48 protein-coding genes and 1 tRNA gene (2 of these 49 cut by a window edge) are annotated in these 51,693 nt (G+C 60.3%); 14 read left to right on the forward strand and 35 right to left on the reverse strand.

Features of this window, described 5'->3' with window-relative positions; translation table 11 throughout:
* The 3 genes from AAID99_RS03215 to AAID99_RS03225 all read left to right on the forward strand — a co-directional run.
* On the forward strand, positions 1-791 hold the 3' portion of the coding sequence (locus AAID99_RS03215) for an META domain-containing protein (protein ID WP_188425306.1). Its footprint begins 34 nt before the window's first position; the window shows 791 of its 825 coding nt (coding positions 35-825); the start codon falls outside the window, past its left edge; it ends in the stop codon at positions 789-791.
* On the forward strand, positions 788-1,813 hold the full coding sequence (locus tag AAID99_RS03220) for a ribonucleotide-diphosphate reductase subunit beta (RefSeq protein WP_188425307.1): 1,026 nt from the start codon (positions 788-790) through the stop codon (positions 1,811-1,813). Before AAID99_RS03215 ends, AAID99_RS03220 begins: the two co-directional genes overlap by 4 nt.
* A 218-nt stretch (positions 1,814-2,031) precedes the next feature.
* Positions 2,032-2,805 (forward strand): SDR family NAD(P)-dependent oxidoreductase, encoded by a 774-nt coding sequence (locus tag AAID99_RS03225; protein ID WP_188425308.1) that lies wholly within the window; start codon positions 2,032-2,034, stop codon positions 2,803-2,805.
* A 54-nt stretch (positions 2,806-2,859) separates the two neighbouring features.
* Here AAID99_RS03225 and AAID99_RS03230 read toward each other — a convergent pair whose 3' ends face one another.
* Entirely contained in the window at positions 2,860-3,726 is an 867-nt protein-coding gene (locus AAID99_RS03230; protein WP_498493134.1) for a tRNA1(Val) (adenine(37)-N6)-methyltransferase, read from the reverse strand.
* A gap of 107 nt (positions 3,727-3,833) precedes the next feature.
* Here AAID99_RS03230 and AAID99_RS03235 point away from each other — a divergent pair, with 107 nt between their 5' ends.
* Entirely contained in the window at positions 3,834-4,889 is a 1,056-nt protein-coding gene (locus AAID99_RS03235) for a polyprenyl synthetase family protein (RefSeq protein WP_229719512.1), read from the forward strand.
* Between the two features lie 30 nt (positions 4,890-4,919).
* Here the strand turns inward: AAID99_RS03235 and AAID99_RS03240 are convergent, their stop codons facing one another.
* Positions 4,920-5,747: a glutamate racemase gene (locus tag AAID99_RS03240; protein ID WP_229719513.1), complete on the reverse strand. Its 828-nt coding sequence runs from the start codon at positions 5,745-5,747 to the stop codon at positions 4,920-4,922.
* A gap of 1 nt (position 5,748) precedes the next feature.
* Positions 5,749-6,501 carry an orotate phosphoribosyltransferase gene (locus AAID99_RS03245; RefSeq protein ID WP_188425310.1) on the reverse strand — a complete coding sequence of 251 codons (753 nt, stop codon included), beginning with the start codon at positions 6,499-6,501 and terminating at the stop codon, positions 5,749-5,751.
* Positions 6,502-6,679: 178 nt separating this feature from the next.
* Here AAID99_RS03245 and AAID99_RS03250 point away from each other — a divergent pair, with 178 nt between their 5' ends.
* A complete protein-coding gene (locus AAID99_RS03250) occupies positions 6,680-6,916 on the forward strand; it encodes a hypothetical protein (RefSeq protein WP_025841883.1) in 237 nt (78 codons plus the stop codon).
* A gap of 110 nt (positions 6,917-7,026) precedes the next feature.
* Here AAID99_RS03250 and AAID99_RS03255 read toward each other — a convergent pair whose 3' ends face one another.
* From AAID99_RS03255 to AAID99_RS03305, 11 genes are all read right to left on the reverse strand, one after another.
* Complete coding sequence (locus AAID99_RS03255) at positions 7,027-8,343, reverse strand: citrate synthase (protein ID WP_188425312.1); 1,317 nt, start codon at positions 8,341-8,343, stop codon at positions 7,027-7,029.
* Between the two features lie 40 nt (positions 8,344-8,383).
* Complete coding sequence (locus AAID99_RS03260; protein ID WP_498493135.1) at positions 8,384-8,899, reverse strand: SixA phosphatase family protein; 516 nt, start codon at positions 8,897-8,899, stop codon at positions 8,384-8,386.
* Positions 8,900-8,914: 15 nt separating this feature from the next.
* A complete protein-coding gene (locus tag AAID99_RS03265) occupies positions 8,915-9,217 on the reverse strand; it encodes a chorismate mutase (RefSeq protein ID WP_188425314.1) in 303 nt (100 codons plus the stop codon).
* Positions 9,210-9,926, reverse strand: a complete 717-nt coding sequence (locus tag AAID99_RS03270) for a metallophosphoesterase (protein ID WP_371869823.1) — start codon at positions 9,924-9,926, stop codon at positions 9,210-9,212. The genes AAID99_RS03265 and AAID99_RS03270 overlap by 8 nt, the downstream gene beginning before the upstream one ends.
* Before the next feature lie 93 nt (positions 9,927-10,019).
* Entirely contained in the window at positions 10,020-14,534 is a 4,515-nt protein-coding gene (locus tag AAID99_RS03275) for an AAA family ATPase (RefSeq protein WP_498493136.1), read from the reverse strand.
* A gap of 128 nt (positions 14,535-14,662) precedes the next feature.
* Positions 14,663-15,280, reverse strand: a complete 618-nt coding sequence (locus tag AAID99_RS03280) for a thioredoxin domain-containing protein (RefSeq protein WP_188425316.1) — start codon at positions 15,278-15,280, stop codon at positions 14,663-14,665.
* A gap of 138 nt (positions 15,281-15,418) precedes the next feature.
* The gene (locus AAID99_RS03285) at positions 15,419-16,339 is read right to left on the reverse strand and encodes a hemolysin family protein (RefSeq protein ID WP_332348447.1); all 921 of its coding nucleotides are present in this window, start codon (positions 16,337-16,339) and stop codon (positions 15,419-15,421) included.
* Positions 16,336-16,863: an rRNA maturation RNase YbeY gene (ybeY, locus tag AAID99_RS03290; RefSeq protein ID WP_188425318.1), complete on the reverse strand. Its 528-nt coding sequence runs from the start codon at positions 16,861-16,863 to the stop codon at positions 16,336-16,338. Before ybeY ends, AAID99_RS03285 begins: the two co-directional genes overlap by 4 nt.
* The gene (locus tag AAID99_RS03295; protein WP_188425434.1) at positions 16,847-17,935 is read right to left on the reverse strand and encodes a PhoH family protein; all 1,089 of its coding nucleotides are present in this window, start codon (positions 17,933-17,935) and stop codon (positions 16,847-16,849) included. The genes ybeY and AAID99_RS03295 overlap by 17 nt, the downstream gene beginning before the upstream one ends.
* A 77-nt stretch (positions 17,936-18,012) precedes the next feature.
* The gene (miaB, locus tag AAID99_RS03300; RefSeq protein ID WP_188425435.1) at positions 18,013-19,383 is read right to left on the reverse strand and encodes a tRNA (N6-isopentenyl adenosine(37)-C2)-methylthiotransferase MiaB; all 1,371 of its coding nucleotides are present in this window, start codon (positions 19,381-19,383) and stop codon (positions 18,013-18,015) included.
* A 259-nt stretch (positions 19,384-19,642) separates the two neighbouring features.
* A complete protein-coding gene (locus AAID99_RS03305; protein ID WP_188425319.1) occupies positions 19,643-20,587 on the reverse strand; it encodes a lysophospholipid acyltransferase family protein in 945 nt (314 codons plus the stop codon).
* Positions 20,588-20,909: 322 nt separating this feature from the next.
* On the opposite strand from AAID99_RS03305, the gene AAID99_RS03310 reads away from it, so the two are divergent.
* Positions 20,910-22,925: an autotransporter assembly complex protein TamA gene (locus tag AAID99_RS03310; RefSeq protein WP_371869824.1), complete on the forward strand. Its 2,016-nt coding sequence runs from the start codon at positions 20,910-20,912 to the stop codon at positions 22,923-22,925.
* Positions 22,925-27,148 (forward strand): translocation/assembly module TamB domain-containing protein, encoded by a 4,224-nt coding sequence (locus tag AAID99_RS03315; RefSeq protein WP_498493137.1) that lies wholly within the window; start codon positions 22,925-22,927, stop codon positions 27,146-27,148. The genes AAID99_RS03310 and AAID99_RS03315 overlap by 1 nt, the downstream gene beginning before the upstream one ends.
* Positions 27,149-27,210: 62 nt before the next feature.
* Here the strand turns inward: AAID99_RS03315 and AAID99_RS03320 are convergent, their stop codons facing one another.
* From AAID99_RS03320 to AAID99_RS03345, 6 genes are all read right to left on the reverse strand, one after another.
* Positions 27,211-27,840: a nucleoside/nucleotide kinase family protein gene (locus AAID99_RS03320; protein ID WP_498493138.1), complete on the reverse strand. Its 630-nt coding sequence runs from the start codon at positions 27,838-27,840 to the stop codon at positions 27,211-27,213.
* Complete coding sequence (locus AAID99_RS03325; protein ID WP_498493139.1) at positions 27,837-29,318, reverse strand: tetratricopeptide repeat protein; 1,482 nt, start codon at positions 29,316-29,318, stop codon at positions 27,837-27,839. Before AAID99_RS03325 ends, AAID99_RS03320 begins: the two co-directional genes overlap by 4 nt.
* A 3-nt stretch (positions 29,319-29,321) precedes the next feature.
* Positions 29,322-29,684: a response regulator gene (locus AAID99_RS03330; RefSeq protein ID WP_498493140.1), complete on the reverse strand. Its 363-nt coding sequence runs from the start codon at positions 29,682-29,684 to the stop codon at positions 29,322-29,324.
* Between the two features lie 20 nt (positions 29,685-29,704).
* Positions 29,705-30,505, reverse strand: a complete 801-nt coding sequence (locus tag AAID99_RS03335) for a glucose 1-dehydrogenase (protein WP_188425324.1) — start codon at positions 30,503-30,505, stop codon at positions 29,705-29,707.
* A gap of 101 nt (positions 30,506-30,606) precedes the next feature.
* Complete coding sequence (locus AAID99_RS03340; RefSeq protein WP_188425325.1) at positions 30,607-31,197, reverse strand: CarD family transcriptional regulator; 591 nt, start codon at positions 31,195-31,197, stop codon at positions 30,607-30,609.
* A 46-nt stretch (positions 31,198-31,243) separates the two neighbouring features.
* The gene (locus AAID99_RS03345) at positions 31,244-32,119 is read right to left on the reverse strand and encodes a bestrophin family protein (RefSeq protein ID WP_498493141.1); all 876 of its coding nucleotides are present in this window, start codon (positions 32,117-32,119) and stop codon (positions 31,244-31,246) included.
* A gap of 133 nt (positions 32,120-32,252) precedes the next feature.
* On the opposite strand from AAID99_RS03345, the gene AAID99_RS03350 reads away from it, so the two are divergent.
* Genes AAID99_RS03350 through AAID99_RS03360 form a run of 3 tightly spaced genes read left to right on the forward strand, consistent with a single transcriptional unit; the run spans position 32,253 to position 34,959 of the window.
* Positions 32,253-33,374, forward strand: coding sequence for an S-(hydroxymethyl)glutathione dehydrogenase/class III alcohol dehydrogenase (locus AAID99_RS03350; RefSeq protein WP_498493142.1), 1,122 nt, complete (start codon positions 32,253-32,255; stop codon positions 33,372-33,374).
* Positions 33,371-34,225, forward strand: a complete 855-nt coding sequence (fghA, locus tag AAID99_RS03355; protein WP_188425328.1) for an S-formylglutathione hydrolase — start codon at positions 33,371-33,373, stop codon at positions 34,223-34,225. The genes AAID99_RS03350 and fghA overlap by 4 nt, the downstream gene beginning before the upstream one ends.
* Positions 34,222-34,959 carry a ribonuclease T2 family protein gene (locus AAID99_RS03360; protein WP_498493143.1) on the forward strand — a complete coding sequence of 246 codons (738 nt, stop codon included), beginning with the start codon at positions 34,222-34,224 and terminating at the stop codon, positions 34,957-34,959. The genes fghA and AAID99_RS03360 overlap by 4 nt, the downstream gene beginning before the upstream one ends.
* A 34-nt stretch (positions 34,960-34,993) precedes the next feature.
* Here AAID99_RS03360 and AAID99_RS03365 read toward each other — a convergent pair whose 3' ends face one another.
* Genes AAID99_RS03365 through trpS form a run of 3 tightly spaced genes read right to left on the reverse strand, consistent with a single transcriptional unit; the run spans position 34,994 to position 37,612 of the window.
* On the reverse strand, positions 34,994-36,163 hold the full coding sequence (locus tag AAID99_RS03365) for a right-handed parallel beta-helix repeat-containing protein (RefSeq protein ID WP_188425329.1): 1,170 nt from the start codon (positions 36,161-36,163) through the stop codon (positions 34,994-34,996).
* 4 nt (positions 36,164-36,167) lie between these two features.
* A complete protein-coding gene (locus tag AAID99_RS03370) occupies positions 36,168-36,584 on the reverse strand; it encodes a secondary thiamine-phosphate synthase enzyme YjbQ (RefSeq protein ID WP_498493144.1) in 417 nt (138 codons plus the stop codon).
* 32 nt (positions 36,585-36,616) lie between these two features.
* Positions 36,617-37,612, reverse strand: coding sequence for a tryptophan--tRNA ligase (trpS, locus tag AAID99_RS03375; RefSeq protein ID WP_188425331.1), 996 nt, complete (start codon positions 37,610-37,612; stop codon positions 36,617-36,619).
* Between the two features lie 94 nt (positions 37,613-37,706).
* On the opposite strand from trpS, the gene AAID99_RS03380 reads away from it, so the two are divergent.
* Positions 37,707-38,270: a thymidine kinase gene (locus tag AAID99_RS03380; RefSeq protein WP_498493145.1), complete on the forward strand. Its 564-nt coding sequence runs from the start codon at positions 37,707-37,709 to the stop codon at positions 38,268-38,270.
* Between the two features lie 28 nt (positions 38,271-38,298).
* On the opposite strand, the gene AAID99_RS03385 is transcribed toward AAID99_RS03380, so the two are convergent.
* The 9 genes from AAID99_RS03385 to AAID99_RS03425 all read right to left on the reverse strand — a co-directional run bounded on the left by AAID99_RS03385 (position 38,299) and on the right by AAID99_RS03425 (position 46,372).
* Positions 38,299-38,754, reverse strand: coding sequence for a c-type cytochrome (locus tag AAID99_RS03385; protein WP_188425332.1), 456 nt, complete (start codon positions 38,752-38,754; stop codon positions 38,299-38,301).
* A gap of 10 nt (positions 38,755-38,764) precedes the next feature.
* On the reverse strand, positions 38,765-39,253 hold the full coding sequence (locus AAID99_RS03390; protein ID WP_188425333.1) for an FKBP-type peptidyl-prolyl cis-trans isomerase: 489 nt from the start codon (positions 39,251-39,253) through the stop codon (positions 38,765-38,767).
* Between the two features lie 92 nt (positions 39,254-39,345).
* Positions 39,346-40,575 (reverse strand): argininosuccinate synthase, encoded by a 1,230-nt coding sequence (locus AAID99_RS03395; protein WP_188425334.1) that lies wholly within the window; start codon positions 40,573-40,575, stop codon positions 39,346-39,348.
* 95 nt (positions 40,576-40,670) lie between these two features.
* Entirely contained in the window at positions 40,671-41,864 is a 1,194-nt protein-coding gene (gene rlmN, locus AAID99_RS03400; RefSeq protein WP_188425335.1) for a dual-specificity RNA methyltransferase RlmN, read from the reverse strand.
* A 201-nt stretch (positions 41,865-42,065) separates the two neighbouring features.
* Positions 42,066-42,806 carry a TlyA family RNA methyltransferase gene (locus AAID99_RS03405; protein WP_188425336.1) on the reverse strand — a complete coding sequence of 247 codons (741 nt, stop codon included), beginning with the start codon at positions 42,804-42,806 and terminating at the stop codon, positions 42,066-42,068.
* Positions 42,806-44,800, reverse strand: a complete 1,995-nt coding sequence (gene dxs / locus AAID99_RS03410; protein ID WP_188425337.1) for a 1-deoxy-D-xylulose-5-phosphate synthase — start codon at positions 44,798-44,800, stop codon at positions 42,806-42,808. Before dxs ends, AAID99_RS03405 begins: the two co-directional genes overlap by 1 nt.
* Positions 44,801-44,804: 4 nt before the next feature.
* Complete coding sequence (locus AAID99_RS03415; protein ID WP_188425338.1) at positions 44,805-45,725, reverse strand: polyprenyl synthetase family protein; 921 nt, start codon at positions 45,723-45,725, stop codon at positions 44,805-44,807.
* Positions 45,722-45,982: an exodeoxyribonuclease VII small subunit gene (locus AAID99_RS03420; protein ID WP_188425339.1), complete on the reverse strand. Its 261-nt coding sequence runs from the start codon at positions 45,980-45,982 to the stop codon at positions 45,722-45,724. Before AAID99_RS03420 ends, AAID99_RS03415 begins: the two co-directional genes overlap by 4 nt.
* Before the next feature lie 120 nt (positions 45,983-46,102).
* Positions 46,103-46,372 carry a sulfurtransferase TusA family protein gene (locus AAID99_RS03425; protein ID WP_188425340.1) on the reverse strand — a complete coding sequence of 90 codons (270 nt, stop codon included), beginning with the start codon at positions 46,370-46,372 and terminating at the stop codon, positions 46,103-46,105.
* A 133-nt stretch (positions 46,373-46,505) separates the two neighbouring features.
* Here AAID99_RS03425 and AAID99_RS03430 point away from each other — a divergent pair, with 133 nt between their 5' ends.
* A complete protein-coding gene (locus AAID99_RS03430) occupies positions 46,506-47,441 on the forward strand; it encodes an ROK family protein (RefSeq protein ID WP_498493146.1) in 936 nt (311 codons plus the stop codon).
* On the opposite strand, the gene AAID99_RS03435 is transcribed toward AAID99_RS03430, so the two are convergent.
* Together AAID99_RS03435 and AAID99_RS03440 are read right to left on the reverse strand one after the other, a co-directional pair.
* Positions 47,442-48,239: an RlmE family RNA methyltransferase gene (locus tag AAID99_RS03435; protein WP_188425342.1), complete on the reverse strand. Its 798-nt coding sequence runs from the start codon at positions 48,237-48,239 to the stop codon at positions 47,442-47,444.
* 5 nt (positions 48,240-48,244) lie between these two features.
* A complete protein-coding gene (locus AAID99_RS03440) occupies positions 48,245-49,378 on the reverse strand; it encodes a Ppx/GppA phosphatase family protein (RefSeq protein WP_498493147.1) in 1,134 nt (377 codons plus the stop codon).
* Positions 49,379-49,577: 199 nt separating this feature from the next.
* On the opposite strand from AAID99_RS03440, the gene AAID99_RS03445 reads away from it, so the two are divergent.
* Positions 49,578-49,651: transfer RNA gene (locus tag AAID99_RS03445), tRNA-Gln, on the forward strand.
* Between the two features lie 280 nt (positions 49,652-49,931).
* Here the strand turns inward: AAID99_RS03445 and AAID99_RS03450 are convergent.
* Positions 49,932-50,852, reverse strand: coding sequence for a DUF2167 domain-containing protein (locus AAID99_RS03450; RefSeq protein ID WP_498493148.1), 921 nt, complete (start codon positions 50,850-50,852; stop codon positions 49,932-49,934).
* Positions 50,853-51,372: 520 nt separating this feature from the next.
* Between AAID99_RS03450 and AAID99_RS03455 the strand changes: the two genes are divergently transcribed.
* Positions 51,373-51,693, forward strand: the 5' portion of a protein-coding gene (locus AAID99_RS03455; RefSeq protein ID WP_498493149.1) for a TonB-dependent receptor. 1,956 nt of this gene lie beyond the right edge of the window; the window shows 321 of its 2,277 coding nt (coding positions 1-321); its start codon is at positions 51,373-51,375; the stop codon falls past the right edge of the window.

Raw genomic sequence — 51,693 nt, forward strand, 5'->3', positions numbered from 1 at the left:
TTCTCGGAATCATGCCTGTAAGTCTCTGTGCAGGAGCAGCATGGGCCGATGAGGCGCAGTCTGGTGCCTCGACTATCCTGCGCGGCCTGGTCACGATAAAAGGCAGGATCGACCTGCCTGCGAATGCCCAGCTGGCGGTGATGCTCGACGATGTCAGCCTGGCTGATGCGCCTTCGATCACGTTGAGTAAGACCGTTTTCGCGCCCGTTGGCACGCAGAGCTTCGGCTATGCACTCTCCTATGATCCGGCAGCCTTCAAACCGGGTCATCGCTACGCGTTGCGCGCCGAGATCCGGGCCGATGGTCGACTTCTCTATATCAGCAAGGAAGCCATCATGGCGACCGGCACGGTACCCGCCGAAGGGACGATCGTTGTCGAGCCCGTGACAACGCTTCTCCCGACGGCGTTGATCGGAAACTGGAAGATCGACGCCGTAGGCGAAAAGCCGACCAGCGCTGAGGCGCCCGCTTTCATGGTGTTCCGGGCTGACGGATTTCTTTCGGGCACAGGCGGATGCAACCGCATGATGGGCCATGTCAGCGCAACCGGGCAGAGCCTCACTTTCGGGCCGATTGCCGGAACCCGCATGGCCTGCCCCGGCATACGCATGACGCAGGAAGATGCCGTTTTTGCCGCAGCGTCTCAGGTCAAATCCTGGCGTATGGCACAAGACAGGCTTCTGCTTGATGACGCGCAGGGCAGCACGGTTCTGACCCTGAGCCGCAACGAAACCGGCGGCCATGCCGCCAAGACACAGACAAAGCATACCAGAGTCAGGAAAAGCCAATGAGTGAGACACAGAACCAAGGCGCCCCGCTCGCCGAGGAGCAGCATTTCGATCTCATGACCGCCAATCCGGTCTACAAGCCATTCCGGTATCCCTGGGCCTATGATGCGTGGCTGATCCAGCAGCGCGTTCATTGGCTGCCGGAAGAAGTGCCTCTGGCCGATGATGTGAAAGACTGGCATCGCACGCTGAGCGAAGGCGAGCGTCATCTGGTGACACAGATCTTCCGCTTCTTCACCCAGGCTGACGTCGAGGTGAACTCGGCGTACATGAAGTATTACAGCCAGGTCTTCAAGCCGACCGAAGTGCTGATGATGCTGTCATCGTTCTCGAATATCGAGACGATTCACATCGCGGCCTATTCGCATCTTCTTGACACCATCGGCATGCCGGAGACGGAGTATTCGGCGTTCCTGAAATACAAGGAGATGAAGGACAAGTATGATTTCATGCAGTCCTTCAACATCAACAACAAGCGCGAAATCGCCAAGACCATGGCGGCGTTCGGCGCCTTCATGGAAGGGCTGCAGCTTTTTGCCTCCTTTGCAATTCTGCTGAACTTCCCGCGCTTCAATAAGCTCAAGGGCATGGGCCAGATCGTCTCGTGGTCTGTGCGTGACGAGACTCTTCACTGCCTCTCGATGATCCGCCTGTTCCGTACGTTCGTGCGTGAGAACAGCGAGATCTGGACCGAGGATTTCCGCGCTGAACTGGCAGAGATCTGTGCCACGACGGTTGAGCATGAAGACGCCTTCATCGATCTCGCTTTCGAGATGGGGGATGTCGAGGGGCTGAGCGCCGAGCAGGTGAAGCGCTATATCCGCTTCATTGCCGATCGTCGCATGACTCAGCTCGGGCTCGATCCTTTCTATGGCATCGAAGAAAACCCGCTGCCCTGGCTCGACGACATGCTCAATGCTGTCGAGCACGCGAATTTCTTCGAAAACCGCGCCACTGAATACTCCCGCGCATCCACCACAGGATCATGGGAAGAGGCTTTCGAGGCGGATGTGTTCGCCTCCTGAGAACAGGGGAGGGGGAAACCCCTCCCTTTTTTTTATGCACTTCTTTGATATTCTTCACCTGAGGTGTCTTGTTTGGTGGTGGAAATGCGGAACTCTTGTTTCCGATCAAGAAATGGCGTGATCTCTGTGTGATCATATCAAGTAATGGTGTCAGAACCTGGGTCTGGTTCTGAACGTTCTTCTTCTGCCGTGATTTTCATGATCCGGAGAGGAACAAAATGGCTGTCACCGTAAAAAACAAGACCGTATTCATCACCGGGGCTGGCGCAGGAATCGGGCGTGGCACGGCACTCCTTTTTGCGGAGGAGGGGGCGAAAGTCGTTGCGACCGACGTCGATATGAGCGGGCTGGAAGAAACCCAGACTCTCGTAAGGCAGGCAGGGGGCGATATCCTGATCCTGCAGCACGATGTCACATCAGAAGAGCAGTGGCTCGCCGCCTACGCCCAGGCGAAAGAGCGTTTCGGCGGCATCGAAGTGCTGGTCAATAACGCGGGTATCTACATTATCGCACCCGTTACCGAGATCACGCTCGAGACATGGAACCGCCTGATGGCGATCAATGTCACGGGTGTCTTTCTTGGTGCCAAGCATGTCGTGCCCTATCTTGCAGAGCGCAAAGGGGGCGCAATCATCAATCTCTCCTCTATCGCCGGTCTCAGGGGCTCGACCGGGCATGCGCTTTACGGCGCCTCCAAAGGGGCGGTGAGGATCATGACCAAGGATCTTGCTGCGGAGCTGGCGCCGCAGAATATCCGCGTCAACTCGGTGCATCCCACCTATGTCAAAACGGCTATGGCCGATTATGCCGAAAAGACACTTGGCGTGAGTGCGGACGAGTTGGGGCGTCATCTCAACCCGCTCGGTCGCCTCGCCGATGTCGCCGACATCGCCAACATGATCGTCTTTCTTGCCGCTGATGAATCGGCCTATCTCACAGGCTCGGAATTTGTCGTCGATGGTGGTGGCACCTCGGTCTTCACGCCACGCTGATGGATATCGGGGAGGCCTCACGGCCTCCCGTCAGCTGGTCTTGGGGGAGGCTCCTCACGAGAGAGCGTTCGCCTCGCGCAGGATAGCTTCGCTTTGCGCGGTATATCCCCCCTCGTCGCGATGCAGCACCAGACCGGGCAGGAGGGAAAACATCCCTCTGCCGCCCTGTATGGCCCTCAGGAGAACAATCTTGGCCGCGCGTCCCTGCTTGGGCCAAAGTGGCAGCAAGGTGAGGCTTCCGAAGCCCGAATGGCGCAGTGCTTCGCAGGCACGGTCGACGACCGATGCCGGGAGCGCAAGGGTCAGGCTACCGCCGGGCAGCACCCAGCGTGCCAGTGTGGTGATCCATTCTTCCCAGCCGCCTTCCGGCATTGTCATGGCGAGACGTCTCCTGGCATCGCTGGCACTCGTATGATCAGCCGGATGCCAGGGGGGATTGGCCATGGCGTGATGGAAACGGCCATTATCGCCTGGGGTTAGTTGCCGCAGGGCAGGCGGGATATCAGGAATGCTGCCATGCAGGATCGTCACCCGCGTGGCACAGTCGTTGTCACGCATGTTCTGCATGGCCAGTTGCGCGGTCGCTCCATCGGCTTCCAGCCCAACCCCTCTGACATCCTGACAGCGCGAGGTGAGGCAGAGAAGCCCGGCCCCCGCGCCGCAACCGGCTTCCAGTACGCTCTGTCCTGGCTGGGCCGGAACGAAAGCTGCCATCAGGACAGGTTCGATTCCCGTGCGGTAGCCCTGGGTGAATTGTCTGTAACGCACACGACGGTCGAGCAGATATCCTTCCATCGTCTCGCTTGTCGTCACTGCTGCGGCCTCAGCTTTTAGGGTGGCCGGGTTGACCGTGGGCGCAGCGCCGCTCATATGGTTTGGACTGTCCGAGAACTGGTCTTCCGGTCTGGCTGGGTCATGCATGAAGTTCGATTTCTGCCACGGTGTTTCTTAGCGCCGGCAGGAAGCCCGGCTCGTGCCTTATACTGCATCAGGGTCGTCAGTGGCCAAGTTTGAAGTGGAGATTTGCCTTGGGTGCTGCCGACAGCGTGACCGATATCAAGACACAAGACGGGTCCGGCGAATCAAGTCGTGAAAGCTCGGCCCTGCACGCGCTCTCGGCCTTTCTGAAAGAGGATATGGAGGCCTGCAATCGCGAGATCGTCGCGCGCATGCAAAGCCCCGTGCCGCTTATACCCCAGCTTGGTGCGCATCTTGTTGCGGCCGGTGGCAAGCGGCTGCGCCCGCTCCTGACACTCGCCTCAGCCCGGCTCTGTGGATACGAGCCCTCGGCACAGAACCAGCGTCATGTCGGTCTTGCTGCCTGCGTCGAGTTCATCCACACAGCGACGCTGCTTCATGATGATGTTGTTGATGAAAGCACCCTGCGCCGTGGCCTCGCTTCGGCCAATGCGGTTTTCGGCAACAAGGCATCGGTTCTTGTTGGCGATTTTCTGTTCGCCCGGTCTTTCCAGCTCATGACCGCTGATGGATCGCTGAAGGTCATGGCCATTCTCTCTGCGGCCTCTGCAACCATCGCCGAGGGCGAAGTGCTGCAGATGGCAACGCAGAATGATCTCTCCACTCCTATCGAAAAATATCTCGAAGTCATTCACGGCAAGACGGCAGCGCTTTTCGCCGCAGCCTGCCGTGTCGGTGCAGTGGTTGCCGACCGCTCGGAGCAGGAAGAAGCTGCGCTCGATGCTTATGGCACCAATCTTGGCATGGCGTTCCAGCTTGTCGATGACGCCCTCGATTATGCCGCCGACCAACAGGTTCTGGGCAAGACCGTCGGTGACGACATGCGTGAGGGCAAGATCACCTTGCCGGTACTCGCGGCTTTCCAGGCCGGGGACGAAGCCGAACGCGCTTTCTGGCTGCGCGTGATCGAGACCGGAGAGCAGACCGATGAGGATCTGCCCCATGCGCTCGGCCTCATCGAGAAGCGCGGTGCCATCCAGACAACGATCGACCGGGCGCGCGTTTATGCCGATGCTGCCATCGAGGCGCTATCCATCTTCCCTGACAGCCCGATACGGCAGCTGATGATCGATGCTGCTTCCTACACGGTCAGCCGCGTCAACTGAGCCTTTCCGCCGCCTGTCAGGAGGCGGCTCTCAGGGCGTGAGCGCGCCTTCCAGCAAAGTGATGTCGTGATAGCCCAGCCGGGCAATCGCCTGTTTCAGCGCCGCACTATCGGCGGCTGGCCCGGTCAGCGTAAGGCTTTCAGGCAGGTCCCTGCGTCCGGGTTGCTCACGACGCATTTCGAGCACCCGGTTGACCTGCTGGGCGACAGGCAGGGCAGGATCGAGCCAGTTGATATCCGGCGGGCAGAGACGCAGGAAGGCATCGGTCAGAAACGTGTAGTGCGTGCAGCCGAGGCCAATCGTGTCGATTTTCTGCCCCTGAGGGGCCTCGAACAGATGGCGTAATTCTCCGGCAACCAGAGCATCGTCGACAGGCCGGCCGAGAAAGGCCTGCTCTGCCAGATCTGCCAGAGTGCGGGCGCCATGCACGATCATTTCGCAATCAGCCGCGTAGCTGTCTCTCAGGCTGCGAAGATACGGGCGTCTCGCCGTGCCTCGCGTCGCCAGAAGCCCGAAGACACGGCTCTGGCTGACTCGGGCCGCCCAGCGCACCGGTGGTACGCAGCCAACGAACGGCACGTCAAACCGGGCTCTGAGCGCATCCAGCGCGATCGTGCTGGCAGTATTGCACGCAATAAGCACGACATCGGGGCGCAGATGGGCAATGCGCTCCTCCATGAGGGAGAGAAGACGCCTGACCAGCAGGGAATCTTCCTGCTCGCCATAGGGAAACAGCGCGTTATCGGCGAGATAGTCGATGCGCGTGTCTTCCGGCAGGGTCGTGCGCAGGGCCTGCACAACGGCGAGCCCCCCAATGCCCGAGTCAAAGGCAAGCACACGTCCCGGAGGGAGAGACAAATCAGCCTTCCGCCTTGGCCTTGAGGGCCGCGGCTTCTTCAGCACCGCCCACACCACCATGGGCCTTCGACCAGCCACAGGGATCTTCAAGGAAGCGACGGACCTCATGGATGTCGCTTTCGGAGAAGTAGTTCGCGCCCGAGCAGGCCTCGAGCACATCCCACCAGGTGCAGAGCGAATGCAGCGAGACATTCATGTCGGCAAGGGTCTTCTGGGCGCCGGGGAACACACCATAGAAGAAGACGACAAAGGTGTGATCGATGATCGCCCCTGCTGAACGCAGGGCATTGGCGAAGCGGACCTTGGAGGCCCCATCGGTCGTCAGATCCTCGACCAGAAGGGTGCGCATTGATTCCGGCACATCGCCCTCGATCTGGGCGTTACGGCCAAAGCCCTTGGGCTTTTTGCGCACATAGGCCATGGGGGCCATCATGCGGTCTGCAATCCAGGCGGCAAACGGAATGCCGGCTGTCTCACCGCCGACCACGCAGTCGATGCTCTCATAGCCGATATGACGACCGATCTTCTCGACAGCCAGTTCGACGATCTTGGCGCGGGCGCGGGGAAAGAAAATGATCTTGCGGCAGTCGATATAGACAGGCGACTTCCAGCCCGAGGTCAGGGTGTAGGGCTCTTCAGGGCGGAAATTGATGGCCTTGATTTCAAGCAGGATACGCGCCGTCGTGAGCGCAGCGTCCCGGTCCCATTGTGTCTGACGGACTGCGCCACCGTTGATCTCGTTGCTGAGAGCCATCTGTTATTACTCCATGATCTTACTGGCGTGCAGGATTATCCGTCCTTAACGAGAAAAGTAAGAGAAATAAGAAGAGAAAATCCTCGCGCTTTCGTTCGATAGGCGATGCTTGCATTTACCATCGGAAAAGATTTACAATGCGCTAATTGATAATAATTCTCAACTAGGATCAGTTTGCGTGACTGTTGACCTCAACCGCATTTCCCGAAAGTGCGAACGCGCTGTTATCACAGCGTATGAAGAGCTGCGGGATGTGGGCCAGCCTGATATTCAGGCTTTTACCGCATGCACGACCCTTTATCGCATTCACCATCCCGAAGCCTCGCTGAACGAAGCACGTCGTCTGGTTTCGGAATGGATCGACCACCATATCGTCCGTCAGGACAAGGGCGCCACACCCGGATGTGACTGCTAGCCTTCGGTCTGGTTTTTCACCGAAGACATGATGCCCGGGCTTTCTGGCCCAGGCAAAGAAAAAGCCGGAGAGAAATCTCCGGCTTTTTTCGTATCAGGGCGTGACGCCGCTCAGCTGCGTCGGCATTGCGGAATATAGTCGCGACGGGCTTCACCCACATAAAGCTGGCGAGGGCGGCCGATACGCTGGCCGGGTTCCTCGATCATCTCGCGCCACTGGCTGACCCAGCCTACCGTGCGCGCCACAGCAAAGAGTACGGTGAACATCGAAGTCGGGATGCCCATCGCCTTCAGGATCAGACCTGAATAGAAATCGACATTCGGATAGAGCCGACGCTGCACGAAATAGGGATCGTTGACGGCGATTTTTTCGAGTTCTGCGGCCAGATCGAACATCGGGTCATGCTTGAGGCCAAGCTCGGCCACGACCTCGTGATAGGTCTGCTCCATGATTTTCGCGCGCGGGTCGAAATTCTTGTAGACGCGATGGCCAAAGCCCATCAGGCGCACACCGCTCTCGCGGTCCTTTACCTGGGCGATGAAGGACGGGATGTTCTCACGCGTGCCGATCTGCGCCAGCATGCCGAGAACGGCTTCATTCGCGCCGCCATGGGCGGGGCCCCAGAGCGCTGCGATACCGGCTGCGATGCAGGCAAACGGGTTCGAGCCTGTCGAGCCGACAAGGCGCACGGTCGAGGTCGAGGCATTCTGCTCATGATCGGCATGCAGGATGAGAATGCGATCAATGGCACGCGCCAGAACCGGGTTGACCTTGTATTCAGCGTTCGGCTTGGCAAACAGCATCTTCAGGAAATTTTCTGAAAAGCTGAGATTATTGTCAGGATAAACGAAAGGCTCACCAACCGTATATTTATAGGCCCATGCCGCGATGGTGGGCACTTTCGCGATCAAACGACGCGTGGAGAGATCACGCGAGGCCTCGTGCGAGATGTCGACGGCATCGGGATAGAAGGCCGAGAGCGCTGCGACGGTGCCACAGAGAATAGCCATGGGATGGGCGTCGCGACGGAAGCCATTGAAGAAATTGCGAATCTGCTCATGAAGCAGAGCCTGTTCTTTCAGATCCTGCTGGAAGCGTTCGTAATCCTCACGAGTGGGCAGCTCGCCATAGACCAGCAGATAAGCCGTCTCGGTAAAGCTCGCTTCGGTCGCCAGTTGCTCGATCGGATAGCCGCGATGCAGCAGCACGCCTTCGTCACCATCGATAAAGGTGATGGCGCTGCGGCAGGACGCCGTTTCACCATAGCCGGGATCGAAGGAAAACATCTGCGTATCGGCAGTGAGTTTGCGGATATCGATCACATCAGGGCCAAGGTTGCCCTTGAGGATCGGAAATACGGCAGAGCGCTCGCCTATGCTGAGGGTCGCCGTTTCGGGAGTGGATCCGTTTGTGTCGTGATCAGCCATGGACGTGCCTTAGGAATTTAGCCAGGAAGAGGCAATCAACTTATGGGTGAAGTACGGTGCCGAGTGTCGCCGTATTGGGTGAAAGACCGGCCCAGTCGGAGATGACTGTAAACAGGGCCGTGGTGCCGGGCTCGTACCCTTTCATCAATTCCCGGGCGATTGGCCCGTCAATCGCATCGCTTGCCAGATGACGACAGGTCTCGGCAATTGCCGGGTTGTGCCCCACGATGATCAGCGTTTTGACCGCGCCGGGTGTTTCGCGAATCAGTTCGAGAATACCGTAGAGATCGAGATCGTAAAGCGCATCGAGACCATGCACGACGCAGGATGACGGTAGGCGCCCGGCAATGGCCTGGGCAGTCTGTGTCGTACGTCTGGCCGTGCTGTGCCACAGATGGGCGCCTGAGAAATCGATCCCGATGGCTGCAAGCTTTTCGCCCAGGCTTTCTGCGTCCTGTGCGCCCCGCTCCGTCAGGGGGCGGTCACGGTCCTGAACGCCGAACAGGTCGTGCGTGGCCTGCGCATGTCTGACGAGGATGAGATGATGCGCCGTCATGTCACGCTCTCCGGTTCAGCGCGGGCTGCGCCCGGCAATTGAGTCATGATGTCGGATCACTTCCCGTATGATGAAGGCAAGAAACTTTTCCGCGAAGTCAGGATCGAGCCTGGCCGAAGAGGCAAGCTGGCGCAGTCTCTCGATCTGACGTGCCTCGCGGGCAGGGTCGGCAGCGGGCAGGCCCGAGCGGGCCTTGAGTTCGCCTACCGCCTGCGTCTGGCGAAAGCGCTCTGCCAGCATATGGATCAGCGCCGCATCGATATTGTCGATGCTCTGACGATGCTGTTCGAGGAGCGCGCGTGTTTCTTGTTCAGACATCCAGATCAATCCAGGCAAGATGGCCGCCTTTTCCGGCGCCAAGGTCGGTGAAGATGGCGCGACCACCGTTGCGTCCATCGCGTATCCAGGGGCGGCCATCGGTCGAGCGCCGGTCATGACCGCAATAGACGATATGATCGGCAGGAATATGATCGATCCAGCGCAATCGGCGCTCGGGATAACCGTCAGGCTGCATACGGCCTGTGGTTTCACCAAAAAGTGCGCGTGACAGCAGGGGGGTCATGGCACCGAGCGCCGGGGGCGGGGCTTCGAACATCATATCGGTGTGAAACCCGCCATGGACGAAAATCATGTTGCCCTGGACGATCCATGCCGGGGCCTCGGCTATCGCCTCATAGGCACGCTCGCGCAGACCGGCCTGGACCGGGCCCGAAAGCTGGCGCAGCGTCTCCTCGAGAGGCGGGTCGCGTCTCAGCCTTCTGCCTTCGAGCGCGCGCCCCAGCTTGCGGTCATGATTGCCCAGAATGAACAGGCCGCGCCCGTCATCGATCAGATCGAGCATGAGCCGCAACGTTCCGGCACTGTCAGGCCCGTGATCCACCAGATCGCCGAGCTGGATAATGAATCGATCGGTTGCAACCGCATGTTCGAAAGCGGTGAGATCGCCATGCACATCGCCCACCACGCGCAGACCGCGACCGGCGCTCAGCTTCGACAGATCGGGAAGATGAGGGGGCGAAAAGGAAATCGGATCGGCCTTTCTGGGCTAGGGCGTCAATCGACCATTATGGGCGGTATCGGCAGGAAAACACAATAAAGACATGGTTATAACCGCATTCGATCACGACACCACAGCCAGAGAACCCGTTTCAGCGAAGGAGGTTGCAAGGCTGAGATCGACGGACAGGACCTGACTGACCCCGCGCTCCTGCATCGTGACGCCGAAAAGCCTGTCCATATGGGCCATGGTGAGCTGGTGATGGGTCACGATCAGAAAACGCGTATCTGCTTCTTCAGCCATATCCTTAAGCAGCCCGCAGAGCCGCTCGACATTCGCATCGTCGAGCGGAGCATCGACCTCGTCGAGAATGCAGAGCGGGGCAGGCTGGCAGCGGAACGTTGCGAAAATGAGCGACAGCGCCGTCAATGCCTGCTCTCCGCCGGACAGAAGCGAGAGGGTCGACAGTTTCTTGCCGGGCGGTTGAGCAAAGATTTCCAGCCCCGCCTCAAGAGGGTCATCGCTGCCGACCAGTCCAAGATGGGCCTTGCCACCATTGAACATGCGGCTGAACAGGGACTGGAAGTGCCGGTCGACCTCGACAAACACTGCCTGAAGTCGCTCGCGCCCCTCTTTTTTCAGCATGTTGATCGAGCCACGCAGACGGCCGATGGCCGAGCCCAGTTCCTCATGCTCGCGCATCAGGTGATCCGACTGGTTGCGGGCCTCGTTATATTCCTCATCAGCCAGCAGATTGACAGGTCCGAGGGCTTCCCGTTCCTTCAGGGCCCGGCTGAGGCGTCGCTTGAGAGTGGTCTCGCTCTGCTCCGTCAGAGGCAGGTCGAAATCCTCTGGTGGGGCGGTCTCCCGACTTTCCGTGAGCTTCTCGAGCTGGCCACAGGCCTGGGTCAGGCGTTCCTGCAGGCGGATGGCGTTCTCTCTGGCAGAGGCGCAGCGTTGCTCGGCGTCCCTGCGCGTTTCTGCCAGCGTCTCAAGGGCGGCCTCGATATCGGCGAGTGAAGCCGCAGCACCGTCGAAAGCCTCTTCGGCGGTTTCAAGGGCGCCTATGCTCTCCTGCGATGCGGCCTCGAGGCGGGTCTTCTCGGCATCGCTCCGCAAACATTCCGTCTCACCGAGCGCGACGCGGGCTTGAAGCCGGGTCAGATCGTCCTGCAGGGCCAGGCTTTGCGTGTTGTTTTCACTCAGTCGGACGGAGAGCTGCGTTTTTTCCTGTTTTGCGCGGTCATGGGCGGCTACTGCCTCGCGGAGTGCTTCCTGATGGCGAGCGCTTTCTTCGCGATGGGTCGCTTCCTGAGCCTGTGCATTCTGGAAATCCTGCTCCAAGGGGGTCAGGTCAGGCACGGGCGCGAGGTCGCGTTGCTGTGCTTTTGCCTGAGCCCGGGCATTTTTCACGGAATCATGCTGGGGCAGCAGCGCCGAGAGGCGACTGGTCAGGCTGAGCTTCAGGTCGCGTCTTGTCTGCAGATCCCTTCCCGTCGCGCCGATTTCCCTGCCGAGCGTTTCAAGCGTCTGTCTGGATGCGTTGAGCTGTGTGTCGAAATCCTTCAGAACCGTACGTTGTCTGTCTCGTGCTTCGGCGCATCGGGTCAGCGCCGCGTCGTGATCTGTCTGCGCGATCTGCGTTTTTTGCGAGACGATCTCGGCGAGATCCTGCCGTGCCTGAGCCAGTACAGCCGTCAGGGTGCGCGATCTGGTTGCGTTGGACTCTTCCTGCAGTCTCAGGCGGGTGGCCTTTTCCTGCGCGGCACCATGGTCCGATTCGAGACGCCTGGCGTCATTCAGTGCGCGATCAGCTATCTGGCGTGTATTGGCGAGCGTCTCGCGCAGGCTGTCGATCTGCGTCCTGAGCGTGCTTTCCGCTGCGAGAGACCCAAGCGCTTCTCTCGCAGCATCAACGCGTCTGGCCATCTCGTCGCGCTGGATAGCGGCTTCTTCACGTGTCTGGTCGAGACGATCGAGCTGGCTGCTGATGCGGTCGCGCTGGGTGAGAAGAATGGTCTCATCATGGCGTTTTGCCGTGAGTGCGGCTTCCTGCAGATGCAGGGTTTCGCGCAACTCGGCCAGTTGCTCGGTCTGAGAACGCTCTTTCTGCTCGAGTGTCGTCACAAGCTCTGTCAGCGGAGCGAGTGCGCGCTCTTTCTGCTCAATCTCAGCTTCGAGCGCGCGGATCGCGTTGAGATGCTCGACGCGGTTCAGGGCATTCGATGGCAGATTGGCGGCCTCACGATAGCCGTCCCACCGCCAGAGGGCCCCCTCCTTGCTGACGAGGCATTGGCCGGGCGACAGACTCTGGTGGAGCGCAGCGCCGGCCTCGGCAGAATCGACCAGCCCGATCGACGCAAAGCAGCGCTGAAGGGCGGGTGGACAATCAACCAGGGACAGCAGACTCTGCGCAGGCAGCGGGAGAGGCTGCGCCGCCAAGGGCGAAAGCTGTGCCCAGGCGCGGTTCTGGTTTTCGTCGAGCGAGGCATCGAGTGTCGCGTCGAGCGCAGAGGCGATCGCACGCTCCAGGCCCGGCGGAATAATGAGCGAGTCGATCAGCGGCGAAGGCAGGGCCTCTGCCTGATGTGTCGCCGCCAGGGCTTCACGACGCGCGCGCAGGGCGAGAACGCTGGCGGCCGTTTCCCGTCGCGCTTTTTCCTGCATCTCGTGCTGCTGACGGCTCAGATTGCGTTCGGCAGAAAGGGTCTCACTCTGTGCCGTCAGGGTCGAGACGGCAGCTTGTGCCTGCGCATGGGCCGTTTTGGCGGCTTCGAGCGCTTTGGCAGCAGGCATCTGCGCGTCGAGTTCGCAACGCTGGGCAGAGAGCGTTTCTATCTGGCTCTCATGGCGGGCCTGCGCTTCACTCGCCTGTTCGTATTCACGCTGGAGCAGGCTCCGCTGCCGGGCAACGCCCTGCGCCTCGGCCTCGGCATGTGAGAGGGCCTGCTGATGCTGGCTCACCGTCGCCCGGGCCTGCTCGGCCTCCTGGCGTGCCTTGTCGCGCGCAGTGAGTAACCGGGCAGCCGTTGTCTCGAGTTCGAGAAGCTCCGCCTCGCTGAGGCAGGCTTGGGTCAGGGATTCGAGTTCGGCTTCATGCCGGGTGCACTGCGCCTCCAGCGCCTGCATCCTTGTCTGAAGGCGTGAGAGGGTCTCGCGCGCCTGCCCGGCGTCACGGGCGGCCTGATCGGCTTCCTGCTCAGACTGTGAAAGCGCCAGACGCGCATCCTGCTGGGCACGGGTCAGTCTGGCTGTTTCTTCTTCCAGAGCGCTGCGCTGGCGCCGTTTTTCATCGAGTGCCGTCTGAAGAGCAGAAAGACTGGCATCATCAGGGAGCCTGGATTTCACCTCATCCAGCGCCTTCGCCAGCTGATGCTCTTCTTCGCTGAGGGCTGCGATCCGTTTTGCAGTTGTCTCGTGCTCTGCCTGCAGGCTCTGCGCTGCCATACGCTCGCTGATGAGACGTTCCGAAAAGGCCTGACGCGTTTTTTCTGATGCGACCAGCGCGGCGGCGCTTTCCTGCGCGGTTTGCATCAGCTCCGCGAGCCTGTCTGGAAACCCTGTCATAAGGGTTTCGAGTTCTGTCATGGCCTCCGTCAGCCCGGCATGCCTTGCCTGTGCCTCCTCAAGGCGCGATTGGGCGATCTGCTGGTCGGCTTGCAGCTGGGCCTGACGCTGTGCGTTTTGCTCTGCTGTATTGAGGGCCTGAGCCAAAGCCTCACGCGTGGTTTCAGCAGCCACGCGCAGCCTGTCCCGTGCTTCACGCAGGGTTTCGACCTGCTCTCGCAGTTCAAGGATGCGCGTTTTCTGACCAGTGCGCTCCTGTTCGGCCATGCTCGCTGCGGCAGCCGACTCATCGCGCTCTTTTTCGGCTGCCTGCAACAGGGCGGTGGTGCGTTCCACCAGAAGCTCGGCGCGTCTGTACGTTACCCAGGACAGGGCCTGTTCGTCATTGCGTATCGCCTCAGAGAGATTTCGATAGGCGCGTGCATGAGTCGATTGGGCTTCGAGCTGCTCAAGGCGACTCTCGATCTGCTGACGCAGATCTTCCGATCGCTCCATATTGCTTTCAGCCTGACGAAGCTTGAGTTCGGCATCGTGGCGTCTGGCGTGCAGGCCGGTAATGCCCGCGGCCTCTTCCAGAAGCGAGCGGCGCTCTTCGGGCTTGGCGCTGATCAGCGCGCTGACGCGGTTCTGGCTGACGATCGAAGAGCTTCGGGCGCCTGAGGACAGATCGGCAAAAAGTGTCGTGATATCGCGTGCGCGCAGGGCGCGACCGTTAAGGCGGAAATCGCTCCCCGAACCCCGTTCGGCGCGTCGGCATATCTCCAGCCCGTCGGCTTCAGCGAAGGGAGCGGGGGCGAGGCCGGTTGCCTCTTCGAGCCAGAGGGTTACTTCGGCAAGAGACCGTGCCGAACGTGCACTTGTGCCTGCGAAAATCAGATCGTCGAGCTCGCCACCGCGCAGAGCGCGTGCCGAGCTTTCCCCCATGGCCCAGCGAAGGGCCTCGACGACATTGGACTTGCCGCAGCCATTGGGGCCGACAATGCCAGTCAGCCCGGGGAGAATATCAATCGTGGCAGGATCGGCGAAACTCTTGAAACCCGCTATCCGCAGGCGCGTGATCTTGGCTGACATACGCGAAAAGCGGGGTCCTCTTCTGGGCGTTCTTCCCTGCGGCAGTGAAAGGCCGTCAGGAGCGCAATGCGATGGCGGCGCGGGCTGAGTGCTGCCCGTACCGCCCGCGCATGTAACCGAATGCGGCCTTAGCCGCCAGCCTTCCTGACTTCTGCCTCGAAAGCATCGAAGGTCAGGAGTTCCTGATTATACGGCTTGTCGTTGAACATGAAGAAAGGCGTGCCGCCGATATTGTATTTGGCCTGATCGGCATCCTGCTGCGCCACGAGTGCCTGACGAAGCGCGTCGTCAGCATCGATCTTTTTGAACTGATCGGCCGAAACACCCGCCAGGGCCGCCATCTGCTGGATCTGCTTTTTCGGATCGACGTCGCGGGCGAAAGCCCAGCGATCCTGCGTCGACAGCATCGAATTGACGAAGGGCACATAGCGCTCGACGGGAAGCGAGCGCGCCACCATGGCGCCGAGAAGCGCGATCTGGTCGAGCGGGAAGTCGTGATAGACGTAGAACACCTTACCGGTATCAATGAGCTTCGCCTTCACTTCCTGAAATACGGTCATCTCGAAATGGGCGCAATGGGTGCAGGTCAGCGAGAACCACTCATTGACCGTGACCGGTGCCTTGGGATTGCCCAGGGTGCGCGGCGTCAGGCGAATATCGTTGGTATGAGCGTCTTCAGCGCGGGCTTTCGACATGAGGGCGAGGGCAGGGATCGCTGCCAGGAAACTGCGCCTGTAGACGGACATGGAAAACACTCCCGTTGAATGATGTCAAAGTTTTGAAGACCGGAAGAGGCGCCTGCGTCAAGTGCCGGAACCCTCACGCACAGGGTTCCGGCACCTGATTTCGTCGTCACACAGAAAGGCGCGCGGTCGGGCGCTGCGTCAGCGCGCTTCCGCGTCGCGGTCTGGTTGCTTCGCATCGCTGCGAACCCAGTCGGACGGGACCCTCATGCGCAGCGCGCGGATATGGCGCGCATCGGCATCGGTTACACGAAAGACGAGACCGCTTTCATGGGTAAAGACCTCGCCCCTGATCGGAACATGCCCGGCCAGACGGAACACAAGCCCGCCCACAGTCTCGATTTCTGCTTCGCGCTCCGCTTCTGTCAGCACAGGCCCCATGAAGCCTTCAAGCTCATCGACCGGCAGACGGGCGTCGAGATCGAAGGAGCCATCAGCCCTTTCGGAAATCATGGCTGAAACCGGCTCGTCATGCTCATCGGAGATATCGCCGACGATGGTCTCGACCAGGTCTTCGATCGTCACCAGACCGTCGACACCGCCATATTCATCGATCACGAGCGCCAGATGGGTGCGACGCTGGCGCATCTGAAGCAGCAGATCCAGCACCGGTATCTGGGGGGCAACCATGAGCGGCTGCCTCAGAAGAGGCTCGATATCGAAGGCTTCCGACGTACCGATATAGGCGATCAGATCCTTGACGTGGATCATCCCGATGACGTTGTCGAGATGCTCGCGATAGACCGGCACGCGCGAGTGGTTTTCGCGGCGCATGAAATCGAGTGCCTCATCCAGGGTGATATCAGCTGACATCGACACGATATCGGCGCGCGGCACCATGACGTCATCGGCGGTTTTTTCCCGCAGATGCAGCACATTGGTGATCAGCGCGCGTTCCTGACGATCAAGTTCAGGGCGTGTTCCGGCCTCGGGGTGGGGTGTTGCTGCTTCTTCCACCAGGGCCGCGATGGAGAGCCTCAGGCCCTGCTCGCGTCCCTTGCGGTTGAAGATTCCGAACAGCCCCTTGTTGCGTCGCTGTTGATGCTCGTCGCTCTCGCTCATGCGACGCGCCTCCCGCCCAGCCGCCAGGGGTTCGGAATGCCGAGGCGCGAGAGAATGCGCGCTTCGGTCATTTCCATCAGCCGTGCCTCGTCGGGGCGGTGATGGTCATGACCGGCAAGGTGAAGCAGCCCATGCACGACCAGATGGGCAAAATGATGCGAAAACCGCTTGTTGCCCGCCTTGGCCTCACGATGAAGCGTCTCATAGGCAAGGGCGATATCGCCATCGCCGAACGCGCCATTCTCTTCAAAGGTGAGAACATTGGTCGGTTTGTTCTTGTCTCTGAAACTGGCGTTCAGTTCCTTGACCGCGCGATCGTCGGCCAGAAGAAAAGCCGGCACGCGATCCCGGTCGAGCCAGGGGCGGCTTGCCTCGATGCAGCGCATGACACGCTGTTCGAGACCGGGCACGGCAGCGCGCCAGCGACGATCCGTCACGATCAGGTCGAGGCGATTGCGAAGAGACGCCCTGTTTGTAGAGGACGTCTCTTCGGCGGATGGGGTAAGACTACTTCGAGGTTCCATTGTATTCCCGGCGCGACCTGCCTCGGGAATAATCCCGTGCCGCAGCCACTCGTTGATCATAAGCGTCCACGATGCGGGCCACCAGCGGGTGACGGACGACATCAGCAGACTCGAAACGCGTAATACCAATTCCCGGCAGGCCTTCAAGGGTCTCGACGGCTTCACGCAGGCCTGATGCGACGCCCGAAGGCAGATCGATCTGGCTGAGATCGCCCGTAATAACCATGCGGGCACCTTGTCCCATGCGGGTCAGGAACATTTTCATCTGGGCCGGTGTGGTGTTCTGGGCCTCGTCGAGAATGACGAAGGCATGCGCCAGCGTACGGCCGCGCATGAAGGCAAGCGGTGCTACCTCGATTTCGCCATTGGCCATACGCCTAGCAACCTGATCGCCAGGCAGCATGTCATTCAGCGCATCGTAGAGCGGGCGCAGATAGGGGTCGATTTTCTCACGCAGATCGCCGGGCAGAAAGCCCAGGCGTTCGCCTGCCTCGACCGCAGGGCGTGAGAGGATAATACGATCCACCTGGCCAGCCTGAAGCATGGCAACACCCTGCGCAACGGCCAGATAGGTCTTGCCCGTTCCGGCTGGGCCGATGCCGAAAGTCAGCTCCGTCTTGGCCAGCATTTCCATATAGGCAGCCTGCCCGCGTGAGCGTGGTGCAATTGCCCCGCGCTTTGTGCGTATGGCAGGCAGGTCCTGGAACGGTACGTGATTATCCGTATCCCTTCTGCCTGGCTCGGCCGGACGGGGCTGAGCCGCGCGCGGTTCAGGCTGTCGCGACGGGCGGGGCAGGGCAGAGAGGCGGATGACACTATCGACGACAGGGCCATCGATCTTGCCGCCATGTTCCAGCTGATTGTACAGCGCCGTGATGGCTGCCTGCGCGCGGGCTACAGAGGCGGCTTCACCCGTGATGGCAATCTTGTTGCCACGGCAGGTCAGGCGCACATCGAAACCCTGTTCGAGGCGGATCAGATGGCGGTCATGATCGCCCAGCAATTGCTGGAGAAGGATATTATCGCCAAAGCGCAGCGCTGAGGTGCGATGGCCCTGTTCCTGAGGGGGGATATCAGGCGGAAGCTGCCGCCTGGAGTTACGGTCATTGGTCCCGTGTCCGGGATGCGACTGGGGTGCCGTGGGGTGGCTCAAGCGCAGACTCTCTCCCGTAAGAGTGTACCAGCCAGCGAATTGGTAAGACGCTGGGTTATCACAACCGGCACTGTCTGACCGATGAGATCATCGGGACCATCGACATGGACCGGTTGCAGATAGGGTGAACGCCCGGAGATCTGGCCGGGTTTGCGGCCACGTCCGGTAAAGAGAACCGGCAGGGTACGACCAACCATATCGGCGTTGAACGCGTCCTGCTGCTCGCGCAGCAGCGCCTGCAGTCGCTGCAGGCGTGCGTCTTTCACCGCCTCATCGATCTGGAAGGGCTGACCTGCTGCCGGGGTTCCGGGGCGGGGCGAGTATTTGAACGAGAACGCCTGTGCGAAACCGGTATCGCGCACGAGCTGCATGGTCGCCTCGAAATCCTCATCCGTCTCGCCCGGATGACCGACAATGAAATCGGAAGAAAGGGCGAGGTCCGGGCAGGCTTCGCGCAGGCGGGCGATCAGGGCGCGATACTCGTCACCCGTATGGCCGCGATTCATGGCCTTGAGAATGCGATCCGAGCCTGACTGAACCGGCAGATGCAGAAAAGGCATCAGCGCAGGATTGTCGCGATGGGCGTCGATCAGCGTCTGGTCCATGTCGCGCGGGTGCGATGTCATGTAGCGGATGCGCTTGAGCCCGGGGAGGGCCGCGAGCGCTTCGGCGAGCTGAGGCAGATCGGCTGTACCGCCTTGTCCGTCATCGCCGTGATAGGCATTGACGTTCTGGCCGAGCAGGGTGATCTCGCGCACGCCGCTTTCCACCATGCGGCGTGCCTCGGCGATGACCGAGGGCAGCGAACGGCTGGTTTCAGCGCCGCGTGTGTAAGGCACGACGCAGAAGGAGCAGAACTTGTCGCAGCCTTCCTGAATCGTGAGGAACGCTGTCAGGTTTCCCTCGACCTGCGGAGCGGCTTCCTGTGGCAGGAAGTCGAACTTCATCTCGACAGGGAAATCGGTATCGATCACAGCGCCACCGGCACGCGCTGCACGCGCCACCATCTCGGGCAGGCGATGATAGGTCTGCGGACCGAGAACGATATCGACATAGGGGGCGCGGGCGAGAATCTCTTCGCCTTCTGCCTGAGCCACGCAGCCTGCCACTGCGATGATCGACCGGCTCAGACCGGAGGCCTCGCGTTCTTCGCTGATCTTCCGCAGACGACCCAGCTCCGAGAACACCTTCTCGGCGGCGCGCTCGCGGATATGACAGGTGTTGAGAATAACCATCTCGGCCTGTTCGGGCGTCGTGACAGCGCGATAGCCGAGTGGCGCCAGAACATCGGTCATGCGCGCGCTGTCATAGACATTCATCTGACAGCCCCAGGTGATGACATGCAGCCCGCGCGTATTGGCGTTCATGTCGTTCTGCACTGGAATCCTGCTGTCGTTGGAAGCCTCGACGGTCACGTGTCCTTACCTCTTGCCTGCTGGCGATGCTCTGTGGGTGGGATGTCCAGGGAAAATGCCTGAAAGTCAGGCCTCTTCCTGTCTGTTTGTCCCATATGCCCTTTTATGGATGTTCTGCCATGCGTTGTAGCCGAAAGACACGTTAAATGCATGGGTAATATTTGTGCCGTATGCGACCCTGCGTCCGGGCGGTGCAAGGTGCGCGTGCCGCTCAGAGCTCGATCGCCTCGGGCTGGTCGGGGTTGTGGTGCAGTTGGGCCACGCCGAGTGCCACGATCTCCTGCACCGCAGAAGAAAGCTCCTTGCGGCTCGGGTAATCTGCTGGATCGACCGGCGGATGAAGAATGACTGTTGCACCGAGCGAGCGCCATTGCGTGACCGACCAGATATGCGGTGCCAGTTCCATGTCACCGTACCACGCCAGGGCAGTGCGACGCGCCCGCCCGATAGGCAGGCCATCGAGACGATCATAGACGATGGAGACCGGCTGGATCAGCACCGAAGGGGGCGTCGGAAGGGTAGGGTCGACACGGCTCGGCTTGGCGATGGCGAAGAAGGACGACATGAAGGGCAGCACATGCGTGCCATCCGTCGAGGTGCCTTCCGGAAAGAGGATCAGATTATCGCCGTTATTCAGGCGATCAGTCATCGCCTGAAGTTCGCGCCCTGTATTGTTGCGCTGGCGGCTGACAAAGATCGTCCTGCCGAGACGCGCCAGCGTGCCGATGACCGGCCAGTCGGCAATCTGCTGTTTTGCAACGAAAACAGTGGGAAGGATGCCGCCCGCAACCGCGATATCGAGCCATGAGGAGTGATTAGCGACGAAAATGATCGGTCGCTCGCCGTTTCTGACAGCGAGACTGTCGCGTATCGTTCCGGCTGCCTCACCGACCACGCGAACACGCAGGCCAAGGATGCGGCAGATCGTTGCCCAGTAAAAACGAGCGAACACGATCTTGCTCGCACTTTTGCGTCGTAGCAGGGCGCGTTGCGGCACGCTTGCGACGATCGTCCACAGAATGGAGAGGCTCATGCGCCTGATCGCGCGCAGCCGACAAAGAAAGCGGTTCCCCAGAGCAGGCTCAAGCGGGGCGGTCCAGGGTTCGGGGCCGGAAGCGTCACTCGCGGGACGGCGGCGCGTAATCGCGTCAGTCATTGGGCCATACCTAACGCGAAATCATTCTTTCGGACAACCGCGATACAGCGATGATTTGATTAAGATTGAACGAAACTCTGCCATGCGCGGTTAATACAGGCAAAAGAGCCTTCCCCTGCCTTTTCTTGATGACGCAGCCATGACATGATCTCGACACGCTTTTCAGCCATCACTCGCAAGGACCGATCAAACAGCAGGAGTGCCTTTGCTGTCGTTTAGCCGTGTTTCGCCTTACCGTTTCTCTCTTTCTGCATGGAAGGAGCCGCGGTTGAAGGCGGTTCTTCTGACCCATGCCGCTCTTGCCTTGTGTCTCGCGAGTACACTGCCGGCTTTTTCCAGGGCCTGTGCCGCGCCCAGCCAGGATGGCAAGGCCGCCCACAAGGCAGCCGAGAAGGACGAGGCCTATCAGGTAGAGATCCTGCCATCGTCCGATCCGGATCTCGATCCGATGGTTCAGGCCTCCTCCACCCTGGCGTCATTGCAGAAGACGAAGGCGGTCGATCCCTATGCTCTCGCCGGGCGGATAAGGGGCGATTACGATCGTGTCCAGACGGCCCTCGAAAGTCGTGGCTTCTATGCTGGCAAGGTCATTATCACCGTGCGCCTGCCTGACGGGCGAGATATCGACGGTCGCGATCCCGCCCTGCCTGACCGGCTGGCTGCGCTGGAAAATACGCCTGCTGGCAGCAAGAAGCTTCGGATCACCATCAAGACAGTCACAGGGCCACAATTCCATATTGGCAAGGTCACGCTGGTTGCCGGTCCGCTGAGCGGCCAGTCAAACGAAACTGCGCCGGACAAGTCGGGCACGACATCAACCCCGTTCAACGGAAAAACCGGTGCGGCAAAGGCGACGCAGCCACTGCACCCGGTTGTGCTGGACGACGCAGCGCGCAAGGCCTTTGGCCTGCAGACAGGACAGAAGGCGATCGCAGCCGATGTGCTGGCGGCGCAGTCCGGCCTGCTTCACGCCTTGCTGGAAGAGGGCCATGCCCAGGCCAATGTCTCGACGCCAGTTGCCTATCTGCGACCTGCGACCCAGACGCTCGATCTCGAGTTCTCTGTGGGTGTCGGACCAGTTGTCGATATAGGGCCGATCAGCTTCACGGGGCTGGAACGCACGCGTGAGAAATTTCTGCGTCGTCGCCTGCTCATCCACGAAGGGCAGCTCTATCAGCCGAGCAAGATCGAGGACGCCCGTCAGGATCTTGCCAGTGTAGGGATCTTCTCATCCGTCGGGGTGCATGATGCGCCGCCGCTTGTGGCCCTGGCGCGCGGGCAGGCAACGCCGGGTGTGACGCAGGCCATGCCGCTGCGTTTCGCGCTTGCCGAGGGCAAGCGTCACACCGTTTCCGGACAGATCGGCTATTCGACCGATCTTGGCGGCCGCGTCGGTGCGAGCTGGACCCATCGCAATCTGCTTGGTGGGGCGGAGCAGCTAAAGCTGACGGCGCTCGTTACCGGGCTGGGTGGGTCTGCCCAGCAGGGGCTTGGTTACGATGTCTATGCTGATTTTCTGAAGCCGGATTTTCTGCGGCGTGACCAGAATCTGAGTCTGCGCGTCGAGGGTATCAGGCAGTTACTCTATTCCTATCACCAGACGGCCATTCTGGTGCGTGGCGGATTGATCAGGCGGCTCAACAAGCGCTGGAGCATCAATGGCAGTCTTCTGGCCGAGCAGGAAAACATCAAGCAATTCGGCGTTTCGACCGATTATCTGATCGTGCAGGCCCCTCTTGGGGCTGTTTATGACAGCACGGAATTGTCGAACCCGATCGATCCGGCGACGCATGGCATGCGCGCCACCGTGAACATCACCCCTTCGGAATCGCTCGAAAACGGCAGTGCCTTCTTCACTATCATGAGCGCCAGTGCTTCGACCTATTTCGATCTGCACCATATCGGGTTGAGTGCGCCGGGGCGCTCCGTCATTGCGGTGCGCGGGCTTGTTGGCTCGGTGCAGGGGGCGTCGACCTATCAGATACCACCCGATCAGAGACTTTACGCCGGTGGCCCCGCGACGGTCCGTGGTTTCCGATATCAGGGCGTGGGGCCGCAGAACGGCAAATATGGCATTGGCGGTACCTCGCTCGATGCCGGATCGGTGGAATTCCGTCAGCGTATCCTGAAAAGCTTTGGGGCCGCAGCATTCGTCGATGCCGGTCAGGTGGGTGTCGGCAGTCGGCCATTCCAGGGCAAGCTGCGCGTCGGTTATGGCGCGGGTGTGCGTTATTACACCCCTATCGGGCCGGTGCGTCTCGATGTCGCCCTTCCTGCCAACAGGCCGCCCCATGGCGATAAATGGGAGCTCTATATCGGTCTCGGGGAGACTTTCTGATGAACGCGCGCCCCGTAACCGATCCGTCCCGACGCGACCTGCCGCAGACGCCCGCGCCTGACCCCAAACCCCGCCTTGCGCGCTGGAAGCGTGTCGCCTTGTGGTGTGTGGCCCTGATTGTCGGGCTACCACTGGCGCTCGTGACGCTGGCGCTGGCTGGTATTCTGGTTTTCGCCAATATCCCATACGGCCAGCGTTTCATCGAACGAGAGACGGCGAGCCTGACAGGGGGCATGGTGCAGATGCAGGGGCTGGATGGGGCGTTTCCCTATCGGCTGCATCTGCGTCGGCTCACCATTCATGATCATATCGGGCCGTATCTGGCCATTGACGAGTTGCGCCTGAACTGGTCGCCGCTCGCGCTTTTGCATAAATCGGTCAAGGCGTCCCTGCTTCAGGCACAGGCCCTGCGCTTTGAGCGTCTGCCTGTCAGCGATCCAGCTGTACCAACGCCCCCTGCCACGCCGAGCACACCGTCAAGTCTGCATCTCGGGATCAACCTGAAGAAACTGGATGTTGCCCGTATCGATCTGGGCAAATCCCTCGTCGGGTTTCCGCTCAGTGCCTCGGCACAGGGGCATCTCGTTCTGGCCGATCTGGCGCCGATCCTCGATGGCCTGACACTGGGACATCTGCCCAAGGCCGATCTGGGTCTTACGATCACTCGTCTCGATCGCCCCGCCACAATCGCCGTCACCCTCGCGACACCACGCGACGCCATCAACCTGCATCTGACCGCTCACGACGGCGCGCAGGGGCTCGTGACGCAGTTTGCAGGCATGGAAACGTTCGATCCGTTGTCCTTGTCGCTTGATCTGTCGGGGCCGCTGCGTGCCAACCATCTCCTGCTCGATATGCAGGCGGGCGAGGTCAAGGCACACGCGCAGGGCACGCTCAATCTGTTGCAGCATCAGGGCAATCTGGGCCTCAAGGCCTCGACGCCCGCCATGTCGCCGCTCGCAGGTGTCGCCTGGAACGGGTTTTCGCTTTCTGCGGAACTCCATGGCGATCTGCTTGCCCCCTCAGGGAGTGGGGCTCTTGATCTCGACTCCCTTGCGGCCGCGGGCGCCGGGGTGACCCATCTCTCTGCCCGGTTCTCGGGGGATGAGGGCAAGGGCGCCCGCGCCGATAATCTGCTGCTTACCTTGCGCGCCGATGGGGTGCGCGTGCCGGGTGTACCAAGTGCGCTTCTGGCGTCGAGCCCGGTAGAAGCCCGGATCAAGGCACAGCCAAATGCCGAGGGGCAGCCTGTCACGCTCAGCGTCACGCATGAATTGTTCCAGCTCGGCGCCTCAGCACGGTTGAAGCCGGAAATAAGTGGCGCGCTCGACCTGGTGCTGCCCGATCTCAAACCACTGGCGGCCATCGGCAAGATCGCGCTTTCAGGCCACAACGTCACGCATGCCGATTTCACCTATCGACCCAAGGGAGACACGCGCCTTACGCTGCGCGATCGCCTGTCGATAACCGGCGGGCTGAAGCAGGCGGTTTCCCTTATCGGTGACGATGCCACGATTGCGCTCGATGTCACGGCATCTCCCGAACGCACGGATGGGCGTGTCGTGCGCATTGGCGATCTGACCATAGACGGCCGGGCCTTGCATCTGCATGACGAGGCCTCTGTGTCGCTGGGAAAAACACCATCTCTTGAAAGCGATCTCGTTCTGGCGCTGCCTGATCTCAAGGCTGCCGCCCCTCAGCTGCACGGTCATCTCGCCTTGTCGGCTCATGCCGAGGGGCCCTTTCAGGATCTCGCGGCAAAGACCCAGATCAAGGGCGAGATCGGCGCAAGTGAGGTGCCTGCCGGGCCGCTCACTCTCGATCTAAACCTGCTGCACCTGCCCGCGACGCCTGAAGGGTCGCTGCGCGCCGATGGAAAGCTCGACGGGCGCAAGCTTGCTCTCGACGCGAGCTTTGCGCGCCACGCCGATAGTTCGGCCGAGCTTATTCTGAATGCCCTCGACTGGGCAAGCCTGACCGGAAAGGCCCATCTCGTCTTGCCGCCCTCTGCCAAGGTGCCTCTGGGCACCATGGCGATTACGGCAGGTAACCTGAACGATTTCAGTGCTCTTGCAGGGCATCGCCTTGGCGGGAAACTTGTGCTGGACGTGCATACGAGCGAGGCGTCAGAGACCGTCCCCCCTGTTGTCAGCCTGTCGGTCAAGGGCGGCGTCAGCACGCCGGAGGCCCGTCTCGGGGCACTCGATCTGTTTGGCACGGTCAATAATCCGCTAGATAAGCCAGATCTCAATCTGAGGCTCGCGCTGAGCGGCATCGACGCTCAGAACATCAAGGGGGCGGCGAAGCTTGCCGCTCAGGGACCGCTGGATGCGTTGTCCCTGTCGCTCAACGGGGCTTTTCAGAATGTCATGGCGGCCCCGGCCTCGATCGACACGGCACTGTTGCTCGATCTGAGTGGCAGAAGCGTCCGCCTCAATCGCTTCAGTGCTCTGGTCAAGGGCGAGACCATACGTCTGTCCGGCGCGAGCAAGATCGATTTTGGCGAGGTAAAGGGCGTCGATCGCCTGCAACTCGCGGTGGCTCCTCAGGGTGTGTCTCCTGCAACGCTCGATCTGGCAGGAACAATCAAGCCTAGGCTCAACCTGCATCTGCGTGTGGCGCAGGTGACACCCGCGCTGGCACGGCCATTCGTTTCGGGTTTCGATGCCAGTGGTGTGCTTTCCGCTCAGGCCGATCTGACAGGAGAAATTGCGCGACCGACTGGATCGGTTGCGGTCAACCTGCATGGATTCAAGCTACGGAGCGGACCAGGTGAGTCACTGCCGCCGCTCTCGCTTCAGGCCAATGCGCTTCTAGCAGGGCAGTCAGCGCAATTGACCGCGCAGGCCGACGCAGGAAGCAAGATTACCCTGCGTGCCAATGGCGCTGTTCCGCTTTCTGCGACTGGATCGCTTGGGCTGCACGTCAATGGTGCGCTCGATCTCTCGGTCGCCAATGCGGTTCTCGGTGCTCAGGGAATGGCATTGAGAGGCAAGACAGCTATCGATCTGGCTCTGAACGGCGTGGCAACGGCGCCCAAGGCGACCGGACGCGTCACGCTTGAGGCGATCAATTTCGCGCATTACGGCCAAGGGGTGAGGCTGACCGATATCAATGGCGTCATTCTCGCCAATGATGACAGTCTGACCCTGCAGAATGTGCAGGCCCATGCGGGCAAGGGCGTGATCGGGCTGAATGGTTCGGTCGGGTTTCTGCGTCCCGGCCTGCCGCTGGACATCAGGATCGTTGCCCGCAAGGCACAGCCGATTACGAGCGATCTGCTGACCGCGGTGATCGATACCGATTTGCGCGCGCATGGCCAGTTGTCCACGCGTCTTGATGTCGATGGCACGATCCGTCTGCCGTCGGTCGTGGTCAATATTCCGAGCTCCATGCCGGCTTCGGTGCCACAACTGACCGTCATCAGACCGGGCCAAAAACGGGAGAGCAGCACCAGTGCGCTCGTGATCGGGCTCGATATCGGGGTGCTCTCGCCCGGCGAATTCTTCGTGCGCGGCCACGGTCTGGATGCTGAAATGTCCGGCAAGCTGCATATTGGTGGGCTCAGCACAGCTCCGGATATTTCGGGCGGTTTCGATCTCAAGCGCGGCTTCTTCAACCTCGCCGGGGTGAATCTCAACTTCACAAAGGGGCGTGTTGCCTTTGACGGATCAGGAGTGGATCACAAGCTCGATCCGTCGCTCGATTTCCGTGCAGACCGCAATGTGCAGGGCACACTCGCAAGCCTTGTTGTGGGAGGCTATGCCAGTTCGCCGAAGATCGATTTCACGTCGCAGCCGTCGCTACCGCGCGATCAGGTTCTGTCGATGCTTCTTTTCGGCAGCTCGACCGCGTCACTTTCACCGACACAGCTTGCGAGCCTCGCTGCGGCTGTTGCCCAGATTACGGGCGGGTCGAGCTTCGATCCTCTCAACAAGGTGCGCGGTCTGCTCGGGCTTGATCGCCTTGCTGTCGGCGGCGGGAGCGGCGTCAATAATGGCGGCGCGAGCTTGGAAGCTGGTAAATACGTGATGAAAGGCGTCTATGTTGGCGCCAAACAGGCAACAGGCGGATCGGGTACACAGGCTCAGGTGCAGGTCGATCTCACCAAGCGGCTCAAGCTCAATACGACCGTTGGCACGGGCGGGCAGGTGACCGGGTTCACCACGCCGGAAAACGATCCGGGGTCGAGTGTCGGCCTCAGCTACGGCTTCGATTACTAGGAATAGAAAAGGGAGGGGGCACGAGGTCCCCTTCCACGTTCAGCGCCCCGAGGGCGGGACTGTCAGAGCGTTACGGCTTCCGGAACGTACTGCCAGTCTGCCTTGTCTCGTGTCTGCAGGATGATCCGGGCATTGGGAGCATCGGTAACGGCAATCCAGTGCCGGGCCTCTTCCGGCGTGCGACCGAAATGCACATGGCGCGCTTCGAGCCACTGATTGCGGAGCGCTTCTTCTGTTGCGACAAACCAGCTTTCATCGAGATAGCGGCGCACATCTGACCACGGGCCGTCACAGAGCAGGTAATTACCTTCGACGATGATCAGCTTGCGATCGGGCAATACCGGTATGGCCCCTGCGATGGGCTCTTCGATCTCGCGGGCGAAGAGGGGGGCATAAACGATATCGGATTGCTGATGACGGATACGGTCGAGCAGCGAGGTGAAGCCTGCCGCATCGAATGTGTCCGGAGCCCCCTTGCGTCCAGCGCGGTCGAGACGCTTCAGCTCGCAATTGGCCAGATGAAAGCCGTCCATCGGCACGACAATGGCGTGTTCGGCATAATCTGCGGCAAGGCGAGCCGCGAGTGTCGATTTGCCTCCGCCTGGCGCGCCGACGAGACCGAGAATGACCCGGCCGGGGCGGGAGAGAAGCGCGTCGAGCCGCTGTCTTGCAGTCTGATAGCTGGACGTCATGATTTCTTTCGTTCCGATTCGTCGTGAAGAAGGGCGCGCACGGAAGAGACGACGTCGCTCCAGTCCCAGGCGCGTGTCTGACGCAGAATGCGCAGCGACGGATACCACGGGCTGTCGGTGCGATCCGTCATCCAGCGCCAACAGGGATTGACCCTGTCCATCAGCAGGACAGGCTTGTTCATGGCGCCTGCGAGATGAACCACCGAGGTATCGACCGAAACGACAATATCCAGATTATCGATCAGGGCCGCTGTATCGTCCATCGTCAGGCATTCGGGCATCAGATCAATGATCGGGGTTTTGCTCTCGTCAAGCTGACCGGAAGCAGCTCCCTTCTGCAGACTGTAAAAACTCGTTTTTGGCAGATCGAACAGGGGGCGCAATGTTTCGAGTGTCATGGACCGGCGTTGATCGAGCATGAAAGGCTCTGTCTGGTCACGCCTTGGCGCACCCGACCAGACCAGCCCGACCTTCAGGTTACGGTCGTCCCGCAAGCGTGCCGCAAAATGCGCCGACTTCACTGCGTCGGGTGCGATATAGGGCGGGGTGACACCAAAAGGATTTGGCGATGCCGTGAAGGCTCTCGGCAGGCTTATGAAGGGGCAGTGATAGTCATAATAGGGCGTCGTGCCACCGCTTTGCACAGTATCGACGCCCTCAACCCGTGCGCAGAGATCGCTCATGATGTCAGCGCCCCAGACACGGATAATGGCCCCTTTCTGCGCCAGAAGGGGCAGATACCGGAGATACATGAATGTATCGCCGTAGCCTTCCTCCTGCGTCACCAGAACATGTTTGCAGCGGAGATCAAGCTTCTCGGTGATGTTGGGCAGGAGCTGGGCCATGGGCAGGCTGGTATGGCCGGGCAGACGAAAGCGCCATTCATGCTCGGACCACCCCTGCTGGAAATACCCGGCCTTGAGCAGGGCGATGGAATAGTTGAGGCGCATCTGCGGATGGTCAGGTTTGATCTGGATCGCCTGACGATAAAGGTTGATTGCCTCATGAACGTCGCCACTGGCGGCCGTAATATAGGCGATATTCGACAGAGCGCTTGGATCCTTGGGGTCGAGCGCCTGCATGCGCTTCAATACGGCACAGGCATCGGCAAAACGGCCAGCCTGGGTGAGCGTGCAGGAAAGTGTGCTCAGGGCGGGAAGATGGCCCGGTCGTCTCTGCAGGGCGTCATTGAGGCGCGATTCGGCCTCATCGAGAAAGCCCAGCTGCATCAGGAGTGTCGCGCCAAGCTCGAGCAGGCGACAATCCTGCGGTGCAGCATGGGCGAGACGATCGCTCAGATCGAGCAGTTCAGCCCGGCGATCATGAGATTCTGCGACAGGAAGCAGCGTTTCCAGAGGATGCGGACCGATACCGGAAACCACTGCAAGGGTCCGGGCCATCTCGAGACATTTTTCCAGATCACCGGAAAGAAAGGCCTCGCTCAGCCTGGCCTGCGTCGTCTGCTCCTGCATGCCCATGGCTCAGCTCGTGGGCACCAGCTCGTGAACGACGTTGAGAATGGCATCGAGCTGATAGGGTTTTGTCATGACCCTGTCGATCGGCGAGGCACCATCAAGGTTCATGCCATGGCCGGTGGTATAGATGATCGGCAGATCCGGTCGGATCTGCCGACTTTCCTGGCCAAGCTCGGCGCCGCTTCCATCAGGGAGGGAGATATCCATGATGAGAAGATCTAGCGTCCGGTCACTATGCAGGAAACCGCGCGCCGTCGCACAATTCTCCGCCTCGAGCACCGACACATCGCTGTCTTCGAGGAATTCGATCAGACAGGTTCTGATCAGAAAATCGTCCTCTACGACGAGGACGGTAGGCGGGGTGGACATAAGCGCGGATCTCGGTCGGTTCAGGAAGACCAGTTCTGCTCGAAATCGGCATAGAGCGTGAGCCCGCCATCAACGAACAGGGTCTGCCCCGTAATATAACTCGATTCTTCCGAAGCGAGAAAGGCCATTGCGTCAGAGATTTCGCGGCACTCACCCGGGCGGCGCATCGGGATATGCTTTGCCGTTGCCTCGTATTTCTCCGGGTCCTTGGTCCAGGCGTCGTTGATGGGGGTCACGATGGCACCGGGCGCGACCGCATTCACACGAATACCGTAGCGGGCATATTCCAGCGCGAGGGTGCGCACGATGTTGCCAACGGCACCCTTGCTCGCGGAATAGCCCAGATAATGTGGCTTGGGCACCTGCTGGTGGACCGAGCTGTTGACGAGAATATTGCCCTTCTGGTCGTTTGCCCGCCAGTATTTGAGGGCTGCCCGCGCGCAAAGCACCACGCCCGTGACATTCACGGCCATGACGGCGTTGAAATCCTTAAGGGAAATATCTTCCGACGGACATTCGATCTGCATGCCTGCATTGCAGATAAGAACGTCGAGGCCACCGAAGCCCTCGATCGTTTCTCTCACGACGCGATCGACATCTTCTTCCACGGCCATGTCACCCGCGACAATGAGATGTTCGCCGGAGACGGGTTTGGAAAGACGGTCGAGAAGGGGGCGGAGTTTTTCGGCCTTGCGCGCGTTGATGGCGACCTGTGCGCCTTCACGGGCGAAATGCAGGGCTGCATCCTCGCCGATGCCCTGAGAGGCTCCGGTGATGAGGATTTTCTTGTTCGCGAACCGTTTGGTCGTGTGCTCCGTCATGCGGCGCTCTCCTTTTCCGTGGGAAAGGACAGCCCTTAGGGGGGCTGTCGCATCAGATCGGAGGATGAAACGCCGGTGAACGGAAAAGGATGCCTGACGGATCAGGCTGCCTTCATGGTCTCGGTCAGAGCCTGCAGAACAGCGGTCGGGTCCTTGTTTTCAAGAACGGCAACTTCACTGACAAAACGTTCCTGAGCTGCTTCGAAGAGCTTGCGCTCACTGAAGCTGCCGTCGAGGCTGTCGACATTGCGGCGCAGGTCGCGCAGCACTTCGGCAATCTGGATCAGGTCGCCGGAATTGATCTTTTCCTGATAGGCGACCGCACGGCGTGCCCACATGCCCTTGCTGACATGGGGCTTGCCCTTGATGATCGACATCGCCTTTTCGACGATATCGCGCGTCACGATCTTGCGCAGGCCGGATTTGCGTGCCTTCGAAAGCGGAATACGCAGGGTCATCTGGTTGCCGGGGAAGGAGATCTGGATGATCTCCAGCTTGGTTCCGGCAATCTCGTCTACACCGATGCGGTCGACGCGGCCCACACCATGTGCGGCATAGACGATGGAATCCCCTTCCTGAAACGGATCATCATCTCCGCCATGAGAGTCAGCCTGAGTTGCGGTCAGCGCAGCGGCGCTACGCGCCATCGCGTCTGTCATGCCTCCCTTGGGAGGGGTTTTGAACGTGCTCATGGCGACAGCTTATAACAGAAATTCCACAGCTTGTCTTGTGGTCTCGTCAGGGCTGAACACCGCCCTGCGGCGGAATGGGGCCGTCAACGGCTTCACCGATCGGCTGCAGCAGGTCGATCTCGATGGTGCGGGCCATGGTCAGCATGGGCAGGGCATGCCTGCTGGGCACGAAAGGCTCCTGCAGATCGCGACCGCTCTTGTCGAGCGCCTGGAACAGAAAGCCGACAAGGCTCGACCCGAGCGGGGTGATCCAGCCAAGGGTCTGCACGGCCGAAAACGGCAGAACGATGCAAAAAACATGCACGACCAGCAGGGGTAGCACCGAGTATTGCACAGGCAGGGGGGTGTTCTTGATGCGCTCGAGGCCACCCTGCGCATTGGCCAGATCGGAGAGAATGCGATCGATCGTGCCATGAACGGCGCCATCGATTTTCATGCGCTCGACTTCCTCTGCGACGCAAAGGCCGATTTCGTAGAGCAGCGCGTTGGGCTTGTTGGTGCGCGCCATGATCCGCTCATACATTTCCGGCGCGAGCAGACGCTTTGCATCGGGTCCCTGCTCGGTGTTCGAGAGCGCCGTGCGCAGAAGATAGGGATAAGCCGCCATGGCCTTTGCCAAGTCGGGGCGACCGCCCAGCAGCGTTGCGGCCTCACGAGCGAAGGAGCGGGAGTTGTTCGTGATCAGGCCCCAGAGCGAGCGTCCTTCCCACCAGCGTGCATAGGCGGCATTGTTACGCACGCCCAGAAACAGGGCGAGGGCCGAGCCCATGAGCGAGATCGGCAAGGCAGGCTGTTCCATCCATTCCTGGTGGAACACCTGATAGAGAATAACGACAACGAGGTCCCACAGAGCGAGAATACCAAGGGGCAGGGCGGTCTCGCGAAGGAGAATCCACAGGCCGTAAGTCTTGTCGACGATCAAGGTTTGTCGGTCCTCAGTCTACATGTTGGCAATAGGCGGCATCTTATCGAAGACGCTGTGCATAAAACTCGTTAAAACTGTCGCTGTTTTGTGACGTATCGTGAATCATCTTCTTTCACTGGAGTTTCCGTCTATGGATGTGATTGCCGCTCTGGCTCTTGAAGCCGGTCGCCCGCTTGAAATCGATACCGTTCAGCTGGAAGGGCCGCGCGCAGGCGAGGTTCTGGTCGAGATCAAGGCGACAGGGCTCTGCCATACCGACAAGTTCACTATGTCAGGCGCCGACCCGGAAGGCCTGTTTCCGGCGATCCTCGGGCATGAAGGGGCAGGTATCGTGCTTGAGGTCGGTGCCGGTGTCACCTCGCTCAGGCCGGGTGACCATGTGATTCCTCTTTACACTCCGGAATGCCGTTCCTGCCCGTCGTGCCTGTCGCGCAAGACCAATCTCTGCACCTCCATCCGGGCAACGCAGGGCAAGGGGCTTATGCCCGATGGCACCACGCGCTTTTCCTATCGTGGCAAGCCTGTTCACCACTATATGGGCTGCTCGACCTTCGCAAACTTCACCGTGCTGCCTGAAATTGCTCTGGCGAAGGTGCGTAGCGACGCGCCTCTCGACAAGATCTGCTACATCGGTTGCGGCGTGACCACGGGTATCGGTGCGGTGCTGTTCACGGCCAAGGTAGAGGCCAATTCCACGGTTGTCGTGTTCGGTCTTGGTGGCATCGGTCTCAATGTCATCCAGGGGGCGAAGATGGTTGGCGCGCGCCAGATCGTTGGCGTCGACCTCAACCCGGAGCGTGCCGAAATTGCCCGTCAGTTCGGCATGACCCATTTCGTCAATCCTGCCGATCTTGGCCCCGATGGCGATGTGGTCGGGCATCTGGTCGAACTGACGGGTGGGGGCGCTGACTACACGTTCGAATGCGTAGGCAACGTCAAGCTCATGCGTCAGGCGCTCGAATGCGCGCATCGCGGCTGGGGTGTTTCCTGCGTGATCGGCGTGGCTGGAGCAGGGCAGGAAATCAGCACGCGTCCTTTCCAGCTTGTCACCGGGCGTCGCTGGATCGGCTCGGCTTTCGGCGGCGCGCGAGGACGCACCGATGTGCCCAAGATCGTCGACATGTATATGGAAGGACGGATCAACATCGACTCCCTGATCACGCAGCATCTCAAGCTGTCGGAGATCAATCACGGGTTCGACCTGATGAGTCAGGGCAAATCTATCCGCTCGGTTGTGGAATTCGACGCATGAGCGTCGAGATACTCTCGAAGCAGCTATGTCATGGTGGGGCTGTCAGCACGGTCGCGCATAAATCGACCAGTCTCGGCCTCGATGCGAAGTTCATGCTGTTCCGGCCTGCTGAGGCATTGCGCGGCGACAAGACGCCGGTGCTTTTTCTGCTGGCAGGGCTGACCTGCACGCATGAGACGTTCCTGCAGAAATCCACGATCATTGCCGAGGCAGCAGCTTGCGGCCTCACGCTGGTCGCACCCGACACCTCGCCACGCGGCGCCGGTGTCGAGGGAGAAAATGACACCTACGATCTTGGCACGGCGGCCGGTTTCTATCTCGATGCGACCCGGCAGCCCTGGGCGTCGCATTATCGCATGGGCAGCTATGTGGCGGACGAGTTGCCGGAGCTGATCCGCACCCGTTTCGGGCAGGAAGGATCGGCTTTCGGTATCATGGGGCATTCGATGGGCGGTCATGGGGCGCTCGTTCATGGGCTGCGCAACCCGTCCCTCTGGCAATCCGTCAGCGCCCTTGCGCCTATTGTGCATCCTTCAGTGGTACCGTGGGGCACGAGAGCGTTTAAGGCCTATCTCGGTGAAGACCGGGAAAGCTGGGCTGCCTGGGATGCTGTTTCGCTGATCGCGTCTGGCAGGCGTCATCCGAACGAGATCCTCATCGATCAAGGGACTGCTGACCAGTTTCTGGCACAGGAGCTGCGACCCGATCTCATCGAGAATGCCGCAGCAAAGGCGGGCCAGCCGCTGACGCTGCGCTATCATGCGGGATATGATCACTCCTACTGGTTCATTCAGAGTGTGATAAGCGATCATGTCGCTCACCATGCACGGCTTCTGGGAGCGCGCTCATGATACGCAAGCTTGTGGCCGTCTCGGTGCTGTTCCTCGCTGGGTGTGTCGGGTCAGAGCCGCATCCCTCCGCGCTTGTTCCGCTTGCGCATGGCGATTTCGATCACAATACGCTGGCGCTTACCTGGCAGCCCGGGTTCTGCAGTGCCGGAGGTGGCTGCACCTCCGATCAGCCACGCCAGTCACTTGTCGGTCTGCACGGGCTATGGGCCTCAGAGCCCCATTCGCTTGAAGCGCAGAACGTGCCGGTCGAGCGTTGGTGGCGTGAAGGTTGCGGCCTGTTTGGTCCTGACGCGCCGCCACCTGTGCTCGATAACGCCATGCTGCAAACACTTGGCGAGATCATGCCGCACACCAACCCGTCGCTGCTGACCCATGAATGGGTCAAGCACGGGGCCTGTTTCGGCTATGATCCGGGTGTCTTTTTCGCAAAGGCAAGCGCGCTTCAGAGCCGTTTCTCCCGTTCACCCATGATGGCGTTTCTGGCAGCCCGCGCCGGTACTGTGGTGGGACATGACGAGGTGCTGGCGTTTTTCCGCACGGCGACAGGCGCAACACAGCCAAGAGCGCTCCAGCTCCGCTGCGAGACGGATCAGGCCAAACGCGTCGTGCTGACACAGCTCTGGTTCACGCTCGATCCGAAGCGCATGGGGCAATTCCCGAGCGCCGGAAGTTATCTGGACTCCCCTCAGATGCAGGATAACTGCCCTGCCAGTTTCTGGCTCAAAAACTGGTGAGAGCCTTCTCTGGGCGTGCCTCGTCATGGCGCGCTCAGGGCGAGGGGAAGTTGCGTATCATGAGGTGGTGGTCACCGGGGCGTGACCAGAGATTGTTACTGCCCGCTACGGGCCCGTGCCCGACCACCTCATAGCCACCAGATGCCCAGCATGTGTTGTTCGACACCAGAAGAGGTGAATCATCAGACTTCGGAAAGGGTATCAGCCTCATGCAGGGGCCATTGGCTATGCCAGTGATCTGATTGCCGATCACATTGATATTGCCCCCGGCAACAATGACCGGAGACCGGGCAGCTGCGGCTCCCCAGACCGAGGAATTGGCCAGGATACCGCCATACATGCGGTCCAGATGAAAGCCGGCCCAGCCGGGTTCGGCCCCGCTTGAGGGGAGGTCGGCGCTGCAATTGACCACGCGGGTCAGGTCCACCCCATCAGCAAAAATACCGGCACGTTTCCCTTCGAGATAGGAATCGGAGACGCTGAGATCTTCGTCGTCCTTGCCGTCTACAGCGTAGATGCCGTACCAGGCCTCCAGCACACGCAGGTTGCGGATTTTCGTGCCTTGCACCCCTGGCCCGATGAAGATTCCTGTGCCGTGGATATCCGTCACATCGGATACCGTATTATTCGAGGCATAGGCCGAGACGGTGTTGCTGGCTGCCATGGTGCCACTGATCACGACAGCATTGGAATCGCCAAAGGAGTCGAAGAACGACCCTCTGACGATGTTATCCGACGTGGCAATAAGCTCGACGCCGTTTCGGAAGCGATCGATATTGACGTTCTCGACCACTCCCTTGAAGGCGCCGGTGACGCTGATGGCTGTATCCGTGTAGGCGTTGACCGACCGCAACCGCAGATTGCGAATGATATAGGGTATCACCGCCGTGCCTGGCTTCGGGGCACTGAGCACCAATCCCCCGTCGAGAAAGCGCAGCGTGCCGTTATTGCCTTCCAGTATGAAGGTTTTCGCGGTCGGAGGCGCTCTCAAAGTTCTAACCCGACAGGTGCCGGACAGGGACAGCGCAACATTCTTTGCCGTAGCGGCGTCTACCGCGGCCTGAAAGCTTTTCGTGTCATCGGTTGCGTCATCGCAGCGCGCCCCGAATTGCGCAACGTTCAGGCCGGCTTCAGCACATGCAGCAACAGGAATACCCAGCCACAGCCCGATTGCGACGGCGAGAGCAGCACCCGCACGGGTCACGATGTCAGTTGCCCTGCAGGTGCAGCACGATCTCGCGGCTATGCGGCGTACGGCGATGCTCGAAAAGATAGATGCCCTGCCATGTGCCAAGCACGGGCTCACCACCCATGACGGGAATGGTGAGCTGCACATTGGTCAGAACCGAACGGATATGAGCGGGCATGTCATCCGCCCCCTCGTAATCATGACGATAGGCGCGTGCTTCCGGCACGAGGTCGTCGAAATAGCTGACGATATCGTGCTGGACGGTCGGATCGGCATTTTCCTGAACAATGAGCGATGCCGAGGTGTGACGACACCAGAGCGTCAGGAGCCCGTCTTCAATGCCGGTTGAGGCGACCCAGTCGAGCACCGACCCGGTGATCATGGTCAGGCCCTTGCCCCGTGTACGAATGGAAAGACGGTGAAAGGCCTGCTGCATTTCCGGTATCCTGTCTCGCTCTGGTTCCAGTGTCAGCGCAGATAGCCAACCAGCCGTTCCGCCTCGCTTACAATCGGCTCGGCCAGGGCATTGGCGCGTGCTGCCCCCTGTCTCAGAACGCCCTCCAGATGGGAGCGATCCTCGAGCAGGCGGCGTGTTTCGTTGGCAACCGGTGACAGCGTCTCGACCAGTACTTCGGCGAGAGCGGCCTTGAAGGGACCAAAGCCCTGACCGCCGAAACGTGCCAGCACGTCATCGACGCCCTGATTGGCCATGGCGGCGTAGATCGTCACCAGATTACGCGCTTCGGGGCGGCCTTCCAGCCCGGCGGCCTCGGAGGGCAGGGCCTCGGTGTCCGATTTCGCCTTGCGTATCTTGAGGGCGATATCATCCGCTGTGTCGGTCAGTTCGATGCGTGACTGGGCAGAAGGGTCGGATTTCGACATCTTTTTGGTGCCGTCGCGCAGGCTCATGACGCGAGCTGCCGAAGGCGGGATCAGGGGTTCGATCATGGGGAAGAAATCGACCCCGTAATCATGGTTGAACTTCGCACCAATATCATTGGCGATTTCGAGATGCTGCTTCTGATCTTCGCCCACCGGTACGCGGGTGGCATGAAACGCGTGAATATCGGCAGCCATCAAAGCGGGATAGACGAAAAGCCCGGCGGAATGCTGTTCGCGATCCTTGCCTGCCTTTTCCTTGAACTGTGTCATGCGGTTGAGCCAGCCGAGGCGCACGACGCAATTGAAAATCCAGCCAAGGCGCGCATGGGCGCTTACGGCAGACTGGTTGTAGAGCACATGCTTTTCGGGATCGATACCAGAGGCGATCAGACAGGCGGCCTGAGCCAGATTGTCGCGTCGCAATTGCTCGGGCTCACGAAAGACGGTGAGGGCGTGCATGTCGACCAGGCAGAACACGCAGTCATGATCTTCCTGCAGCCGCACCCAGTTGCGGATCGCGCCAAGATAATTGCCAAGCTGGGGGACGCCGGTCGGCTGAATGCCGGAAAATACACGTTGCATGGCCGATGTTGTCGAATGCGTCTGACAAACGGTCAAGGGGAAAGATTGCCGAGCCAGCGCAAATGCCTGTAAGGGCTGCGCGGCGTCAATTTGCATGACGGCGCGTCTGAACGAGGAGATCGTGGTGCCGAGGGGGATTCTGACTGTCTATGCGGGTCCGATGTTTGCCGGCAAATCGGCGCATCTGCTCGTGGACCACCCCGATCAGGAGGGCAGTCTCTGTCTTGCACCCGCTTTCGACACGCGCTCGGGGGCAAGCATTCACAGCCGTGTCGGGTTGCGCCGCCCTGCGCGTTCGATCTCTTGCTGGCCCAGCGATTTTGCGCGTTTCAGGCATATTCTGCTCGATGAGGGGCATTTCATGATTGCGCCGCATTATACGGGCGATGTGGTAGCCGATATTGCGAAAAGCCTGGAGGCAGGAATCGATATCAGCGTGGCCGGGCTTGATACGGATTTCATGCAGCATGATTTCGATGTCATGGCCCGGCTTCGTGTTCTGGCAGACCGTTACGTGCCGCTCACCGCACGGTGTCATGTCTGCGAAGCACCGGCGCGATGGACGGCAAAGAAGCGCCAGACTGGCCATGTGCTCGAAACCGGCGACGATGATCTATATGAGGCGCGTTGCGACGCTCATTGGGCGGCTCCGGACTAGACTCTGTTCCGCTCGTCGAAGGCAGATATCAGGGGATCTTGCCCTGTATGGACAGATGGTCGCGCAGATCATGCACGCGGTTCGAGCCGATTTCTTCCTTGCGGGCAGCCGCAAATATGTCGGGGGTGATGACCGGTGCGGGTGTCGTGGCACCTCGGGAAATGAGCCAGTTCAGGATCAGACTCAACTGTTCGTCAGTCAGACGACGGAAACTGGGCATCGAAAAATTGTAATGGCCGCCATTGGCCGTTATCGGGCCGTCGAGCCCGTTGAGCATGACACGTGCCAGATAGTCCCGGCCCTCGCGCGTTTTCGCGATTATATCAAGGCGTCCGGCCAGAGGTGGCACCTCGCCGGGCAGGCCGGAGCCACCATGGTGGCAGATGCCACAATTCGGGCCATAGAGCTTTTGCCCCGCGCTCTTCTTGCCACAACCCGCCAGAGCAAGCGTGGCAATCAGCGCCAGGGCGAGGGGGGCACGCATGGAGAGCGTCTTACTGCTCCTGCCCACCCAGACCCAGAAGCTGGATCTTGAAGACCAGCGGGCTATTGGGCGGAATGATGCCCATGGAGCGTTTGCCATAGCCTAGTGCGGGCGGGACATAGAGCATCCACGTATCACCTACATGCATCATCGGCAGGGCCTCCATCCAGCCTTGCACGAGACCGTCGAGCGCCATCTGCATATAGGCGCCGTTACCGTGCTGCTCGGAACTGTCGAAAATGCCGCCATCGGGCAGACGCCCTTCATAGATCAGCATCATCATACGGCCCTTGGATGGCTGTTCACCATCCTTCGGCCCAGATTTCAGAACCTTGTAGGCCAGTCCGTCAGGCAGGGTCTTGACCCCGGGTTCCGCACGAACCTTGGCCATGAACTGCTCGGGTGTCAGCTCCGGCTCTTCTTTCGGGCCGCCACAGGCAGTCAGAGCGACGAAAGACGCCCCGGCAACGAGGGTCTTGATGGAGCGGGACATACGCATGTCTGGACCTCTTGAAACTTGCGAAGCCCCCGCTGCCCGACCTCGCGCATTGCGGAGAGGGTCAGCGGGGGCAGGCGATCGCCGTCTTGCGATCAGGGCTTGCCGCCGGTGCGGCCGATCTGGCCCCCAAGGCGCAGGCGCAAGGCATTGAGCTTGATGAAGCCCTGGGCGTCGACCTGATTATAGGCGCCCTCGTCATCCTCGAACGTAACGACGCGGGTATCGTACAGGCTGTTCGGGCTTTCACGACCTACGCAGATCACATTGCCCTTGTAGAGCTTGAGGCGGACGCGGCCGGTAACCGATTTCTGGCTGGCATCGATCAGCGCCTGAAGCATGTAACGCTCGGGCGAGAACCAGAAGCCGTTATAGATGATCTCGGCATAGCGCGGCATCAGGCTGTCCTTGAGGTGCATGGCCTCGCGGTCGAGCGTGATGGATTCGATGCTGCGATGAGCGGTCAGCAGAATGGTGCCGCCCGGCGTCTCGTAGATGCCGCGTGACTTCATGCCGACGAAGCGGTTCTCGACCAGGTCGAGACGGCCGATACCGTTATCATGACCGAGCTTGTTGAGGCGCGTCAGCAATTCGGCAGGGGAAAGCGTGACGCCGTTGAGCGCGACCGGATCGCCCTCATGAAAATCGATGGCGATCTCGGTGGCGACATCGGGCGCGTTTTCGGGCGAGATCGTGCGCTGGAAGACGATCTCGTCAGGCGCGATCGCGGGGTCTTCGAGAATCTTGCCTTCGGAAGACGAGTGCAGAAGATTGGCATCGACCGAGAACGGCGCTTCGCCGCGCTTGTCCTTGGTGACGGGAATCTGGTTTTCTTCGGCAAAGGCCAGAAGCTTGGTACGCGACGTGAGGTTCCACTCACGCCACGGCGCGATCACCTTGATGTCCGGCTGCAGGGCATAATAGCCGAGTTCGAAGCGAACCTGGTCATTCCCCTTGCCGGTAGCACCATGTGCAACGGCATCGGCACCGACCATCTTGGCGATCTCGATCTGGCGCTGGGCGATCAGCGGGCGCGCGATCGAGGTGCCGAGCAGATACTGGCCCTCGTAAAGCGCGTTGGCGCGGAACATCGGGAAGACGAAATCCTTCACGAACGTCTCACGCAGATCTTCGACGAAGATTTCCTTCACGCCGAACATTTCGGCCTTGCGGCGTGCGGGCTCGAGCTCTTCACCCTGGCCGAGATCGGCGGTGAAGGTCACGACCTCGCAGCCATATTCCTTCTGGAGCCAGCGAAGGATAACGGAAGTATCCAGCCCGCCCGAGTAGGCGAGAACGACTTTTTTAATGTCCCGGGCGGTCATAAGGCCGAGCTTCCCTCTGTAAAGATGACGCGTTCAGCGGCTTTCTTACCACCCGTCAGCCGATCAGACCAGTCTTGGGGGCGGGCCCTGACCTGTTATTCAGCCTCGGCAGTCACATTGCGGCGAAGACGCTCGCTTTCCGTCTTCAGCTGACCGCAGGCAGCAAGAATATCACGGCCGCGCGGCATGCGGATCGGCGAGGCAAAACCGGCATCCATCACGATGGCCGCGAATTTCTGCAACTGCTCACGGGTAGAGGGCTTGAATTCCGAACCCGGCCAGGGATTGAACGGGATGAGATTGACCTTGGCGGGTAGGCCCTTGATCAGGCGCACCAGTTCACGGGCATCGGCTTCACTGTCATTGATCCCGCGCAGCATGATGTATTCGAAAGTGATGCGTCGCGAATTCGAGGCCGCCGGATAGCGACGGCAGGCCGCCATCAGTTCTTCGATCGGATATTTGCGGTTGAGCGGCACGATCTTGTCGCGCAGGTCGTTGGTAACGGCATGCAGGGAGATGGCGAGATTGACCGCCAGTTCCTCGCCGCAGCGATCCATCATGGGCACGACACCCGATGTGGAGAGGGTGATGCGTCGGCGTGACAGGGCGATGCCCTCGCCATCCATTACGATGCGCATGGCCTTGGCCACATTGTCGTAATTATAGAGCGGCTCGCCCATGCCCATCAGCACGATGGTGGAGAGCAGACGAGGGGTTTCCCCTCTGGGGCTCGGCCATTCGCCATAAGAATCGCGCGCAGCCATGAACTGCGAGACAATCTCGGCAGCGCCGAGATTACGCACGAGCTTTTGCGTGCCTGTATGGCAGAAGGTGCAGGAAAGGGTGCAGCCGACCTGAGAGGAAATACAGACAGCGCCGCGATCTTCACGACGATCAGGGATATAGACCGTCTCGGCTTCCTGCCCGTCACGGAAGCGGAACAGGAATTTGCGCGTGTCGTCATTCGAGGTCTGTTCGAGAGACGTGGCGGGACGCCCGACGACGTAATGTTCGGCAAGCTTTGCCTGGAGCGGCTTGGCAATGCTGCTCATGAGCGAGAAATCGGTCGCCCCCTGATGATAGATCCAGTGCCAGAGCTGCTTGGCGCGAAACGGCTTCTCGCCGAACGCAGCCATTTCAGCAATCAGCTCTTCGCGTGACAGGCCCACGAGGTCGCGACGTCCATCCGGCAGAACCGCAGGCGGAGGTGCGAAAAGAGCAGATTTGGCCAGGATGCGCGCGCGCTCCTGCTCATTCAGGTCGAGAGGGGTCGAAATGTCGGACATGGGGCTGCTCTATCATGGAAGAGCCCCTCAAACGCAAGGAAAACCATGCGCGGCTTTTGAGAAGCACCAGGCTAAGTCCCGAGCCATGTCCGGTCTGATCGAACGGAGCGTGGCGTGGGAGGAGGCAAGCCCGTCGGGGTCTCTCTGACGGCGCGCGTTTTCCACCTGCCCGAGGGTATTCTTACTCGGGGCTATCCTGATTCAAGAGACCCGTTTTGCCGCGATCAGGAATTCGCGGTTGCCTTCCGGACCGGTGATGGGGCTCGGCTCGATACCGAGCACTTCCCAACCCTCGAGCCCTTCCCACCAGCCGCGTATTTCTGCGCAGACGCGCTCATGCACTGCCGGATCACGTACGACGCCCTTGGCGCCAATCTCTGCACGACCTGCCTCGAATTGCGGCTTGATGAGGGCGACGGCCCAGCCGCCCGGCTGGCAAAGCGCCAATGCCGGAGGCAAAACAGTGCGCAGACCGATGAAGCTGGCATCGCAGACGACAACAGAGATCGCATCAGGGATCATTGTCGCATCGAGCGTGCGGGCGTTGGTTTTTTCCATCACCACGACACGCTCATCAGAGCGAAGCTTCCAGGCGATCTGCCCGTGCCCGACATCCACGGCGAACACCTTGGTCGCGCCCTTGGTCAGCAGAACATCGGTGAAGCCACCCGTCGAGGCCCCGACATCGATCGCCGTGGCGCCTGTCGGGTCGAGGGCAAAATGAGCAAGGGCGTGGTCGAGCTTGAGCCCGCCACGAGACACCCAGGGATGGTCCTGCCCGCGCAGGTCAAGTGGGGCGTCTTCGGCGAGCATGTCACCCGCCTTGGCAATGCGACGATCCTTGGTGAACGCAAGGCCCGCCATGATCAGCGCCTGCGCGCGGGCTCGACTTTCGACAAGCCCGCGTTCGACCAGAAGTACGTCAGCCCGCTTCTTGGCCATCAGGCCGTCTGCTGAGCGTTCTGCGCACCCAGAGCCGCCTGGGCGACCGTGACGATCTGCGGGGCATTGAGCCCGGCTTCATCGTACTGCACGTCCGGCAGGTTGTGGTCGATATAGGTGTCCGGCAGAGCCATTGGGCGGAACTTGACCTGATCGAGCAGGGTGGTTTCTGCCAGATGGCGCACGACCAGGCTGCTGAAGCCACCGGCGGCACCTTCTTCGATGGTGATCAGCACTTCATGCTCGCGTGCCAGACGCTCGACCAGAGCCGTGTCGATCGGCTTGGCGAAACGGGCATCGGCCACGGTCACGGCGATGCCCTGTGCGGCGAGATGATCGGCAGCCTTCAGAGACTCGGTCAGACGCGTGCCCAGAGACAGGATTGCGACGCCCGATTTCGCGCCTGGCTGGCGTACGGCTTCCCGCACGATGCGGCCGCGACCGATTTCCAGAATTTCGCCAGCTTCCGGCAGTTCAAGGCCTGTGCCGCTGCCGCGCGGGTAACGGAAAGCAATCGGACCGGAATCATAGACGCAAGCTGTTGCCGTCATGTGGGTGAGTTCGACCTCATCGCTCGGTGCCATCACGACCATGTTGGGGAGGCAGCAAAGATAGTTCAGGTCGAACGAACCGGCATGGGTCGCCCCATCCGCGCCAACGAGACCGGCACGGTCAATGGCGAAACGCACCGGCAGGTTCTGCAGATCGACGTCATGCACAACCTGGTCATAGGCGCGCTGCAGGAAGGTCGAATAGATGGCGCAGAACGGACGCAGGCCTTCCGAGGCCATGCCCGCAGCGAACGTCACGGCGTGCTGCTCGGCGATGCCGACATCGAAGAAGCGGTCGGGATGTCTGGTTGCGAATTTGTCGAGACCGGTGCCGGACGGCATCGCTGCCGTGATGGCCGTGATGCGCTCGTCCTTTTCGGCATGACGCAGCAATTCGCGTGCCATCACCGAGGTGTAGCTCGGCGGGCCAGCAGGCGCTTTTTTCTGTTCGCCCGTGACGACGTTGAATTTGCTGACGGCATGATACTTGTCACCCGCCGATTCAGCAGGCGTGTAGCCACGCCCCTTTTCGGTGATGACATGCAGCAGAACCGGACCCTCATCAGCGTCGCGCAGATTGCGCAGGATCGGCACGAGCTGGTTCATGTCATGACCATCGACGGGGCCGACATAATAGAACCCGAGCTCTTCAAACAGCGTGCCGCCCGTAATCAGGCCGCGGGTCAGCTCGTCTGCGCGCTTGGCGGTGCGTTCGAGGCCAGCCGGCAGGCGCTTGGCCAGCTTGCCAGCCAGATCGCGAAGGCTCAGGAACTTGCGTGACGTCATGAGACGCGACAGGTAGTTCGACATCGAGCCGACCGGCGGTGCGATCGACATCTCGTTGTCGTTGAGGATGACGATCAGACGCTTGGCGCCTGCACCAGCCACAGCTGCGTTGTTCATGGCTTCATAGGCCATGCCAGCCGAGATCGACCCGTCGCCGATGACCGCAATGACGTTGCGCTCGTGGTAGGAGGGATCTTCGTTGGCGCGCAGGTGGTGCGCGACCGCCATGCCCAAGCCAGCCGAGATCGACGTCGAGGAATGCGCGGCGCCGAACGGGTCGTACTCGCTTTCCGAGCGACGGGTGAAGCCCGACAGACCATGGGGCTGGCGCAGCGTGCGGATACGGTCGCGACGTCCGGTCAGGATCTTGTGAGGATAAGCCTGATGGCCAACGTCCCAGATGATACGGTCATCAGGCGTGTTGAACACGGCATGCATGGCAACCGTCAGCTCGACAACGCCCAGGGAAGCTCCGAGATGCCCGCCTGTGGTCGAGACGGCATCAACCGTCTCAGAGCGCAGTTCCTCTGCGAGCTGCTTGAGCTGCTCGGTCGAGAAGTTCCTCAGATCGGCAGGAACAACCACGCGATCGAGATGCGGGAAACGGCCCATCGTCGGGATAGAGGCGTTGGGGTTCGGCTTGGTGGTATCGCTCATTCTCTTAATTCCTGCGCTCGACGATGTATTGTGCCAGGGCTCTGAGCGCGGCTGCTTCGGTCCCGAAAGAGGTCAGGGCCTGTGTGGCCTGCCCGGAAAGGCGCGCGGCCTCGGCGCGTGCGCCGTCAATTCCAAGCAGGGAGACATAGGTGGATTTGCCGGAGGCTTCGTCCTTGCCGGCGGTCTTGCCGAGTTCCTCGGCGCTTGCCGTCGTGTCGAGTACGTCATCGGCAACCTGGAAGGCTGTGCCGATATCACGTCCATAGGCGATGATCGCATCGCGCTGTACGCGGTCAGCGCCGCCCAGAATGGCACCGGCTTCGGCAGCGTAGCGGATGAGGGCACCGGTCTTCATGGCGTGAAGACGACGCACCTGATCGAGGGGGAGGGATTTGCCCTCACCACGAATATCGACAACCTGACCACCGACCATGCCGGCAGCGCCAGAAGCCTGTGCAAGGGCAGCAACCAGCGCGATGCGCACGGCCGGGTCGGAATGCGTCGCCTCGTCAGCCAGGATCTCGAAAGCCGACGTCTGCAAGGCATCGCCCGCAAGGATGGCAATCGCCTCATCAAACTGCTTGTGTGTCGAGGGCTGGCCGCGACGCAGATCATCATCATCCATGGCCGGAAGATCGTCATGAACGAGGCTGTAGGCGTGCAGCATCTCGACCGATGCAGCCACGCGCAACGCGCCTTCGGGCTCTGCGCCGAAGATCGCCGCGACCTCGGTTACGAGATAACCGCGCAGACGCTTGCCACCGCCAAGGGCGGCGTAGCGCATGGCTTCGAGCAGCACCGATTCGTCACCATCGACCATGGGAAGCAGACGATCAATCGTCCCTTCAATGGCGCGGGCTGCAGTACCCAGCGAGGTGGCCAGCGCCTCGGGTGACGCGACTAGAGTGGGTGATGAGGTGGTCATTGGGCTTTTCCGCCAGAATTCTCGTCAAACTCGGAAAGGGGTGCGGTCGTCGTGGTGCCGTCACGTTGTGTGATGGCACGAACACGCATCTCCGCTTCCGAGAGTTTTGTTTCGCAATGGCGGCGCAGGGCGGCACCGCGCTCATAGGCGCTTATGGCGTCCTCGAGTTTCATCTGACCGCTTTCGAGGCCGCGTACGATCCTGTCGAGTTCAGACAGGGCCTCCTCGAAAGAGAGCTGTGAAAGCTGTGCGTCCATGCCGTAAATGCCGTCCCGCTCCGCTGCTTCGGAAAATCGCCGTCAAGGAAAACGGCTCGATGGGAGGAGGGATAGCGTGTCGCACTCCATTCTCCAAGCCCAAGGAAGTAATGACTATGATTATTCCGTAACAGGAGATGACACAGCTGTGTCCAATTTGCGACGGATCACGAAAGAAAGCGTTTCGCCGTCTTCCGAGAATGCAACCAATGCATGTCCCGTCTCGCGGCAGAATGCCTGAAAATCGGCAACACTTGCTCGGTCTGTTGCGAGAACTCGCAGTCGTTCACCGCCTTGCATGGCGCGAAGGCTACGATGCGCGCGAAGCACGGGCAAGGGGCAGGCAAGCCCGCGCACGTCAAGGAGGGTTTCAGAAGCCGGCAATGTCATCGGGAAGATTATGCGCGCAGCCGAGGGCATGTTTCAAGATCGGGCGTTGTTTTGCCATTACATCTTTACTCGGACCGCATTCGTCCGCAACATGCGCCGCAGTTTTCAGAAGCAACATTCAGTAAGGCATGAGATGGCTGATTATCGCCTCGGCATCGATTTCGGTGGGACGAAAATCGAAATCGCAGTTCTTGATCGCGCTGGCGATCTGCAACTGCGCGAGCGTGTCCCGAACCCGGGAATTTACGAGGAGGCCGTGATCGCTGTGCGCGATCTCGTAGCGAGCGTTGACCAGCGCCTCGGCAGTGTTGCGTCGCATCTTGCGAAGCCCGGCCAGCTGAGCTCGACCCTTGGAATAGGCATTCCCGGCTCGATTTCGCCCGAGACCGGTCTTATCAAGAATGCCAACGCGACCTGGCTGAACAACCAGCCCTTCGGCATCGACCTTGACCGTGCACTCGGTCGCTCCGTGCGCGTCGAGAACGACGCCAACTGCTTCGCCCTTTCCGAGGCGGCAGACGGTGCAGGCGAGGGCAATCGCACCGTTTTCGGTATCATCATCGGCACCGGCATGGGCGCTGGTATCGTTGTTGACGGGAAAGTCATCGGTGGCCGTCACAGCATCGCCGGTGAATGGGGTCATACGCCGCTTCCCTGGACGCGCCTTGAGGAATTCCCGCTGCCGAAATGTTTCTGCGGCAATGAGGGGTGTCTCGAGCGCTATCTCTGCGGCCCCGAACTGGCCAAGGACTGGAAAGGGATCGGTCACCACAACACGGCGGGTATCGAAGAGGCTGCGGCCAGTGGCGATATCGCCGCGATCGGCGCGCTTGACCGCTATATGGATCGCTTCTCACGCGCTTGCGCGCTCGCGATCAATTTCCTCGATCCCGACATCATCGTGCTAGGCGGTGGCGTGTCCAACCTCGACAGTATTTACGAGCGTGTGCCGCCGCTTCTGGCGCGCCATGTCATCACGCCGACCTGCACAACGCCGATCGTGCGCAACAGGCATGGTGACAGCTCAGGCGTGCGCGGAGCCGCCTGGCTGTGGGATGTTACTGAGTAATCAGTCCTGATTAAGGCGATCGGGTCTGAACCCGGTCGCTACGACGTAAAGCTCGCTCGATTCCTTGCGCGATGCCGGCGGTTTCAGATGTCGGACATTCGAAAAGGCGAGCTTCATGGGTTCGAGCATCTGACGCTCCGACCCGCCCTGGAAAACCTTCGCGACAAACCCGCCACCGACTGCCAGCACCTGCATGGCGAAGTCGAGCGCGCCTTCCGCAAGCCCCATGATACGCAGATGGTCTGTCGGTGCATGGCCGGTAGTGTTGGGGGCCATATCTGACAGGACCAGATCGGCCGGGCCGCCCAGCAGCTCGATCAGACGTGCGGGCATGTCGGGATCGGTAAAATCTCCCTCGATGATCGTGGCATCGCTCACCGGATCGACCGGCAGCAGATCAACCCCGACCACGGCGCTTGCACCGCGTTTGACCGCAACCTGTGTCCAGCCGCCCGGCGCCGCGCCGAGATCGATAATCTTCATGCCCGGCTTGATCAGGTTCAGTCTGTCGTCAATCTCGATCAGCTTGAACGCGGCCCGAGAGCGCCAGCCCTGCTTGCGGGCTGCTGCAACATAAGGGTCATTCAACTGGCGGTTCAGCCAGCGCTGCTGCGCGGTCGAACGTCCCCGCGCCGTGCGCAGCATGACGGTCTTGTTGCGCGCATTCTGAACAGAGCTTCCGTCGAGCGTGCTGTCTAATTGGCCGGGTGCGGTCGAACTCTTGAGGGCTTTTCCGGGAACTCTCTTCTCGGAAGATTTGCCGCTCTTGCCGCCGCGCTTGTCACTGTTTTTGCTCATGGGCGTCACATAAAGGAAGACGGTGCCACATGGCCACGATAATCCGCGTTGCTTCGGCGGTTGACGCCATGGCGGGAATGGCCATGCGAGATGACCCGGCTGTTGCGCGCCTGGGCTGCCATGCGCGCCACCATGCCATCTCGCAGGCCACGATCGGCAACGATGATCTGCTGCGACGGCCAGACACTGTGGATCGCCTCGAAAATAGCGCAGCCCGGCAACATGAAATGCTGCCTGTCGGGGGGCAAGGATGAAGGGGATTGTTGCGCCCCTGAGGATGCGCCGCGAACGAGAGCGATAGCGTCGTGAGCCGCCTGCGCCGAAAGCGAGAAGCCATCGACTGCGTGTCGGCTGTAGCGCGCAAGGTTCTGCGCCATGCTCGCCAGAGTGGTGACTGTTCCGCTGGTGCCGAGCATCTGCACGGCCCCGCGTTGCATCTCCCTGCCGATCTGGTGAACCTCCTCAAACGCGAGCAGCGGCTTGCGCACCGTCTCCACCATGGTTTCGTATAAATCGTCCTTGTTGGAGGATGAATCTGCCTGACGCTGGCGACCGAATTGTTCAGAGAGCGTCACGACGCCGTAGGGCAGGCTGACAAGGCTGACCAGTTCATGTCCGCGTGTTTCAGAATTCAGGCGCAGCCAAGCGATCTCGGTCGACCCGCCGCCAATATCGAAGACGATAGCGCGTTCGCCCGGTTTCTGTGCGCGATGCAGCAGCGTACGGCAGCCTTCGACAGCGAGCTCCACCTCTTCTCTGGGTGAGATGACTTCGAGTGAAAGGCCGGTTTCGGAACGGACACGCGACAGGAAACTCTCGCGGTTGAGCGCCCTCCGGCAGGCTTCGGTGGCGACAGCGCGAATCTGCAGAGAGGGGAGGCCCTTCATACGTGCTGCGAAACTATCAAGCGTGCGCACCGCCCGGTCCATCGCCCGCGCGCTCAGTTCGCCTGTCTCGATGAGGCCTTCGCCAAGGCAGACCATGCGGTTCTGTCGGTCGAGAATCTGCACGCCACTGGCAGTGCGTCGCGCGATCATCAGCCTGCAATTATTGGTGCCCAGGTCCAGCGCAGCAAAATGTCTGAACGGTGCGCCTTCAGGCGTGTGGGATGACAGCGTCTCGCTACGGCTATAGCCCATGATCGTCCTCCCCTTGTCCTGATCGCGGCATGAAATCTTACGTCAAAAACAATGTGATAGTGCCACGGTGGCGCAGCAAGCATTTTATGCGCTGCTCGTGTCCAATTTATGAAAAAAAAAGCGAATAAGGGGGTTGCGGCCCATTCGGGTGGGTGCTATCTCACCGCCACCGCAAGGCAATCAGCTTCTGCAAAGATGCTGGGGGATAGTTTAGCGGTAGAACTACCGGCTCTGACCCGGTCAGCCCTGGTTCGAATCCAGGTCCCCCAGCCAAAACTTCCAAAAAAGACAAATTTTACGGCACCGCAAATCGCGATGCCGGTCTTGGCCTGACGTCTGTGCGAACCGTGCTGGTTTCAGTGCGCGTCCGGGTGATCGCCGAACCGATGGGGGGCACTGCCTCCGTCCCAGGGGTGTTCCGGGTTGCTCTCTTCGCTTTTGACTGACGAACGCGCCGGAGGACGGCTCCTGGCGGGCACGAGTTGTAGTACCGCCCAGAACCCCAGGGTGGCACAGATGAAGAAAGCAATCGGGGCGGTGAGATACTGCACGGTCAGTCCTGTTTCTTGCGTGCGAAGAGATTCTTGACGCTTGTCCAGAGCACAGCGAAGAAGCCGAAAATGGCTGCAAAGAGACCCTTTGCACCAAGCGCCCCAAAAATCTTGGCGATGAAGGCGAGAGCCGCTCCCGCCAGACCCGTCTTGATGGCTACGGCAGCGGCGCCGCCGCCGATCAGCCCCATCAGACCGTATTCGGCAATCTTGTCACCAGCTTTGTAGTCGCTGTAGCGATTGCCCGTGGTGGGCTGAAGTCCCTGCAGGGCCGTGTTGAAGTCGGTGCGATCGCTCAGGAATGTTTCAACGTCGCTCACCAGCATGACGCGATAGAAGCCGCCGCGCGTCAGAATGCGTGTATTCAGGTTAGTGATGAGTGAGCCGTCATCGTCGCGGAACTTGTAGGCCCATTCCAGGCGATGCAACTGCTGATCATAATGCGGCTCGAGCTGCCAGCCGAGCAGTGTCAGGCCGGAAAGATGGGCTTCGCGACGCGCCTTGTTGGTCTCGATCGATGTCTGGCGCATGGACTCGAGGAGTTCCTTTGCGTCGATCTTGTCCGTGTCCCTAACGTAACCGGAGGGGGAATAGCGAAGTTCCATGAACCAGCTCTTATCCTGCGCCTCAGGCTGCATGATGTAGCTCATGGAATCTGATTCATCGACGAGGTTGCCGACCAAGGCGAGAAACTTCTTGCCGAAAGGCGGGGTGAGCATCTCGTAACCGGCGGGCACATCGAATACCGAACCGCCATTGACGTGCACTGCCGCAGGTCCGTGAGTCCAGGGAAGGGATGCGATCTGCTGTCCCAGGGAGTTGGGCGCGGCTTCGGTCTTGTCCGGTGGGGTGTCAGCGAGGGCGGGGATGGGTGAGAGACTTAGGATGGTCAGGAGCGCCGCCCGGCGCAGTATCGAAAGCACGTCAATATCCTTATGCATTCATTGCAGTGCGTCTTCCTGATACATGGAGAAAATCCAATAAGACACCCATTTATAAACAAATTATTTTGGTAAGTACTTTTTATATGACATTCTGTATTATCGATTGGGATTTATATCGTTAATATCCTACGTGAAATTCACCGAGTACTGTTAATTTTATCGCATCAGGAATTTCATGCTTTTCCATCAAGAAAAGTTGATTGTATCTGAATCTAACTTTACGTAACTGATCTAAAACGACTTTTATATTTCGTATCGTCATCAAATTTTCATCCGCATTTTTGTCGCGGGCGTGATAGGCACATTAACGAAACGAGTAATTTTCGTTAATCATCCAATACGTTTTTCGGGATATATGATGCGCTTGAGAGCCCGCTACTTTTTATGTGCGACGTCAGTTCTTGCATTGAGTGTCTCCGCCGCTCAGGCGGAGCAAAGCCAGACCACGCGCAAGACTGCCGCACCAAAGGTAGTTCAGAACACGGATACGGGGCCTTCCATGATGGGGTCCACCGCACCGACCGATGCAGCGCGTAACGAAACCGTGCAGGTGCGGGGCAGTCGTCACAAGGCGCCGGGTGGTGGGTTGATGGTGCATGAAGATGCAGCCAAATCGCGCTCGACCGTGACACAGGAGTTTATTGCAAAGCAGACGCCAGGACTGAACCCGATGCAGCTCATCGCCATGCTGCCTGGGGTGAATACAACATCTGTCGATCCGCTCGGCCTCAACGGCGGCAATCTGACCTTGCGCGGTTTGAATGCCAGTCAGATCGGCTTCACGCTCGAAGGCTTTCCGATCAACGATATCGGCAATTAC

The sequence above is a fragment of the Asaia sp. Ae19-3 genome (assembly GCF_059801175.1).

What these genes read in the sequence shown, in the direction of transcription:
- AAID99_RS03220 (WP_188425307.1), top strand. Translation starts at nt 788, where the DNA reads ATGAGTGAGACACAGAACCAAGGCGCCCCGCTCGCCGAGGAGCAGCAT.
- AAID99_RS03225 (WP_188425308.1), top strand. Translation starts at nt 2,032, where the DNA reads ATGGCTGTCACCGTAAAAAACAAGACCGTATTCATCACCGGGGCTGGC.
- AAID99_RS03230 (WP_498493134.1), bottom strand. Translation starts at nt 3,726, where the DNA reads ATGCATGACCCAGCCAGACCGGAAGACCAGTTCTCGGACAGTCCAAAC.
- AAID99_RS03245 (WP_188425310.1), bottom strand. Translation starts at nt 6,501, where the DNA reads ATGGCTCTCAGCAACGAGATCAACGGTGGCGCAGTCCGTCAGACACAA.
- AAID99_RS03255 (WP_188425312.1), bottom strand. Translation starts at nt 8,343, where the DNA reads ATGGCTGATCACGACACAAACGGATCCACTCCCGAAACGGCGACCCTC.
- AAID99_RS03260 (WP_498493135.1), bottom strand. Translation starts at nt 8,899, where the DNA reads ATGACGGCGCATCATCTCATCCTCGTCAGACATGCGCAGGCCACGCAC.
- AAID99_RS03265 (WP_188425314.1), bottom strand. Translation starts at nt 9,217, where the DNA reads ATGTCTGAACAAGAAACACGCGCGCTCCTCGAACAGCATCGTCAGAGC.
- AAID99_RS03275 (WP_498493136.1), bottom strand. Translation starts at nt 14,534, where the DNA reads ATGTCAGCCAAGATCACGCGCCTGCGGATAGCGGGTTTCAAGAGTTTC.
- AAID99_RS03280 (WP_188425316.1), bottom strand. Translation starts at nt 15,280, where the DNA reads ATGTCCGTCTACAGGCGCAGTTTCCTGGCAGCGATCCCTGCCCTCGCC.
- AAID99_RS03285 (WP_332348447.1), bottom strand. Translation starts at nt 16,339, where the DNA reads ATGAGCGAGAGCGACGAGCATCAACAGCGACGCAACAAGGGGCTGTTC.
- ybeY (WP_188425318.1), bottom strand. Translation starts at nt 16,863, where the DNA reads ATGGAACCTCGAAGTAGTCTTACCCCATCCGCCGAAGAGACGTCCTCT.
- miaB (WP_188425435.1), bottom strand. Translation starts at nt 19,383, where the DNA reads ATGAACGCCAATACGCGCGGGCTGCATGTCATCACCTGGGGCTGTCAG.
- AAID99_RS03305 (WP_188425319.1), bottom strand. Translation starts at nt 20,587, where the DNA reads ATGACTGACGCGATTACGCGCCGCCGTCCCGCGAGTGACGCTTCCGGC.
- AAID99_RS03315 (WP_498493137.1), top strand. Translation starts at nt 22,925, where the DNA reads ATGAACGCGCGCCCCGTAACCGATCCGTCCCGACGCGACCTGCCGCAG.
- AAID99_RS03320 (WP_498493138.1), bottom strand. Translation starts at nt 27,840, where the DNA reads ATGACGTCCAGCTATCAGACTGCAAGACAGCGGCTCGACGCGCTTCTC.
- AAID99_RS03325 (WP_498493139.1), bottom strand. Translation starts at nt 29,318, where the DNA reads ATGGGCATGCAGGAGCAGACGACGCAGGCCAGGCTGAGCGAGGCCTTT.
- AAID99_RS03330 (WP_498493140.1), bottom strand. Translation starts at nt 29,684, where the DNA reads ATGTCCACCCCGCCTACCGTCCTCGTCGTAGAGGACGATTTTCTGATC.
- AAID99_RS03335 (WP_188425324.1), bottom strand. Translation starts at nt 30,505, where the DNA reads ATGACGGAGCACACGACCAAACGGTTCGCGAACAAGAAAATCCTCATC.
- AAID99_RS03340 (WP_188425325.1), bottom strand. Translation starts at nt 31,197, where the DNA reads ATGAGCACGTTCAAAACCCCTCCCAAGGGAGGCATGACAGACGCGATG.
- AAID99_RS03350 (WP_498493142.1), top strand. Translation starts at nt 32,253, where the DNA reads ATGGATGTGATTGCCGCTCTGGCTCTTGAAGCCGGTCGCCCGCTTGAA.
- fghA (WP_188425328.1), top strand. Translation starts at nt 33,371, where the DNA reads ATGAGCGTCGAGATACTCTCGAAGCAGCTATGTCATGGTGGGGCTGTC.
- AAID99_RS03360 (WP_498493143.1), top strand. Translation starts at nt 34,222, where the DNA reads ATGATACGCAAGCTTGTGGCCGTCTCGGTGCTGTTCCTCGCTGGGTGT.
- AAID99_RS03370 (WP_498493144.1), bottom strand. Translation starts at nt 36,584, where the DNA reads ATGCAGCAGGCCTTTCACCGTCTTTCCATTCGTACACGGGGCAAGGGC.
- trpS (WP_188425331.1), bottom strand. Translation starts at nt 37,612, where the DNA reads ATGCAACGTGTATTTTCCGGCATTCAGCCGACCGGCGTCCCCCAGCTT.
- AAID99_RS03380 (WP_498493145.1), top strand. Translation starts at nt 37,707, where the DNA reads ATGACGGCGCGTCTGAACGAGGAGATCGTGGTGCCGAGGGGGATTCTG.
- AAID99_RS03385 (WP_188425332.1), bottom strand. Translation starts at nt 38,754, where the DNA reads ATGCGTGCCCCCCTCGCCCTGGCGCTGATTGCCACGCTTGCTCTGGCG.
- AAID99_RS03390 (WP_188425333.1), bottom strand. Translation starts at nt 39,253, where the DNA reads ATGCGTATGTCCCGCTCCATCAAGACCCTCGTTGCCGGGGCGTCTTTC.
- AAID99_RS03395 (WP_188425334.1), bottom strand. Translation starts at nt 40,575, where the DNA reads ATGACCGCCCGGGACATTAAAAAAGTCGTTCTCGCCTACTCGGGCGGG.
- rlmN (WP_188425335.1), bottom strand. Translation starts at nt 41,864, where the DNA reads ATGTCCGACATTTCGACCCCTCTCGACCTGAATGAGCAGGAGCGCGCG.
- AAID99_RS03405 (WP_188425336.1), bottom strand. Translation starts at nt 42,806, where the DNA reads ATGGCCAAGAAGCGGGCTGACGTACTTCTGGTCGAACGCGGGCTTGTC.
- dxs (WP_188425337.1), bottom strand. Translation starts at nt 44,800, where the DNA reads ATGAGCGATACCACCAAGCCGAACCCCAACGCCTCTATCCCGACGATG.
- AAID99_RS03415 (WP_188425338.1), bottom strand. Translation starts at nt 45,725, where the DNA reads ATGACCACCTCATCACCCACTCTAGTCGCGTCACCCGAGGCGCTGGCC.
- AAID99_RS03420 (WP_188425339.1), bottom strand. Translation starts at nt 45,982, where the DNA reads ATGGACGCACAGCTTTCACAGCTCTCTTTCGAGGAGGCCCTGTCTGAA.
- AAID99_RS03425 (WP_188425340.1), bottom strand. Translation starts at nt 46,372, where the DNA reads ATGACATTGCCGGCTTCTGAAACCCTCCTTGACGTGCGCGGGCTTGCC.
- AAID99_RS03430 (WP_498493146.1), top strand. Translation starts at nt 46,506, where the DNA reads ATGGCTGATTATCGCCTCGGCATCGATTTCGGTGGGACGAAAATCGAA.
- AAID99_RS03435 (WP_188425342.1), bottom strand. Translation starts at nt 48,239, where the DNA reads ATGAGCAAAAACAGTGACAAGCGCGGCGGCAAGAGCGGCAAATCTTCC.
- AAID99_RS03440 (WP_498493147.1), bottom strand. Translation starts at nt 49,378, where the DNA reads ATGGGCTATAGCCGTAGCGAGACGCTGTCATCCCACACGCCTGAAGGC.